General features: G+C 64.6%; 48 protein-coding genes (1 of these 48 running past the window's edge). 29 read left to right on the top strand and 19 right to left on the bottom strand.

The window, feature by feature from the left end:
- Nucleotides 1-599: the 3' portion of a D-alanine:D-lactate ligase-like protein gene (locus tag FJ936_RS22965; RefSeq protein WP_141907031.1), read on the top strand. The gene continues 460 nt to the left of window position 1, outside the view; 599 of the gene's 1059 nt are visible here — the last part of the coding sequence; its start codon lies off the left edge, out of view; the stop codon is at nucleotides 597-599.
- Here FJ936_RS22965 and FJ936_RS22960 read toward each other — a convergent pair.
- The 6 genes from FJ936_RS22960 to dnaK form a co-directional block, all read right to left on the bottom strand.
- The gene (locus FJ936_RS22960) at nucleotides 596-883 is read right to left on the bottom strand and encodes a DUF1330 domain-containing protein (RefSeq protein ID WP_140792363.1); all 288 of its coding nucleotides are present in this window, start codon (nucleotides 881-883) and stop codon (nucleotides 596-598) included. The genes FJ936_RS22965 and FJ936_RS22960 overlap by 4 nt on opposite strands.
- A 16-nt stretch (nucleotides 884-899) precedes the next feature.
- A complete protein-coding gene (gene pyrF, locus FJ936_RS22955) occupies nucleotides 900-1583 on the bottom strand; it encodes an orotidine-5'-phosphate decarboxylase (protein WP_181171445.1) in 684 nt (227 codons plus the stop codon).
- 26 nt (nucleotides 1584-1609) lie between these two features.
- Complete coding sequence (locus tag FJ936_RS22950) at nucleotides 1610-2206, bottom strand: NADPH-dependent FMN reductase (RefSeq protein ID WP_140792361.1); 597 nt, start codon at nucleotides 2204-2206, stop codon at nucleotides 1610-1612.
- A gap of 205 nt (nucleotides 2207-2411) precedes the next feature.
- Complete coding sequence (gene pmtA, locus FJ936_RS22945) at nucleotides 2412-3017, bottom strand: phospholipid N-methyltransferase PmtA (protein WP_140619794.1); 606 nt, start codon at nucleotides 3015-3017, stop codon at nucleotides 2412-2414.
- A 104-nt stretch (nucleotides 3018-3121) separates the two neighbouring features.
- Nucleotides 3122-4249 (bottom strand): molecular chaperone DnaJ, encoded by a 1128-nt coding sequence (gene dnaJ, locus FJ936_RS22940; RefSeq protein ID WP_015314665.1) that lies wholly within the window; start codon nucleotides 4247-4249, stop codon nucleotides 3122-3124.
- A 222-nt stretch (nucleotides 4250-4471) separates the two neighbouring features.
- A complete protein-coding gene (gene dnaK / locus FJ936_RS22935) occupies nucleotides 4472-6388 on the bottom strand; it encodes a molecular chaperone DnaK (protein ID WP_140619792.1) in 1917 nt (638 codons plus the stop codon).
- 241 nt (nucleotides 6389-6629) lie between these two features.
- Between dnaK and FJ936_RS22930 the strand changes: the two genes are divergently transcribed.
- The 5 genes from FJ936_RS22930 (at nucleotide 6630) to FJ936_RS22910 (ending at nucleotide 16280) form a co-directional block, all read left to right on the top strand.
- The gene (locus tag FJ936_RS22930) at nucleotides 6630-8843 is read left to right on the top strand and encodes a hypothetical protein (RefSeq protein ID WP_181763162.1); all 2214 of its coding nucleotides are present in this window, start codon (nucleotides 6630-6632) and stop codon (nucleotides 8841-8843) included.
- 10 nt (nucleotides 8844-8853) lie between these two features.
- Nucleotides 8854-12594 (top strand): hypothetical protein, encoded by a 3741-nt coding sequence (locus FJ936_RS22925; protein ID WP_141907029.1) that lies wholly within the window; start codon nucleotides 8854-8856, stop codon nucleotides 12592-12594.
- 220 nt (nucleotides 12595-12814) lie between these two features.
- Nucleotides 12815-13492, top strand: coding sequence for a ribulose-phosphate 3-epimerase (gene rpe, locus FJ936_RS22920; protein ID WP_015314661.1), 678 nt, complete (start codon nucleotides 12815-12817; stop codon nucleotides 13490-13492).
- Nucleotides 13493-13861: 369 nt separating this feature from the next.
- Nucleotides 13862-14599 carry a GntR family transcriptional regulator gene (locus FJ936_RS22915; RefSeq protein WP_015314660.1) on the top strand — a complete coding sequence of 246 codons (738 nt, stop codon included), beginning with the start codon at nucleotides 13862-13864 and terminating at the stop codon, nucleotides 14597-14599.
- A 154-nt stretch (nucleotides 14600-14753) separates the two neighbouring features.
- Nucleotides 14754-16280, top strand: a complete 1527-nt coding sequence (locus tag FJ936_RS22910; protein ID WP_141907028.1) for a malonyl-CoA synthase — start codon at nucleotides 14754-14756, stop codon at nucleotides 16278-16280.
- Nucleotides 16281-16313: 33 nt separating this feature from the next.
- Here FJ936_RS22910 and FJ936_RS22905 read toward each other — a convergent pair whose 3' ends face one another.
- The 5 genes from FJ936_RS22905 to FJ936_RS22885 are packed head-to-tail and all read right to left on the bottom strand — an operon-like array spanning nucleotide 16314 to nucleotide 21297.
- Entirely contained in the window at nucleotides 16314-17426 is a 1113-nt protein-coding gene (locus FJ936_RS22905; protein WP_141907027.1) for an NAD(P)/FAD-dependent oxidoreductase, read from the bottom strand.
- Nucleotides 17427-17436: 10 nt separating this feature from the next.
- Nucleotides 17437-18609, bottom strand: coding sequence for an N-acetylglucosamine-6-phosphate deacetylase (gene nagA, locus FJ936_RS22900; RefSeq protein WP_140792351.1), 1173 nt, complete (start codon nucleotides 18607-18609; stop codon nucleotides 17437-17439).
- A complete protein-coding gene (locus FJ936_RS22895) occupies nucleotides 18606-19640 on the bottom strand; it encodes an SIS domain-containing protein (protein ID WP_140660278.1) in 1035 nt (344 codons plus the stop codon). Before FJ936_RS22895 ends, nagA begins: the two co-directional genes overlap by 4 nt.
- Nucleotides 19637-20419, bottom strand: coding sequence for a GntR family transcriptional regulator (locus FJ936_RS22890; protein ID WP_140792349.1), 783 nt, complete (start codon nucleotides 20417-20419; stop codon nucleotides 19637-19639). The genes FJ936_RS22895 and FJ936_RS22890 overlap by 4 nt, the downstream gene beginning before the upstream one ends.
- The gene (locus tag FJ936_RS22885; protein WP_141907026.1) at nucleotides 20416-21297 is read right to left on the bottom strand and encodes an N-acetylglucosamine kinase; all 882 of its coding nucleotides are present in this window, start codon (nucleotides 21295-21297) and stop codon (nucleotides 20416-20418) included. The genes FJ936_RS22890 and FJ936_RS22885 overlap by 4 nt, the downstream gene beginning before the upstream one ends.
- Nucleotides 21298-21496: 199 nt before the next feature.
- On the opposite strand from FJ936_RS22885, the gene FJ936_RS22880 reads away from it, so the two are divergent.
- The 6 genes from FJ936_RS22880 (at nucleotide 21497) to FJ936_RS22855 (ending at nucleotide 27960) form a co-directional block, all read left to right on the top strand.
- On the top strand, nucleotides 21497-22405 hold the full coding sequence (locus FJ936_RS22880) for an N-acetylmuramic acid 6-phosphate etherase (RefSeq protein ID WP_141907025.1): 909 nt from the start codon (nucleotides 21497-21499) through the stop codon (nucleotides 22403-22405).
- Between the two features lie 159 nt (nucleotides 22406-22564).
- Nucleotides 22565-23824, top strand: a complete 1260-nt coding sequence (locus FJ936_RS22875) for an ABC transporter substrate-binding protein (protein ID WP_015314652.1) — start codon at nucleotides 22565-22567, stop codon at nucleotides 23822-23824.
- Between the two features lie 232 nt (nucleotides 23825-24056).
- On the top strand, nucleotides 24057-24986 hold the full coding sequence (locus FJ936_RS22870) for a sugar ABC transporter permease (protein WP_141907024.1): 930 nt from the start codon (nucleotides 24057-24059) through the stop codon (nucleotides 24984-24986).
- A gap of 10 nt (nucleotides 24987-24996) precedes the next feature.
- Entirely contained in the window at nucleotides 24997-25836 is an 840-nt protein-coding gene (locus FJ936_RS22865; RefSeq protein ID WP_140660275.1) for a carbohydrate ABC transporter permease, read from the top strand.
- The gene (locus FJ936_RS22860; RefSeq protein WP_141907023.1) at nucleotides 25833-26894 is read left to right on the top strand and encodes a Gfo/Idh/MocA family oxidoreductase; all 1062 of its coding nucleotides are present in this window, start codon (nucleotides 25833-25835) and stop codon (nucleotides 26892-26894) included. The genes FJ936_RS22865 and FJ936_RS22860 overlap by 4 nt, the downstream gene beginning before the upstream one ends.
- 67 nt (nucleotides 26895-26961) lie before the next feature.
- Nucleotides 26962-27960: an ABC transporter ATP-binding protein gene (locus tag FJ936_RS22855; RefSeq protein ID WP_141907022.1), complete on the top strand. Its 999-nt coding sequence runs from the start codon at nucleotides 26962-26964 to the stop codon at nucleotides 27958-27960.
- Nucleotides 27961-28223: 263 nt separating this feature from the next.
- Here FJ936_RS22855 and FJ936_RS22850 read toward each other — a convergent pair whose 3' ends face one another.
- The 5 genes from FJ936_RS22850 to FJ936_RS22830 all read right to left on the bottom strand — a co-directional run bounded on the left by FJ936_RS22850 (nucleotide 28224) and on the right by FJ936_RS22830 (nucleotide 34778).
- Nucleotides 28224-29069 (bottom strand): fumarylacetoacetate hydrolase family protein, encoded by an 846-nt coding sequence (locus FJ936_RS22850; protein WP_140719413.1) that lies wholly within the window; start codon nucleotides 29067-29069, stop codon nucleotides 28224-28226.
- A gap of 165 nt (nucleotides 29070-29234) precedes the next feature.
- Nucleotides 29235-29966, bottom strand: coding sequence for an SDR family oxidoreductase (locus FJ936_RS22845; RefSeq protein WP_141907021.1), 732 nt, complete (start codon nucleotides 29964-29966; stop codon nucleotides 29235-29237).
- A gap of 288 nt (nucleotides 29967-30254) precedes the next feature.
- The gene (locus tag FJ936_RS22840; protein ID WP_141907020.1) at nucleotides 30255-32627 is read right to left on the bottom strand and encodes an aldehyde dehydrogenase family protein; all 2373 of its coding nucleotides are present in this window, start codon (nucleotides 32625-32627) and stop codon (nucleotides 30255-30257) included.
- Nucleotides 32628-32695: 68 nt separating this feature from the next.
- A complete protein-coding gene (deoC, locus tag FJ936_RS22835; protein ID WP_141907019.1) occupies nucleotides 32696-33742 on the bottom strand; it encodes a deoxyribose-phosphate aldolase in 1047 nt (348 codons plus the stop codon).
- Between the two features lie 208 nt (nucleotides 33743-33950).
- Complete coding sequence (locus tag FJ936_RS22830; protein ID WP_141907018.1) at nucleotides 33951-34778, bottom strand: ferredoxin--NADP reductase; 828 nt, start codon at nucleotides 34776-34778, stop codon at nucleotides 33951-33953.
- Nucleotides 34779-34997: 219 nt separating this feature from the next.
- Here FJ936_RS22830 and FJ936_RS22825 point away from each other — a divergent pair, with 219 nt between their 5' ends.
- The 4 genes from FJ936_RS22825 to FJ936_RS22810 all read left to right on the top strand — a co-directional run bounded on the left by FJ936_RS22825 (nucleotide 34998) and on the right by FJ936_RS22810 (nucleotide 40866).
- Nucleotides 34998-37082 carry a hydantoinase/oxoprolinase family protein gene (locus tag FJ936_RS22825; protein WP_141907017.1) on the top strand — a complete coding sequence of 695 codons (2085 nt, stop codon included), beginning with the start codon at nucleotides 34998-35000 and terminating at the stop codon, nucleotides 37080-37082.
- 1 nt (nucleotide 37083) lies between these two features.
- A complete protein-coding gene (locus FJ936_RS22820; RefSeq protein ID WP_141907016.1) occupies nucleotides 37084-38793 on the top strand; it encodes a hydantoinase B/oxoprolinase family protein in 1710 nt (569 codons plus the stop codon).
- A 111-nt stretch (nucleotides 38794-38904) separates the two neighbouring features.
- Complete coding sequence (locus FJ936_RS22815) at nucleotides 38905-39681, top strand: ABC transporter substrate-binding protein (protein ID WP_141907015.1); 777 nt, start codon at nucleotides 38905-38907, stop codon at nucleotides 39679-39681.
- Nucleotides 39682-39735: 54 nt separating this feature from the next.
- Nucleotides 39736-40866, top strand: coding sequence for an aminomethyltransferase family protein (locus tag FJ936_RS22810; RefSeq protein ID WP_141907014.1), 1131 nt, complete (start codon nucleotides 39736-39738; stop codon nucleotides 40864-40866).
- Nucleotides 40867-40969: 103 nt separating this feature from the next.
- Here FJ936_RS22810 and FJ936_RS22805 read toward each other — a convergent pair whose 3' ends face one another.
- The 3 genes from FJ936_RS22805 to FJ936_RS22795 form a co-directional block, all read right to left on the bottom strand.
- Entirely contained in the window at nucleotides 40970-41626 is a 657-nt protein-coding gene (locus tag FJ936_RS22805; protein WP_140711907.1) for a methionine ABC transporter permease, read from the bottom strand.
- The gene (locus tag FJ936_RS22800; RefSeq protein ID WP_140792327.1) at nucleotides 41607-42689 is read right to left on the bottom strand and encodes a methionine ABC transporter ATP-binding protein; all 1083 of its coding nucleotides are present in this window, start codon (nucleotides 42687-42689) and stop codon (nucleotides 41607-41609) included. Before FJ936_RS22800 ends, FJ936_RS22805 begins: the two co-directional genes overlap by 20 nt.
- 82 nt (nucleotides 42690-42771) lie before the next feature.
- Nucleotides 42772-43626 (bottom strand): MetQ/NlpA family lipoprotein, encoded by an 855-nt coding sequence (locus FJ936_RS22795; protein ID WP_140792325.1) that lies wholly within the window; start codon nucleotides 43624-43626, stop codon nucleotides 42772-42774.
- Nucleotides 43627-44090: 464 nt separating this feature from the next.
- On the opposite strand from FJ936_RS22795, the gene FJ936_RS22790 reads away from it, so the two are divergent.
- The 13 genes from FJ936_RS22790 to FJ936_RS22730 all read left to right on the top strand — a co-directional run.
- Nucleotides 44091-44573 (top strand): hypothetical protein, encoded by a 483-nt coding sequence (locus FJ936_RS22790; RefSeq protein WP_140792323.1) that lies wholly within the window; start codon nucleotides 44091-44093, stop codon nucleotides 44571-44573.
- Between the two features lie 195 nt (nucleotides 44574-44768).
- Nucleotides 44769-45863, top strand: coding sequence for a transporter substrate-binding protein (locus tag FJ936_RS22785; RefSeq protein ID WP_015314631.1), 1095 nt, complete (start codon nucleotides 44769-44771; stop codon nucleotides 45861-45863).
- Nucleotides 45860-46507 carry an ANTAR domain-containing protein gene (locus FJ936_RS22780; protein ID WP_141907013.1) on the top strand — a complete coding sequence of 216 codons (648 nt, stop codon included), beginning with the start codon at nucleotides 45860-45862 and terminating at the stop codon, nucleotides 46505-46507. Before FJ936_RS22785 ends, FJ936_RS22780 begins: the two co-directional genes overlap by 4 nt.
- Nucleotides 46485-47390, top strand: a complete 906-nt coding sequence (locus FJ936_RS22775) for an ABC transporter permease (protein WP_141907012.1) — start codon at nucleotides 46485-46487, stop codon at nucleotides 47388-47390. Before FJ936_RS22780 ends, FJ936_RS22775 begins: the two co-directional genes overlap by 23 nt.
- Entirely contained in the window at nucleotides 47387-48307 is a 921-nt protein-coding gene (locus FJ936_RS22770; protein WP_141907011.1) for an ABC transporter permease, read from the top strand. Before FJ936_RS22775 ends, FJ936_RS22770 begins: the two co-directional genes overlap by 4 nt.
- A gap of 33 nt (nucleotides 48308-48340) precedes the next feature.
- Nucleotides 48341-49984 (top strand): ABC transporter substrate-binding protein, encoded by a 1644-nt coding sequence (locus FJ936_RS22765; RefSeq protein WP_140824644.1) that lies wholly within the window; start codon nucleotides 48341-48343, stop codon nucleotides 49982-49984.
- Complete coding sequence (locus FJ936_RS22760; protein ID WP_140792316.1) at nucleotides 49974-50918, top strand: acetamidase/formamidase family protein; 945 nt, start codon at nucleotides 49974-49976, stop codon at nucleotides 50916-50918. The genes FJ936_RS22765 and FJ936_RS22760 overlap by 11 nt, the downstream gene beginning before the upstream one ends.
- Nucleotides 50919-51126: 208 nt before the next feature.
- Nucleotides 51127-52890, top strand: coding sequence for an ABC transporter ATP-binding protein (locus tag FJ936_RS22755; protein ID WP_141907010.1), 1764 nt, complete (start codon nucleotides 51127-51129; stop codon nucleotides 52888-52890).
- Between the two features lie 197 nt (nucleotides 52891-53087).
- Complete coding sequence (locus FJ936_RS22750; RefSeq protein WP_141907009.1) at nucleotides 53088-54296, top strand: ABC transporter substrate-binding protein; 1209 nt, start codon at nucleotides 53088-53090, stop codon at nucleotides 54294-54296.
- 14 nt (nucleotides 54297-54310) lie between these two features.
- Nucleotides 54311-55087, top strand: a complete 777-nt coding sequence (locus FJ936_RS22745) for an ABC transporter ATP-binding protein (protein ID WP_141907085.1) — start codon at nucleotides 54311-54313, stop codon at nucleotides 55085-55087.
- Nucleotides 55080-55790, top strand: a complete 711-nt coding sequence (locus FJ936_RS22740) for an ABC transporter ATP-binding protein (RefSeq protein ID WP_015314622.1) — start codon at nucleotides 55080-55082, stop codon at nucleotides 55788-55790. The genes FJ936_RS22745 and FJ936_RS22740 overlap by 8 nt, the downstream gene beginning before the upstream one ends.
- Nucleotides 55791-55797: 7 nt before the next feature.
- Entirely contained in the window at nucleotides 55798-56685 is an 888-nt protein-coding gene (locus FJ936_RS22735) for a branched-chain amino acid ABC transporter permease (RefSeq protein ID WP_140719386.1), read from the top strand.
- Between the two features lie 22 nt (nucleotides 56686-56707).
- Nucleotides 56708-57671 (top strand): branched-chain amino acid ABC transporter permease (locus tag FJ936_RS22730; RefSeq protein WP_141907084.1); only part of this gene is annotated, 964 nt, incomplete at its 3' end.

Below are 57671 nucleotides of genomic sequence, written 5' to 3'. Positions count from 1 at the left end.
CGCCGGCCTCCGCCGCCGGCTGGTTCGTCAAGCCCAACCGGCTCGGCGCCAAGATCGGCATCTGGCCGGATTCGCGCGTAACCGATCTCGCTCACGCGCTGGAGCTTAGCCGGCGTGTTTTCGCCTGTTATCGCGACGATGTCGTGGTCCAGCCCTATGTCGCCGGCCGCAACGTCCGCGCCAGCTTCCTTGGGCTGATGCCGGATACCGGCGTTGAAGCGCTCGGCGTCGCCTTTGTCGAGTCGGGAGGTGATTTCCAGACCATGGAAGACAGTTTGGCTCTCTATGGCGCCACCGGCGAGGCGGCGAAGGCTGCCGGGCAATACGCCGAACCCGAACTCGCTGCGGTCGCGGACAGCCAGCCGGCGGCCGATGCGAGGATCAGGCGGATCGCCGAACGGCTGATCACCGGGCTCGGCCTGCGCGATGTGTTTTCCATGGACCTGCGCGTCGAGGCCGACGACACGGTTCACCTGATCGAATTCGAGGTCTGTCCCGGCCTGCCCTGCTTCGACTTCCGCGCCTATTGCCGCCAGCAATGGGGGTTGAGCTTGGCCGACGCGATGGCTGAAACCGCGGCGAACAGGCTTTTGCGCTAGATACCCTCGACCAAGACGATCTCGCCGTCGGCGACCTTCTGGCGGATGGCCACCGCGCGCTGATATTCCGGCGAGTTGTAGCAGTCATGCGCGGCGGCGAGCGATTCGAACTCGATGAGCACATTGCGCGCCCGCCCTGGGCCCTCGGCTTTCTCATGCTCGCCGCCGCGGGCCAGGAATTTCGCGCCGAAGCGCTCGAAAGCTGGTTTTGCCGCCGCGACGTAATCCTTGTAGCCTTCGGCGTCGCGCACATCGACGCGGGCGATCCAGTATCCCTTCGGCATTGTTCTCTCCCTTATTCTACGCGGAGCGCATTTCGTCGAGGATCGCCTGCGCTGCCGCGCGGCGGTCGTTTGCCGCCATGATCGGGCGGCCCACCACAAGATGGCTGGCGCCGTTGCGGACCGCTTGCGCCGGCGTCACCACGCGCTTCTGGTCGCCATGGTCGCTGCCGGGCGGCCGGATGCCCGGCGTCACCACCGCCATGTCAGGGCCGACGATGCGGCGCACCGCTTCGGCTTCCGCGGCCGAGCAGACGATACCGCCCATGCCGGCATGGAGCGCCTGTTCGGACCGCCGCAGCACCAGCGTGTGCGGGTCATATTCATAGCCGGCGTCGATCATGTCCTGCTCGTCCATCGAGGTCAGCACGCTGACGGCGAGCAGGCAAAGCTCGCTGCCGCGCGCCGCCTCCACCGCCGCCTGCATCGCCTTGGGATAGGCGTGAATGGTCAGCATGGTCATGCCCATCCTGACGATGTTCTCGACGCCCTTGGCCACCGTGTGGTCGATGTCGAGCAGCTTCATGTCGAGGAAGATTTTCGTTCCGCCGCTGGCCAGCTCCCTGGCAAAGTCGAGCCCGCCGGCAAAAGCCAGCTGATAGCCGATCTTGTAAAAGGAAACGACGCCGTCCAGCTCGCGCACCGCTCGCTCGGCCTCCTTCACGGTCGGCACGTCGAGGCCGACGATCAATCGCTCCTGCATGGAATGAGGCTGCAGGGGTGCGGCGGTCACGCCTCGACCCTGGTCGACAGCATGCGCGAGGTTTCGATCAGCGTGCGGCATAGGTGCTCCATCGATTTGTGCAGTCTTTCGTCACGGAAATGGCCGTCCACGTCGAAGGCGTCGCCACCCTCCGGCACCGAGCATTCCGGTGTCACCACTTCCATCTGGCAGCGCACCAGCACGGCACGCAGATGGTTGATGCAGCGGATGCCGGCGAAGTGCCCGTTGGAGGACGAGCAGAGGCCGGCGACCTTGCCGGCAAGCGGCCTGACCGACCGGCCGCCATCCCGTCGCACCCGGCTCACCCAGTCGATCGTGTTCTTGAGCAGCGGCGGGATCGAACCGTTATATTCCGGCGTCGCGATCAGCAGCCCGTCATGGGCTGATATCAGCCGCGCCAGCCTCTGGGCGTTTTCCGGAACGCCGTTTTCCTTTTCCAGGTCCTCGTCGAGGATCGGCAAGGGGTAATCGGCAAGCGAAATACGGGTCACCTCGGCACCTTGCACCGCAAGTTCCTTCTGCGCCACGTCGGCGGTCCTGCCGCTATAGGCGCCGCTGCGCACCGAGCCGGCGAAGACGAGGATTTTCGGGATCACTGCCATTGGCCACCCTTGTTCTGGGACACGTACAGCCAAGGTTCGATCAAATCAACGGCTGGATGGGGGAAAGGCAGTAGGGCAGTAGGGCAGTAGGGCAGTAGGGCAGTAGGGCAGTAGGGCAGTAGGGCAGTAGGGCAGTAGGGCAGTAGGAATGGTTCCCTAGCCAATCTTTTCCCCCTACTCCCTTACTGCCCTACCGCCTTCTCTTCTAATGCGCCTCGCGCCGGTAGATCCACAGCTGCGTCGGCGGGATGTTGCGGAAGATGAAGTCGAAATGCTTCACCGTGTAGTCGCCGCGGCCGGCCGGGATCGGCGACATCGGACCATAGGTCAGCTGCACGATCGGCCGGCCGACCGGAATGCGATCGAGCAGGCTCTCGATATAGGCGATGCGCTGGGCGACCGGGAAATTGAGCAGCGGCACGCCGGAAACGACGCTGTCGAAGATCATCCCGCTCCTCTCGCCAAGCGTGGCGTTGAGGTTGAAGGCATCGCCCTCGATGACGTTGACGCCGGGGTAGAGCTGGCGCAGGTGGCGCACGAAATCGGTGGAATATTCGATCGCGTAGAGGTTTTCGGGCCGCACGCCCTGGGCGAGGATGGCGCGGGTGATGACACCGGTGCCGGGGCCGACCTCGAGCACCGGCAGGCCGGACTTGGGATTGACGATCGAGGCCATCTTGCGCGCGGTGATCGAGCTGGTCGGAACGATCGAGCCGACCGTCTTCGGCTTGTCGATCCAGCCCTTGAAGAATTTGAGTTCATCGTCGAACTTCTCGGCAAACGCCTTCCGCAGTCCGTGACCACGTGCCATGCAAGCTCTCCTCAGCGCGCCCCTTGAAACTACTTAACATCTGGATGACGCAAGGCAAGGCGCGGCCTTGCCTATGGCGTGGATAAGATAGTTTTCGTCGCGTCTCAACGCTCGCCGAAAGACTCGAAAAAGTCCTTCATGCGGGCGAAAAAGCCGCTCGATTGGGGCGAATTGTCCTGCGAGGAAAGCTGTTCGAACTCTTCCAGCAATTCGCGCTGGCGGCGCGACAGGTTCTGCGGCGTCTCGACCGCGGTCTGGATGTAGAGGTCGCCGACATTGGGCTGGCGCAGCACCGGCATGCCCTTGCCCTTGAGCCTGAACTGGCGTCCGTTCTGCGTACCTTCGGTCACCTTCACCTTGGTCTGCGTGCCGTCGAGCGTCGTCACCTCGAAGGAGCCGCCAAGTGCGGCGGTGGTCATCGAGATCGGCACCTTGCAATAAAGATCTGCGCCGTCGCGCTGGAAGAATTCGTGCGGCTTGACCGCCAGAAAGATATAGAGGTCGCCCGATGGCCCGCCGCGCAGCCCGGCCTCACCCTCATTGGCCAAGCGGATGCGGGTACCGTCCTCGATGCCGGCCGGGATGTTGACCGACAGCGAACGCTCCTCGGTGACACGGCCCTGGCCGGCGCATTTCGGGCAGGGATCCTTGATTGTCTGGCCACGGCCCTGGCATTGCGGACAGGTCCGCTCGATCGAGAAAAACCCTTGCGTGGCGCGCACCTTGCCGTGGCCGTTGCACATCGAGCAGGTGACCGGCTGGGTGCCCGGCTTGGCGCCGCTGCCGGAACATTCCGTGCAGGAGATCGAAGCCGGCACGCGGATTTGCGCGGTCTTTCCCGCGAAGGCTTCCTCCAGCGAAATTTCCATGTTGTAGCGCAGGTCGGCGCCGCGCTCGCGGCCACCGGAAGAGCGGCGCTGGCGGCCGCCCATCATGTCGCCGAAAATGTCCTCGAAGATGTCGGCGAAGCCGCCGGCGCCAAAGCCCTGCGCGCCATTCATCCCACCCTGCTCGAAGGCGGCGTGGCCGAAACGGTCATAGGCCGCGCGCTTCTGCGGGTCCTTCAGCGTCTCGTAGGCTTCGTTGATTTCCTTGAACTTGTGCTCGCAGGAATGATCGCCGGGGTTGCGGTCGGGATGGAATTGCATGGCCAGCTTGCGAAAAGCGCTCTTGAGCTCCTTCTCGTCGGCGCCCTTCTGCACGCCCAGCGTTTCGTAGAAATCAGCTTTCATTTTTTCCCGCAGTCCGGATATTCAACGTCTTGATGCAATGTTGCGTCGGTTGCCGGCACGTTGTTTCGATTTAGGAGCGGTGCTGCCCGTATGCTAGGGCCGGCGCGAACTTGTCCGTGGTTTTCAGTGATTTTTTCGGCAGTGCTCGCACTTTTTCAGCGAGGGTTGCAAAAAAGCCCGGCCTTGCGCCGGGCTTTTCGCATTATCTTGCCGTCAAGCCGCTCAGGCCGACTTCTTCTTGTCGTCGTCTTCGTCGATTTCTTCGAAATCGGCGTCGACCACGTCAGAGTCCTTGGCGGCATCCGCCTTGGCGTCGGCTTCCGCCGCTTCCTTCTGCGAGGCCTCGTACATGGCCTGGCCAAGCTTCATGGAAGCTTCGGCAAGCACCTGGCTCTTGGCCTCGATGTCGGCCGGATCGTCGCCCTCGGCAGCGGCCTTCAGCGCCGCGATCGCGTCCGAAATCGCCGTACGCTCGGTCTCCGAGACCTTGTCGCCATATTCCTTCAGCGACTTCTCCGACGAATGCACCAGGGCTTCGGCCTGATTGCGGGCCTCGACCACGGCGCGACGCTTCTTGTCGGTATCGGCATTGGCCTCGGCATCCTTGACCATCTTCTCGATGTCGGCGTCGGAAAGTCCACCCGACGCCTGGATGCGGATCTGGTGCTCCTTGCCGGTGCCTTTGTCCTTGGCCGAGACGTTGACGATGCCGTTGGCGTCGATGTCGAACGTGACCTCGATCTGCGGCACGCCGCGCGGCGCCGGCGGAATGCCGACCAGGTCGAACTGGCCGAGCGCCTTGTTGTCGGCGGCCATTTCGCGCTCGCCCTGGAAGACGCGGATGGTCACGGCGGACTGGCTGTCTTCGGCCGTCGAGAACACCTGGCTCTTCTTGGTCGGGATCGTCGTGTTGCGCTCGATCAGCCGGGTGAACACGCCGCCCAGCGTCTCGATGCCCAGCGACAGCGGCGTCACGTCGAGCAACAGCACGTCCTTGACGTCGCCCTGCAGCACGCCGGCCTGGATGGCGGCACCGAGTGCGACGACCTCATCCGGGTTGACGCCCTTGTGCGGCTCCTTGCCGAAGAACTGCTTCACGATCTCCTGGATCTTGGGCATGCGGGTCATGCCGCCGACCAGGACCACTTCGTCGATCTCGCCAGCCTTCAGGCCGGCATCCTTGAGCGCCGCCTTGCACGGCTCGATGGTGCGCTGGACGAGGTCTTCGACCAGGCTTTCGAACTTGGCGCGCGTCAGCTTCAGCGTCAGGTGCTTCGGTCCGGTCGCGTCGGCGGTGATGAAGGGCAGGTTGATTTCGGTCTGCGTCGTCGACGACAGCTCGATCTTGGCCTTTTCAGCCGCCTCCTTGAGGCGCTGCAGGGCGAGCTTGTCGTTCTTCAGGTCGATGCCCTGTTCCTTCTTGAACTCGGCCGCCAGATACTCGACCAGGCGCATGTCGAAATCCTCGCCGCCGAGGAAGGTGTCGCCATTGGTCGACTTCACCTCGAACACGCCGTCGCCGATCTCGAGCACCGAAATGTCGAAGGTGCCGCCGCCAAGGTCATAGACGGCAATGGTCTTGCCCTCCTTCTTGTCGAGGCCATAGGCGAGCGCTGCCGCGGTCGGCTCGTTGATGATGCGCAGCACTTCCAGGCCGGCGATCTTGCCGGCGTCCTTGGTGGCCTGGCGCTGGGCGTCGTTGAAATAGGCCGGAACGGTGATGACCGCCTTCTCGACCTTCTCGCCGAGATAGGCTTCCGCCGTTTCCTTCATCTTCTGCAGGATCATGGCCGAGATCTGCGAGGGCGACTGCTTCTTGCCGCCGGCCTCGACCCAGGCATCGCCATTGTCGCCCTTGACGATCTTGTAGGGGACAAGCTTCTTGTCCTTCTCCGTCACCGGATCGTCATAGCGGCGGCCGATCAGGCGCTTGACCGCGAAGATGGTGTTTTCAGGATTGGTGACCGCCTGGCGCTTGGCCGGCTGGCCGACGAGACGTTCGCCGTCGCCCGAGATGGCGACGATGGAAGGCGTCGTGCGCGCGCCTTCCGCATTCTCGATTACCTTCGGCTCCTTGCCATCCATGATGGCGATGCACGAGTTGGTGGTGCCGAGATCGATACCGATTACTTTTGCCATTTTTCTAGTCTCTCCGCTAAGCAGGCTCTCAGGACCCGGTAAGGCGTTCCGACGAAAGCCCCTGTTCACAAGAAATACCGTCCACCCACCGGTTCTCCGGCGCCGCACGGCTTGGCGCGTATATAAGAACAGGCGGCATCGCGCGCAAGCATTCTGCGCAACGCTTCCATGAACCTTTCCGCGCCGGCCCGCGACTGATGTCCAGGTGCCGCATGGTGCGGCCCCGGAAAGGAAGCCCCCCATGACCAGCAACCCAGAGACTCCATGGTCTCCGGGACCAACAGGAGCTCGGCGCGACCACCGCCTTCGGGACGGGGTCGATGCGCTGGGCTTCCCGCTGATTCCGTTGACCCTGCGCAGGAGCAGGCGTATCGTCACTATGAGGAAAGCAGACAATTCGATCAGGGAAGAACGAGCCGGACCACCGCGCCTTGCCCTGATTTGCGCGGCAAGTCCGGACGTCTCTCCCCTGGACTACGGGGGTAGTGTCATGTCTCGCATCCGCGGCGCGTTCGTGCCTTTTCTTGAGTTCGACAACCGCTTGCGCGGTGCATTGCAGGCCGCCGGCCTGCTGGCTCTGGCGCTTGCCGCCAGCCTGTGGCTGGGCGCCCCCGCCCAAGCGCAGGAAACCCAGATCATCTATCCAGGCTCGATGGCGGTCACCGGCTTTCCCGGCACCGTCATCCCCAATGTCGACGAGGGACTGCCGCCCGGCGTCGATCCGGTCGACGAGACCTTCAACGACATCTCGCGCGCCACCTTGCGCGTCTTCGACGTTTCACGCCTGGGTGGTCCGGCTTCGGGCCAGCTCGTCTTCACGCCGCCGCCTTTCGAGGTGACGGCAGGCCAGATCGGCGAGGTGTTCGGCCTCACCTATGATGACGGCGTGCGCGACGGTATGCCGTCTGGCGTTCCCAACCTCTATGCCGCCGCCACCTCGCTGCATGGGATTGAGATCGTCACGCCGGACGCAGACAAGGACGGCAGGCCGGAGCGGCAGCGCCGCGGCACGGCGGGCGCCACCTTCATGAAGGGCCAGTTCGGCACCGAAAACGGCGGCGGGCCGGGCACCATCTGGAAGATCGACGGCATCACCGGCCAGGTCGCCAAATTCGCCGACATCGACACCAACAGCGGACCCGGCATCGGCAATATCACCTTCGATCCCGCCCACCGGCAGTTCTTTGCCTCCGATCTCGACACCGGCCTGATCCATCGCATCGACGCCGGCGGCAGACTGGTCGACACGTTCGACCATGGCGTCGCCGGCCGGCCGGCGCATGGGCTGGCCCCGGTCGCCGACGATGGCGCGGTGATGGACGTACAGGGCGCGGCCTTCGACACCGAGGACCCCGACAGCTGGGGCTACACCGAGGACGAGCGCCGCGTCTGGGCCGTCTCCTATCATGGCGGCCGGCTCTATTATTCGGTTGGCGAAAAGTCGGAAATCTGGTCGGTGGGCATTGCCCGCGACGGCACCTTCGCCGGCGATCCCCGCTGGGAACTGACTGTGAAGGCCGACAAGGACTACGCCGTCACCGACATCGCCTTCGACAACAGCGGCTTCATGTATCTCGCCCAGCGCGGCCCGATCGAAAACCGCTATGATTACAGCCGCTTCGCCGATTCCGGCAAGGGCGAGGTCATCCGCTACTTCAGGGAAAATCCCGACGATCCCTCGACGGAATCGGTCTGGGTGGAAGCGCCGCAGGAATATGCCGTCGGCTTCCCGCAAGGCAACAGGCAGTCGGCCGGCGGCGTCGACCTGCAATATGGCTACGATGCCGACGGCAATCTCGACACCTCGGTCTGCACCCAGACCTTGGTCAACACAGGCGACAAATTGCGCGACAACCCCGAGTTCGCCGAAAAGCTCGCCGCGGGCGGGCCGCTTGCGGTGCACGGCGTGCAGATCACGTCCAAGGAGCTGGTCAAGCCGGCCAACGTGCCGCCCTTCGGCTCCTGGTTCGTCGATTTCGACGGCTATTTCGAGGATCCCGAAGTGGAAGGCCATGTCGGCGACGTCGCCGTCTGGCATCCCTGCGAGGGCCGTGCCGGCTATTATCAGGAAATACCGGGCGGTTATGAGCCCCCCTTCTACCCGCCGGATTTCCCGCCGCCGGGCAATCTGCCTCCCTGTCTCGATGTCGAGAACGTGCAGTATTACTGCACGCCGCGCGGTCTCGAGGCCGATCTCTATCTCCATGACCATGCCGGCTTCGGCGGTGATTCGATCAAGGCCCAATCCAGGACGCCAGGCGTCGCGGTGACCTCACCTATGTCACATGCGCCGGGCAAGCCTTACACGATCGACATCACCGGCCACTATCCGGGCGACAGAGTGGATGTTGGACTCTGCTTCTACAGGAAGTCCGACAAGGACAAGGGTGGCTACTACCCTTGCTGCAAGATGACCTTGCCGCTCCGGACCCCAGCCGTCAGCTGCGAACGTTGAGGAGGCAAAGATGAACAGTCTTGCCCCATCCCCGCTCGCGGCCAAATCCCCAAAAACCGTCATGGAGACGATCATGAAACCCCTGTCACTCGCCAGGCGCGGCGCGCGCTGGCTGATGGCGGCCGGGATCGCGGTCGCCCTTGCGCCCGCACTGCCGGCATCCGCCGCCCAGACCGTCCAGGCTGTCACCAGCCAGGATGTACAGCCGCTGCAGCTCGACAATCCGCGCATCATCAACCCGGAACCCGGACGTGTCGTGCCGTTCTTCACCAAGACCGGTGGCCAGCGCAGTTGCGACTATGTCTACTATACCTTGACCTTCGGACTGCGCGGCAATCCGCAAGGCTTTGCCAATCCTGCCCTCGAGGCGGCGCTGAAGAAAGCCAAGCTCGACTTCAAGGACCAGCTTCCGCACGGTCTTTCGATCGTCAATGTGACCGTCTCCGGCGACGGCACCGATGCATCGGGTGGGGCCTTGCCGGGCGCTGTCGTAAGCAATTCGGCCGGCCCCAACGACACGGCAACGGTTTCCGATTTCCGGATTTCCGCCAGCGATCTCGATGGCTCGGGCGCACTGAACGAACGCGTCATCACCTTCCGCATCACCGCCAAGATCGACCACGCCGCGTTTCCAGCGCCGGTCAACGTCGACAACCAGGGCACGATCAAGGTCACCGGCGGCACCGGCGCGGGCACCATCATCCCGTCGCAGGATCCGGGCAAGCCGGACGACGGCAACATCGCGACCGGGGAAAAGACCTCGATCCGGATCGACCTCACCAAATGCGACAAGCAACCTCCACCTCCAACCGACCATGAGTGTTTCAAGGTCGAACGCGGCACGGTCGACTGCGTGCCCGGCGGTGGCGCCTTCATCTACCACATGCCTGTCGGCCCGGAGATGGGCGGCAAATGGGTGCAGGTGTCGACGACCTCGCCAGGCATCAGCATCATCCCTGACACCCAGAAGGTGCCGGCGGGCGGCGGCGTGCTCAACTGGAAGATCGTCGGCGCGTCACCCGGCGACGTCATCCACCTCATCGTCACCGGTATCGAGACCTATGCCGGACCGAAGGAGGGCTGGGGCCTGTGCTGCACGCAAACCATCGACATCGTCATCCCGCGTGACCAGAGGTGCCCACCCAGGGATAAGGAACCGGACCTCAAGGTCGAAAAGCATGCCGACGTCACACGCTGCACGATGGGCGGCGGCTGCGACTTCACCATCCGGGTCACCAATGTCGGCACAGCGCCTTACAACGGTAAGATCGTGCTCGACGAGGTGACGCTGCCGGCCGGCTCGACGCTGAGTTCAGGGCCCAATCCGCCCTGGATCTGCGCGCCGGGAACCACCCCGATGACGTGCACCTACCCGGGGACCACGCTCGCTCCGGGAGCCTTTGTCGACCTCAAGCTCGGCTTCAAGCCGGCCGGAGGCTGGCAAGGCAGCGTGCTGCGCAACTGCGCCACCTACAATTACGGCGCCAGCGGCAAGCCGCTGTTCGGCAGCCAGGCCAATGACCGGGGCTGCGCGTCGATCCCGATCTGCCGGCGCGGCGACCGCAATCCGGATTGCCAGCCGCCGGTCGAGAAGAAGGTCGACCTGATTCTCAAGAAGCGTGCCCGCACCGAAGTCTGCACCGCCGACGGCGTCTGCACCTTCATCATCGACATCATCAACAACGGCACATCGACCTACAATGGGCCGCTGACGGTGATCGACAACTACCCCGGCGGCGCGCCGGCGTCCTCCACCTTCGGCCCGAGCCCGCCCTGGACATGCGGCCCCAACGGCCCCGGCCAGTTCCGCTGCGACAATGCCGGCATCTCGCTGCCCGCGGGGGCCTCGACGCCGGTCTTCGTCAAGGCGGTCATGCCAACCGGCTACCGGTCCGACACGGTCGAGAACTGCGCCGAGGTGAAGGCCATCCCCGGTGAGGTCGATCTCACCAACAACAAGGCCTGCGCCAAGGAACGCGTCCGCCGTCCCAACAGCGGCCAGCCGGCCTTGCGCATCACCAAGGTGTGCAACGGTTCGCTGGCCGGCGCGGCGCTGGTGTCCTGCCGCATCACCGTCGCCAATGTCGGCACGGCTGCTCCCACCGGTCCGGTGCGGGTCAACGATGCCGCCACGCTGGTGTCGGGCGGAGCGCCTGTCCAGATCCAGACCGTAGCCCCTGACGGCGCGGAATGGGCATGCGGACCGGTTCCGGCCAATGCGTTGTCGTGCCAGATACCAGGCGCCGTCATGACGCCCGGAACCTCCAGGCACTTCGACGTGACGGTTTCGGCCAATGGCGAATTCGAGAACTGCGCGCGCGGCTCCTATGGGCCGGCGCAGGGCGACGACGTCGTCTACCCGATCGGCCAGGCCTGCGCCAAGGGCGGCGGCTCCTCGACCATCCGTGTCGAGAAGACCGGCGACCGCGAATGCAGGCTGGGCCAGCCCTGCTCGTTCGACATTACCATCACCAATGACGGAACGAGCCCCTTCTCGGGCCCGGTCCGCATCGGCGACGCGATCGGCGTCGATGGGCTTGGCCGGCTGGAAGGCGTCGCGATCACTTCGATCGAGCCGCCCTTCGGCTGTTCGCCGGAACCGACGACCTTGCCGGCCTCCTGCATCGCCAACCTGACGCTCGGCGCCGGCGAAAGCCGCTCGCACCGTGTGACAGTGGTCATCCCCGACGATGGGCGTCTTGCCAACCTGCAGGGTAACGTCAATGGCCGGAACTGCGTTGGCGTGCTCTCTCCCGACACACGGGTGCAGGGCGGCGGCGACGTGCTGTCCAACGACGCGACCAACGTGCAGGGCGATCGCGGCAGGGCCTATGCGTGCCATCCCTTCATCATCACGCATGAGGTGAAGAACCAGTGCTCGCCGGGCTTCGTCATGAACGATGCCGGCCGCTGCGTCTGCCCGGAAGGCACCACCTTCCGCAACGGGCAATGCACCAACCTTCTGCCGCTGCCACCTCCGCCGCGCTGCGTGCTGCTCGAAGGCCAGATCCGCACCGAGGACGGACGTTGCGTTTGCCCGCGCGGCACGGAGCTGGAGAACGGAAAATGCGTCGGGACCGACAAGCCCGAGCAGTGCACCATCCGTGGTCAGGTCCACAATGCGGACGGGGACTGTGTCTGCCCGCAAGGCACCGAGGTGCGAGACCGGGCCTGCCGCCAGATCCGGCCAAAGCCGCAGCAGTGCCGCATTCCTGGCCAGGTCCGCAATGCCGATGGCGATTGCGTCTGCCCGCAAGGCACCGAGGTGCGAGACCGGGCCTGCCGGCCGATCAGGCCGAAGCCTGACCAGTGCACCATCCGTGGCCAGGTCCATGACTCCGACGGCAATTGCGTTTGCCCGAGGGGTACCGAGGTGCAAGGCAATGCCTGCCGGCGCAAGCAGCCGCAGTTGGAGCAGTGCGACATACGCGGCCAGGTCCACAACAAGCGCGGCGAATGCGTCTGCCCGCGTGGGACCGAGGTGGTCGACGGCGCATGCCGCAAGCCCAGGCAAGAGAGCGAATGCGCGCCGGGCTCGCAGATGGTCAACGGCCAGTGCCAGCCGATCTTCACGCGGCACTGTCCGGAAGGCATGGTCGGGCGGTATCCGAACTGCCGGCCGATGCGCGGGCAGCCATCGCTGGAAATCGATCCGGGGCAGTTGCTGCAATTGCTGCCGCGGCGCAGGCAGCCGATCGACCAGCAGCAGGACCCGGTGCCAAACAGGGTGCTGAAGCTCCAGCAGCAATAGGCACCCGCGCGACGCCAAACGAAAACCCGCTGGAGCAATCCGGCGGGTTTTTCTTCATGATCCAGGCAGCGAAGGTTCGCGGCGACAGGATCGGGAACGCCGCGACGTTACCCCCTGCCTGTGGAACCGCTGTACTGGCGCCCTCGACAAGTCCGCGGGAGCGCTTTAGGCAGTCGGTACGCAGCGATCGTATCAAAAGGGCGCCCGGAAAGGCCGCGAGATGAGCAAAAAAACCTTGATCGCACCGTCGGTGCTGGCATCGGATTTCTCGAAGCTCGGTGACGAGGTCGAGGCGGTGGCGGCGGCCGGTGCCGACTGGATCCATCTCGACGTGATGGATGGGCATTTCGTGCCAAACATCACCTTCGGCCCGCCTGTCATCAAGGCGATCCGCAATCGCACCAAGGCCTTTTTCGACTGCCACCTGATGATCGCGCCAGCCGATCCCTACCTCGCCGCCTTTGCCGAAGCCGGCTGCGACGGCATGACGGTGCATGCCGAGGCCGGGCCGCATCTCGACCGCTCGTTGCAGACAATCAGGAACCTCGGCAAGAAGGCGGGCGTGTCGCTCAATCCGGCGACCCCGGAAACGGCGATCGAATATGTGCTCGACCGGCTCGACCTGATCCTGATCATGACCGTCAATCCGGGTTTCGGCGGGCAAGCTTTCATCCCGGCGATGGTCGACAAGGTGAGAAGGATCAAGGCGCTGATCGGTGACCGGCCGATCCGCATCGAGATCGACGGAGGCGTCTCGCCGGAAACCGCCCCCTTGGTCACCGCTGCCGGCGCCGACGTGCTGGTGGCCGGTGCTGCCATCTTCAGGGGTGGCAGTGTCGAGGCCTACCGCGCCAACATCGAAGCGATCAGGGCGGCGGCCGACAAGGCCGCCGGCTGACACAGCGCGGTCATTCCGGCACCAATTGCTACGGATCGGCGTCGTTGTACATCCGAATCAGGTTGCGCGACGATCTGATTCGGGCAGTCGTCCGCTGTCTTTGCGCGCGACAGAAAAGATGCTCGCATGGGAGCACAAGAAACAGATGATCCTGCGTGCATACAAAACACGTTAAACTTCTGCTGGTTGTAGAAATATTCGAATTCTCGCGATCGGCCTCGCGGATTGGGTATATTCCATTGTCCTAAAGTACAATAGCGCGATCTTCTGCTTGAGTGCCGGAAGCGTCACGCTATATGGTACGCGTACGGAGAGAGAATCTCGGACTCGAATTGCCCAAGACGACAGTAAGGGGACAAGGAGTCGCTTTTGACATACGGAGCTGCCAATCTGAACGACGACGGCACAGGAGCCAAGAGCACGCTTGCCAGCACGGTCTATCACCAATTGCGTGATGATCTTCTCAGCGGCGCTCTTGAAACCGAAAGCAAGCTGCGCGTCGAGTGGGTCGTTTCCAAGTATGGCGCCGGTGCCTCTCCGGTTCGTGAAGCCCTCAATCGCCTTGCCTCCGAAGGTCTCCTTGGCCGCCATGACCAGCGTGGCTTTTTCATCATGCCGGTCAGCGCGACGGAACTCGAGGAACTGACGCGCACGCGCTGCTGGCTCGAGGAGCGGGCGCTGCGCGAATCCATTGCCCACCGCACCGCCGAATGGGAAGAACAATTGGTGCTGGCGCTGCATCGCCTGGGGCGGGCCTCACGGCTCTCGCCGCAAAGTAGCTCGTCGCTCAATCCGGAGTGGGAGAAAGTGCATCGCACTTTCCATCGGGTGCTGATCTCGGCGTGCCGGTCGCACTGGCTGGTTGGTTTCTGCGACCAGCTTTCCGATCACGCCTACCGCTACAGGCAAATGGCCAATGACGGGGAGAGCATCCAGCGCGACGATTTCGCCGAACACCGGCTGATTGCTGAAAATGCGCTGGACGGCAATGCGGATGGTGCCGTCCAGGCCCTGATCGATCACTACCAGCTGACCGCCGCCATGTGCATGGAACGCTTCAGGCAAGGCGAGGCACCCGCCGGTCCGGGTAAGCGCGCCCAGCGTTGACGGCTGTTTGGTCGGCGCTCTCTGCCGTCCCATCCCTCGAATCTTTCGGTGGACGCCGGGCAGCCGGCTGCGGCCTTGACGGCAGGGCTGGGAAACGCGAACTCTTCGTCGCGTGCCGCCCAAGATCGCGGCCGGCGTCACCTGGGAAGATTTCATGAGCAATCATCTGTTCGATGCGTTCCGGTCCCGGATGCCGGCGCCTGGGCGCCTGTTGATGGAAACCGATGATGGACGCTCGCTCACCTATGGCGACATGCTGGCACGGTCGGCGCAGCTTGCGCATGCGCTCCTGCAAATGGATGTCGCGCCCGGCGACCGGGTTGCCGTGCAGGTCGAGAAGAGCCCGGAGATGGTTTTGCTCTATCTCGCCTGCTTGCGCGCCGGCGCCGTCTTCCTGCCGCTCAACACCGCCTATACGCTGGCCGAGCTCGGCTATTTCTTTGGGGATGCCGCACCTCGGGTGATCGTCTGCGATCCGGCACGGTCGGCGGACATCCGTGGGATGGTCGAGCCGTCCGGTGCCGTCGTGGTCACGCTCGACCGCGGTGGCCAGGGATCCCTCGCGGACCAGGCATCGCGTCAGTCTTCCGAGTTCCACGATGTGGAGCGCGGCGCGGACGACCTTGCGGCGATCCTCTACACGTCGGGAACGACCGGCCGTTCGAAAGGCGCCATGCTCAGCCACGAGAATCTCGCCTCGAACGCACGGGTGCTGGTCGAGCAATGGCGTTTCACCAGGGATGACGTGCTGATCCACGCACTGCCGGTTTTCCACACGCACGGCCTGTTCGTCGCCACAAACGTCACCCTGATGGCCGGCGCCTCGATGCTGTTCGAGCAGAAATTCGACGCGGGCCGCATCGTCTCGCTGCTGCCGCGCGCCACCGCGCTGATGGGCGTGCCGACCTTCTACACCAGGCTGCTGCAGCAGGACGGGCTGGATCGCGAGGCGGCGAAAAACATCCGGCTGTTCGTGTCTGGTTCCGCGCCGCTGCTGGCCGAAACGCACAAGGCTTGGCGAGAGCGTACCGGCCACGCCATCCTCGAGCGCTATGGCATGACCGAGACCAACATGAACACCTCCAATCCCTATGAGGGCGAGCGGCGTGCCGGCACGGTCGGCTTCCCCTTGCCCGGCGTGTCGCTGCGCATCGCCGATCCCGATTCCGGCAAGCCGCTTGCCCAGGGCGAGGTCGGCATGATCGAGGTCAAGGGTCCGAACGTGTTCGGCGGCTACTGGCGCATGCCGGAAAAGACCAAGGCGGAATTCCGCGCCGACGGCTTCTTCATCACCGGCGACCTCGGCATGATCGACGCCGACGGCTATGTCCACATTGTCGGTCGCGGCAAGGACCTGATCATCTCAGGCGGCTACAACGTCTATCCGAAGGAGCTCGAAAGCGAGATCGACGCGCTCGACGGCGTCCTGGAAAGCGCCGTCATCGGCCTTGCCCATCCGGACTTCGGCGAAGGCGTCACCGCGGTCGTCGTGCGCTCGCCCGCGTCGCGGATCAGCGCGGCCGAGATTCTCGACGCCATCACCGGCCGCATGGCAAAGTACAAGCATCCCAAACGGGTGATCTTCGTCGACGACCTGCCGCGCAACACGATGGGCAAGGTGCAGAAGAACCTTTTGCGCGACAGCTACAAGGATCTCTACGTCTCAAATAAAGCCGGCTAAGCAGGTGTCGCGCTCCGGCGCGCGAACGCTGGCTCAGGTCGGGTACAACAGTTCGGCGACATGGTCGGCGATCGCCAGGCTCGCCGTCAGACCGGGGCTCTCGATGCCGAACAGATTGACAATCCGGCCCGCGCCATGATCGGCCGGTCCCTGAATCACGAAGTCCGCCGCTGGCTGTCCGGGGCCCGAGAGCTTCGGCCGGATGCCGGCATAGGCCGGCTGCAGGGCGCCATCCGCGAGATCGGGCCAATAGCGGCGGATCGCCTCGTAGAAGACGGCGCTTCGGCTGGGATCGACAGTGTAATCCACGCTGTCGATCCATTCGACATCGGGGCCAAAGCGCGCATTGCCGGCCAGATCGAGCGTCAGGTGGACGCCAAGACCCCCTTCGACCGGAACCGGATAGATCAGCCGCGAAAACGGCGATCGCCCCGGAAGCGCGAAATAATTGCCACGCGCCAGCCACTGCCGGGGGATGAGATCCCTTGGGAAACCCTCGATCCGACTGGCCACGGCCTGCGCATCGAGGCCGGCTGCATTGACGAAAGCGCTGGCCTCTACGGCGAAGGTCTCGCCATTGGCGTCGCGCGTGTCGATCCGGATCCCATCGGCTTCGATCGTCGCCCCGGCAACGCAGGTGAGGAAAGCGAAGGACACGCCTGCGGCTTCAGCGTCACCGCGCAGCGACAGCATCAGCGCGTGGCTGTCGACAATGCCCGTTGATGGCGAGAGCAGCGCGCCGGCGCATCTCAGCGCCGGCTCCAGGCTTTCGGCCTCGGCGCGTGTCAAAAGCTGGAGATCGTCGACCCCGCAGCGTTTCGCATTGGCCTCGATCGCCCGCAGCCCGTCCGTCTGGCCGGGTTCGCTGGCGACGATCAGCTTGCCGGCGCGGCGATGGCCGATAGTGTGTTCGGCGCAGTATGCATAGAGCTGCCGGCGCCCTTCGACGCACAGCCGGGCCTTCAGGCTGCCGGGCGCATAATAGAGCCCGGCATGGATGACTTCGGAATTGCGCGAACTGGTGACGGTGCCGATCGCGTCGGCCTTTTCGATCACCACCACCTCGCGGCCCGACAAGGCAAGCGCCCTGGCGACGGCAAGCCCGACGACGCCTGCTCCGGCGACGACACAATCGATTGTCTGCATGGCCTCGCTCTCAGCGCGGAGCGGCAGCCTCGAACACCTTGTCGCCGCCGATCCAGACGCTTCCTATGTCAAGATTGTCCGACAGTGCAACGATGTCCGCCGCCGTGCCATTGGCGAAGCGGCCAAGCCGGTGCGACTGGCCGATCGCCTGGGCCGGGTAGAGCGAGGCCATGCGCAAGACTTCGGAAAGCTCGAGCCCGACAGTGCAGTGCATGAACCGGATGGCCGAGATCATGTCGAGGTCGGCACCGGCCAGGGTCCCGTCGGCAAGCCTGAGGCTGCCATCCCTGCGGTAGATGGTGCGGCCGTTGAGCGTGAACGAACTCATCTCGGTGCCGATCGTCGCCATCGCGTCGGTGACCAGCACGATCCTGCCCGGTCCCTGTTTGGCGTCGAGCGCGATCCTGATCGTGGCGGGGTGGACATGGATGCCGTCGGCGATCAGCCCCGCCGACAAGGCGCCGATGTCGATGGCGGCGCCCGCCAGCCCGGGCTCGCGGTTGCCGATCTGGCTCATCGCGTTGAACAGGTGCGTGACGACGCTGGCGCCGGCTTCGGCAAAGGCTTTAGCCGTGGCATGGCCAGTGTCGGAATGGCCGAGGCTGACGATGATCCCGGCCTTGGCCAAGGCCTTGACGCGGGCAGGATCGACGGATTCCGGCGCGATCGTGGTGAGCAGCACCGGCAGCTTCTGGCGCGCCGCGATCAGCATGGCCTGGTCGGCGTCCGTCATCGGCCGGATCAGCGCCGGATCATGCGCACCCTTGCGGGCAATCGACAGATGCGGACCTTCCAGATGCAGGCCGAGGAAACCCGGCACTTTTTGCAGCGCTGCCGCTTCGCCGGCGGCAATCGCGGCGGCCGTGATTGCGGGCGTGTCGGTGATCAGCGTCGGCAGCAGCGCCGTCGTGCCGAACGGCGCGTGCGCGCGGCAGATGGTCTCGATCGAGGCGACATCGGGATGATCGTTGAGCATCACACCGCCGCCGCCATTGACCTGGATGTCGACGAAGCCCGGCACCAGCATGCCGCCGCCGGTGTCGACGGCACGGATATCCCCGGGCAGCGCGCCTTGCGGCAGCATGGCTTCGACGAGGCCGTCGCGCACGACAAGGGCCGCGCCTTCGTGCCAGTCGTCGCCGTCGAAGATGCGGGCGCCGGTCAGGGCAAAACGGTCGCTCATACGGTCTCCGTCACCTTGCGAAGGTTGCGCGGCGCGTCCGGATCGAGGCCGCGATGGCGGGCAAAGGCCTCGACGAACATGTAGAAGGAGACGATCAGCGTCAGCGGATCGGTCAGCGGGTGACCGGTGGCGACATGCGGCAGGCGCGTGGCGCGATTGGCGAGCGCCGAGGTGACGAAAACCGGCGCGCCCTTGGCCGCCAGGCTGTCGGCGGCGTCGGCGACCGAGGGCTCGGACGCGTCGCGAGCGGCCAGCGCCAGCACCGGAAAGTCGGGGCCGATCAGCGCCAGCGGGCCATGCATGACTTCGGCCGCGCTATAAGCCTCGGCATGCATGCCGCAGGTCTCCTTGAACTTCAGCGCCGCCTCGTTTGCCATCGCCGCCGACGGACCGCGGCCGAGAATGAACAGCGACTTCTGCTTCTCGATCGTCTCGGCCAGCACGCTCATCCAGTCGCAGGCGATCGCCTTGCCGAAATGCTCGGGCAGGCGGGCCAGGGCCGCGAGAAGCGCGTCGTCGCCGGTCGAATGCGCCATCAGGGCAAGACCGGCAACGGCGGAATTGATGAAGGTCTTGGTTGCCGCGACGCTGCGCTCCGGCCCGGCGAGTATGTCTATCGCATAGTCCGAGGCGCGCGCGAGCGGCGAATCGGCGGTGTTGGTGACGGCAATGGTCAGCGCGCCGCCGGCTCGTGCGGTTTCGGCCATCGCGACAATGTCGGGGCTCTTGCCCGACTGCGAGATCGCCAGGCAGGCCGAGCCGTCAAGCCGGAGCTTGCGGCCATAGATCGAGGCGATCGACGGTCCGACCGAGGCGACGGCAAGGCCCGCGGTCAATTCGACGGCATATTTCATGAAGGTGGCGGCATGATCGGACGAGCCTCGCGCCACGGTGACGACGAAATGCGGGTCGCGCTCCTTGATGCCGCGCCCTGCTTCGGCCAGCACGGCACCGGAGCCGTCGAGCAGGCGGGCGACGGCTTGCGGGATCTCCTCGATCTCGCGCTGCATATGCGTGGTGTTGGCAATCATGGTCGGCCCTCTTCGCTCGGCCCTGTCAGCCGCAGTTCGGCGACGAAATCATAGGCGTCGCCCCGGTAGATGGAGCGGGTGAACTCGATCACCTTGCCGCTCGCCAGGTAGGAAATACGCTCGATATGCAGGCCGGCAATGCCCGGCGGCACTTCGAGCAGGCGCGCATCGCCCTCGCCGAGATTGGCGGCGGAGATGCGCTGCACCGCGCGCACCGGCCTGTTGCCGGTCAATTCCAGCGCCGCGTAGAGCGAGGAGCCAATTCCAGCCGGGTCCGGCAGCACGCTGGCCGACAGCGAAGCGCGTTCGATCGCCAGCGGCGTGTCGTTGGCGATGCGCAGGCGCGCCACGCGCGCCACCAGTTCGCTCGACGAGAGGCCAAGCACCATCATCTCGTCGGGCGAGGGCGCGTAGAGGCCGCGGTCGAGCCAGGCCGAGCGCACCGCCATGCCGCGCCGCGCCATGTCTTCGGTGAAGGAAGTCAGCCGCGACAGCGACTGCTCGACGCGCTCCATGCGCGGCGCTACGAAGGTGCCCGAGCCATGGCGCTGCACCAATATGCCGCCCTTGACCAGGTCTTGCACCGCCTTGCGCACGGTGACGCGCGAAATGTCGGCCTTGGTGGCGATGTCGCGCTCGGAAGGCAGCGCGTCGCCCGGGCCGATCAGGCCGCGATTGACGGCGTCCTCGATGCTTTTCCTGAGCTGCAGGTAAAGCGGCGCGCCGCTTTGCGAGGATTGTTTGAGCGCGGCGAAGATCTGGTCGGCGGCATCGCTCATCGCGCGGCCTCCACGCGTCCAGCGAAAAGGCGTGCCGCCATCTGCACGGCACCGCCGAGTGCATCGTCGAGCGGTTCCTTCAGCAGGGCGCGGTAGCGCGCCGACAGGCGCGGCGCATAGAGCGGCGCCAGCCCGCCGAGCAGGCAGAGCGGTGCTCCGGCGGCGAGGTCGAGCGCGCCAAGCGAGGCCTCGACATCGGCGACCGCCTTGTCGAGGATCCAGTTGGCGACAATGTCGCCTTTTTGCGCGTGCTCGAACACTTTCGGCGCGAAGCCGCCGAAATCGCCAGGCTTGGCGTTGGTGGTGAACTCGACCACGTCCTCGGGATTGTTGCGGAAAACGGCCATCATACTGTCGGTCAGCGGCGAGGCCTGGCGCACGCCATCGTGCGCGAGCAGGGTCTGCTCCAGCAGGTCGCGGCCGATGCGGGCGCCGCTGCCCTGGTCGCCGACCTGGAATCCCCAGCCGCCGATGGCGCGCGATTTGCCAGCCTTGCGCGCCATATAGGCGGTGCCGGTGCCCAGGATCGCCATCGCGCCGTCACCGGAACCGACCGCGCCTTCGAGCGCGATCTCCGCATCGGTCTCCACGCGGCTGGTGCTGAACGGCAGGATCGCCTCGAGCTGCTGCCGGTAAGTGCCGACATTGGCGCCGGCAAGGCCGAGGATGGCGGGTGTTTGCGGGATCAGGTCCGGATCTTGCCCGGCGGCGATGAAAGCCTGCCGCGCCGCATCGACGATGTTCGAGCGGGCGCCGGTGAGGTCGGTGCGGATGTTGGCGGCGCCGCTTTTGGCGCGACCGACGACAGCGCCGTCCGCCGTTGCCAGTGCGGCCCTGCAGCTGGTGCCGCCGCCATCGATACCGAGCACGAATTTCACGCGATTTCTCCTCCGGCAGGATAATACCAATAAAATACCAATAGCCAAGAGTTAATTTCCGTTTCAAAAAGATTAAGCCGTATTTTATTGAAAAGGTTCCGCAATTCGTCGGCTTAGCGATTTCCTGACCGCGAATTCGTTAATGCATGTGGACAAGTGGTATTTTTTTGGTATTGTTTTGTGGATAGGAGGAACTGGGATGGCCGAAACGCGCACCGAAGCGCTGCATGGGAATGCCGAGGGGCTGGATATCCAGGCTCCCGAAGTCATCCTTGCTTCGCTGGCCGATGCGCAGGTCGAGGCCGCCAAAGCGGTCCGCAATGCCATTCCCTCCATCGCCAGGGCAGCCGAGATCATTGCCGGCCGCCTGAACGGCGGCGGCAAGCTTGCCTATGCCGCGGCCGGCAGCTCGGGCCTGATGGCGCTGGCCGATGCGCTGGAATTGCCGGGCACGTTCGGCATCCAGCGCGACCGCATCGCCATCCTGATCGCCGGCGGCGACGACGCCTTGAGGACACTGGCCGGTGGGCCCGAGGACGACGCCGAGGAGGCCACGACGGCGGTTGCCAATGCGGGTGTCGGCGTGGGCGATTGCCTGATCGCCCTCTCCGCCAGCGGCACGACGCCCTATGCGGTGGGCGCCATCGAGGAGGCGCGGCGCCGGGGAGCCGCCACCATCGGCATCGCCAACAACAGGGGTTCGGCTCTGCTCCAGCAGGCCGACACCGCCATCCTGCTCGAGACACCGCCGGAAGTGATCGCCGGCTCGACCCGCATGGGCGCCGGAACGGCGCAGAAGATCGCGCTCAACATGCTGTCGACGCTGACCGCCGTTCATCTTGGCCATGTCCATGACGGTTACATGGTCAACCTCATGGCCGATAACATGAAGCTGCGCGACCGGGCGGCGCGCATCGTCGCCGCCGTCAGCGGCCGCGGCCAGGAAGAGGCCGCCAGCCTGCTCGAGAAGAGCGGCGGCGCGGTCAAGACAGCCATTCTGCTCGCCGCCGGCGCCGACAGCGCCGATGCGGCGCGCAAGATACTGGAACGGACAGGCCAGAAGCTGCGGCCAGCCCTTTCCGCGCTGGGGCATGATCCCGAGAAGTGAAAACCGCTTTTCGGAAAAGATCGTGCTCGAACGAAGAAATAGGCCAGTTTCATTCCCGATTTCCATCGGGGTGAAACGGGCTTGCGAGGGGAACAAGGGCTCCAAAGCCTAGGTTCTCATCAAAACCGAACCTGAAAAAGGTCAACAGGGAGACTGAGCATGACAACGAAACTACTGACGGCACTGCTTCTGGGCACCAGCATTCTCGGCTCGGCCGGGTTGGCTCACGCCGAGGACGTAACGCTCAACATCGAAAGCTGGCGCGGCGACGACCTTGCCATCTGGAAGGACAAGCTGATCCCGGCGTTCGAAGCCAAGAACCCCGGCATCAAGGTGGTGTTCGCCCCATCGGCCCCGACCGAATATGACGCCGCCCTCGGCGCCAAGCTCGCCGCCGGTTCGGCGGGCGACCTGATCACCTGCCGCCCGTTCGACAAGTCGCTCGAACTGTTCAAGAAGGGCAACCTTGCCGACCTCTCGGCGCTGCCCGGCATGGAAAACTTCTCGCCGGTCGCAAAGTCCGCCTGGCAGACCGATGACGGCAAGGCGAGCTTCTGCGTGCCGATGGCATCCGTCATCCACGGCTTCATCTACAACAAGGACGCCTTCGACAAGCTCGGCATCAAGGTGCCCCAGACCCGTGACGAGTTCTTCGCCGCGCTCGACAAGATCAAGGCCGACGGCACCTATATCCCGATGGCGATGGGCACCAAGGACCTCTGGGAAGCCGCGACCATGGGCTATCAGAACATCGGCCCCAACTACTGGAAGGGCGAGGACGGCCGCAAGGCGCTGATCAAGGGCGATCAGAAGCTGACCGACAAGGACTGGGTCGCGCCGTATGAGGAACTGGCCAAGTGGAAGCCTTACCTGGGCGACGGCTTCGAGGCCCAGACCTATCCGGACAGCCAGAACCTGTTCACGCTCGGCCGCGCCGCCATCTACCCGGCCGGCTCGTGGGAAATTGGCCTGTTCAACACCCAGGCCCAGTTCAAGATGGGCGCCTTCCCGCCGCCGGTCGAGAAGGCCGGCGACACCTGCTACATCTCCGACCATACCGATATCGGCATGGGCCTGAACGCAGCCTCCAAGCACGCGGACGCGGCCAAGACCTTCCTGTCCTGGGTGGCTTCGCCTGACTTCGCCACCATCTACGCCAACGCGCTGCCGGGCTTCTTCAGCCTGAACTCCTCGCCGGTGAAGATGGAAGACCCGCTGGCGCAGGAATTCGTCTCCTGGCGCGGCAAGTGCAAGTCGACGATCCGCTCGACCTACCAGATCCTGTCGCGCGGTACGCCGAACCTCGAAAACGAGACCTGGGTTGAATCGGCCAACGTCATCAACGGCACCGATACGCCCGAAGCCGCGGCCAAGAAGCTGCAGACCGGTCTCGACAGCTGGTATAAGCCGGCCAAGTAAGAGCTCAGGCAGCGGAGCCGGCTGGGCGCATGCCCGGCCGGTTCCGGATTATCCTGTCTTCATATTGCGATTGTCGGCTCTGCCTCACGGCCTTACCCTTGCTGTTGTTGGGGAAGGCTGGCTGATCAGTCGCAGGCCTTTGTCTTGCCGCGCCGGGCAAGGTTGGGCCATGCATCGAGGCATCATCTAGCATCACATCGTCTGGAACCGAGAGACGGCGGGGACCGAACTCATGGCCGCACAAACACGACCCAAAAGACCATTCCGCTGGCATATCGCCGTCTTCCTGGCGCCGGCGGTGCTCGTCTATACGGCGATCATGATCCTGCCGCTCGCCGGCACGCTGCAGCTCTCGCTGTTCCGCAATGTCGACCAGTCCCAGATCTTCGTCGGCCTGGACAATTTCCGCACCCTGTTCGGCGATCCCAACTGGTCGGTCAATTTCTGGAATGCGTTGCGCAACAATGTCTGGTTCTTCATCATCCACATGGTGGTGCAGAACCCGGTCGGCGTGCTGTTGGCGGCAATTCTCTCCAGCCCCAGGCTGCGGTTCGCCGCCTTCTACCGCACCGCGATCTTCGTGCCGACCATCCTGTCCTTCGTCATCGTCGGCTTTGCCTGGAAGCTGATCCTGTCGCCGCTATGGGGCGTGGCGCCGCATCTGCTCGACTTCGTCGGCCTGAAAAGCCTGTTCACGCCCTGGCTCGGCAAGGAGCAGTATGCGCTGACCGCGCTCAGCCTGATCTCGGTGTGGCAGTTCATCGGCATTCCGATGATGCTGATCTATGCCGCGCTGCTGTCGATCCCCGAAGAGGTGATCGAGGCGGCCGAATGCGATGGCATCACCGGCCTGTCGCAGTTCTGGAAGATCAAGCTGCCGCTGATCCTGCCGTCGATCGGCATCATCTCGATCCTCACCTTCGTCGGCAATTTCAACGCCTTCGACCTGATCTACACCGCGCAAGGCGCGCTCGCCGGGCCGAACTATTCGACCGATATTCTCGGCACTTTCCTCTATCGCGCCTTCTTCGGCTTCCAGCTGCAGGTCGGCGATCCCAACATGGGCGCGACCATCGCCACGATCATGTTCCTGATCATCCTGGGCGGTGTCTGCGTCTACCTCTTCCTTATCCAGACGCGCCTGCGTCGCTACCAGTTCTGAGGGGACGGAGATGAGCATCGCCACCCGTTCATTGCCCCGCACCATCGGCGCCCACGCGATCCTTTTGACCTACACGGCGATCGCGCTGTTTCCGGTGATCCTGGTCATCATGAATTCGTTCAAGTCCCGTGCCGGCATCTTCGGCGCGCCGCTGACGCCGCCGACGCCAAAGACCTTCGACCTGATCGGCTACACCACGGTGATCGGCCAGGGCGACTTCATCCACTATTTCCAGAACAGTCTCGTCGTCACCGTCGGCTCGCTGTTCTTCGTGCTTCTGTTCGGCGCCATGGCTGCGTTCGCGCTGTCGGAATATCGCTTTCGCGGCAACACGATGATGGGGCTGTATTTGGCGCTCGGCATCATGATCCCGATCCGGCTCGCCACCGTCGCCATTCTGCAGTTGATGGTGGCGAGCGGGCTGGTCAACACGCTGACGGCGCTGATCCTGGTCTACACCGCGCAAGGCCTGCCGCTCGCCGTCTTCATCCTGTCCGAATTCATGAAGCAGGTGTCCGACGATCTGAAGAACGCCGGCCGCATCGACGGCCTGTCGGAATACACCATCTTCTTCCGCCTGGTCGTGCCGCTGGTGCGGCCGTCGATGGCAACCGTCGCCGTCTTCACCATGATCCCGATCTGGAACGATCTGTGGTTCCCGCTGATCCTGGCGCCGTCGGAAGAGACCAAGACGGTGACGCTCGGCGCCCAGCTTTTCCTCGGCCAGTTCGTCACCAACTGGAACGCCATTCTGGCAGCACTGTCGCTGGCGATCCTGCCGGTGCTGATCCTCTACGTCATCTTCTCGCGGCAACTGATCCGCGGCATTACTTCCGGAGCCGTCAAGTGAGTTCAGAAAGACCCCTTCGCGTTGTCGTCGCCGGCCTAGGCAATATGGGCCGCAGCCATGCGCTGGCCTATCACACCAATCCAGGTTTTCAGATCGCCGCGCTGGTCAACCGCTCCGACGTGCCTTTGCCTGGGGGGCTGTCCGGCTATGGCATCAGGCGTTCGTTCGATGACGCCCTGCGCGACGAAAAGCCCGACGTCGCCTGCATCGCCACCTATTCCGACAGCCATGCCGATTATGCGGTGAAAGCGTTCGAGGCCGGCTGCCATGTCTTCGTCGAAAAGCCGCTGGCAACGACGGTGGCCGACGCCAGGCGTGTCGTCGCGGCAGCCAAGGCCAACGGCCGAAAGCTGGTGATCGGCTATATCCTGCGCCACCACCCGTCCTGGATCCGGTTGATCGCCGAAGCGCGCAAGCTCGGCGGTCCCTACGTGTTCCGCATGAACCTCAACCAGCAATCCTCGGGCCATACCTGGGAGACGCACAAGCAGCTGATGCAGACGACATCGCCGATCGTCGATTGCGGCGTGCATTATCTCGACGTCATGCTGCAGATCACCGATGCCAAGCCGGTCGAGGTGCGCGGGATGGGCGTGCGGCTGACCGAGGAAGTCGCGCCCTCCATGTACAATTATGGCCATCTGCAGGTGCTGTTCGATGACGGTTCGGTCGGCTGGTACGAGGCCGGCTGGGGCCCGATGATTTCGGAAACCGCCTTCTTCGTGAAGGACGTGATTTCGCCCAAGGGCTGCGTGTCGATCGTCATGAAGGAGGGCGTGAAGTCCGACGACATCGACACCCACACCAAGACCTCGACCATCCGCCTGCACAGCGCCGCGACCGGCACGGACGGCAAGTTCCTAAAGGCGGACGAGATGTTGTCGATGGAAGGCGAACCCGGCCATCAGGATCTCTGCGATCTCGAACAGGCATTTGTCCTCAAGGCGATCCGCGAGGATATCGATCTCACCAGACATATGGACGACGCCGTGCGGTCGCTCGCCGTCTGCCTTGCCGCCGACGAGAGCGTGCGCGGCGGAAAGGCGGTGCGACTGTGATCAGGCTGTCGTCGTCCGCGCCTTACGGCGCCCGCTTGGCGCCTACTCATCAATTTGGAGGACTGCCGTGGGCTCGCTGAAGATCGAGAACGTGAAAAAGGCCTTTGGGCCGGTCGAGGTGCTGAAGGGCATCGACCTCGAAGTGACGGATGGCGAGTTCGTCGTCTTTGTCGGCCCTTCGGGTTGCGGCAAGTCGACATTGCTCCGGGTCATCGCCGGTCTGGAGGATTCGACCTCGGGCCGGGTGCTGATCGATGGCGAGGATGTCTCGGTCACCCCGCCGGCGAAACGCGGCATCGCCATGGTGTTTCAGACCTATGCGCTCTATCCGCATCTGACGGTGAAGAACAATATGGGCCTCGGCCTCAAGCAGGCGAACACGCCGGCGGCGGAAATCGACCGCCGCATCGGCATCGCCTCGTCCATGCTGTCGCTGGAGCCCTATCTCGAAAGACGACCTGCGGAACTTTCCGGCGGCCAGCGCCAGCGCGTCGCCATCGGCCGCGCCGTGGTGCGCGAGCCGAAACTGTTCCTGTTCGACGAACCGCTGTCGAACCTCGACGCGGCGCTGCGCGTCAACACGCGGCTGGAGATCGCGCAGCTACATCGCCGGCTGAAGGCGACGATGATCTACGTCACCCACGACCAGGTCGAGGCGATGACGCTGGCCGACAAGATCGTGGTGCTCAATGCCGGAAAAATCGAGCAGATCGGCGGCCCGATGGAGCTCTACAATTCGCCGGCAAACGAGTTCGTCGCCGGCTTCATCGGCTCGCCGAAGATGAATTTCGTCGACGGCGCCCGGCTCGGCGAGACAGCCAGGACCATCGGCGTGCGGCCGGAGCACCTGACGGTCGATCCGAAGTCCGGCGCCTGGAAGGGCACGGTCGTCCACGCCGAACATCTCGGCGCCGACACCAATCTCTATCTGGATTGCGAGAAGGCCGGCCTGATCACCGTGCGGATTTTCGGGGTGTACGACGCGGAGCCGGGAACGACGCTTTACGCAACGCCGGATCCGGCCAAGACGTATCGATTTGGGCCGGATGGGAAGACGATGAAGTAGATACGTCGGCGCGTCTTCTTTCCTCTCCCTCCGGAGGGGGGAGAGGTGGCGCCGCGAAGCGGCGACGGAGTGGGGGAAAGCGCTTCTTCCAAGCGCGGTCGCTGAAAAGCAGGCGCAACCCCAGCGAGTGCTTAGTCTCTCGCCGAGCAGTCGACCCCCCACTCCGTCGAGCTTCGCTCGACACCTCTCCCCCGATCGACGGGGGAGAGGAAAGGCGCGAAACCGTCTTCTCTCCTTTCCGGAGCACCATAAGGAGGGAACGCTTACAAATCGGCCTTGAACGTCTGCTTCTGCTGACCCAATCCCTCGATCCCCAACTCCACGACATCGCCGGCCTTCAAGAACACCGGCGGCTTCATGCCTAGGCCGACGCCGGGCGGGGTGCCGGTCGAAATAATGTCGCCGGGGTGCAGCGACATGAACTGGCTGAGGTAGGAAACGAGATAGGCAACGCCATAGACCATGGTCTTGGTCGAGCCGTTCTGCATCGTCTTGCCGTTGACCGTCAGCCACATCTTCAGGTTCTGCGGGTCTGATACTTCGTCCTTGGTCACCAGCCACGGTCCGGTCGGGCCGAACGTGTCGCAGCTCTTGCCCTTGGTCCACTGGCCCTGGCGCTCGGCCTGGAAGGCGCGTTCGGACACGTCATGGGAGACGCAATAGCCGGCGACATGGTCGAGCGCGTCGGCTTCGCTGACATATTTGGCGGTTTTGCCGATAACCACGCCGAGCTCGACTTCCCAGTCGGTCTTCTCGGAGCCGCGCGGGATCAGCACGTCGTCGTCCGGGCCGACGATGGCCGAGCTTGCCTTCATGAAGATGATCGGTTCCGGCGGCACGGTGGCCCCGGTCTCGGCGGCATGGTCGGAATAGTTGAGGCCGATGCAAATGAACTTGCCCGTGCCGGCGACGCAGGCGCCGAGGCGCGGCTTGCCGGAAACCGCCGGCAGCGACTTCGCATCGAGCTTCGAAAGCATGTCCAGCGAGGCCGGATGAAGTGTCGTGCCGGCAATATCGGCGACATGGGCGGAGAGATCGCGGATCGTTCCATCCGCATCAAGCAGGCCGGGACGTTCGCTTCCCACCTCGCCATAGCGCAGCAGTTTCATGCATCTTCTCCTGATTGCGGCCTCGTGGCCGTTCTACAAACTCTCCGCCGGGGCGGCCGTCCTCTGGAACCGGGCGGACCCTAGCCATCGGCCTGCTTCACGACAAGCGCGAACAGCCTGTATTGGCGGCCGGCGACCCGATGTCCGGTTGTCTCCAGGCAGCGCTCAGATCGACCAGCCGCCGTCGATATTATAGGCCTGCCCGGACGTGTAGGTGGCGCCGGCAAGGTAGACGGCGAGATCTGCGATCTCCTCCGGCGTGCCGAGCCGGCCCATCGGCTGGCGGGCGATGAAGGCGGCGCGGGCGGCGTCATAATCGCCCTGGGCGTGCATGCGGTCCTGCAGCGACGGGCTTTCGACCGTGCCGGGGCAGATGGCGTTGCAGCGTATGCCCTTGCCGACATAGTCGGCCGCGACCGCCTTGGTCAGCCCGATGACGGCGGCCTTGGTGACGCCATAGGCGAAGCGGTTCGGCACGCCCTTGGTCGAACTGGCCAGCGAAGCCATGTTGATGATCGACCCGTCGCCACGCTCCAGCATGCCGGGCAGCACCGCCCGGATGGTTCGGATCATGGCGCGCACGTTGAGATTGAAAGCGAAATCGAGATCACTATCCTTCATCTCCAGGATCGAGCCCGAATGGACGAAACCGGCGCAATTGAACAGCACGTCGACGGCGCCGATCTCTGCAAAGGCGGCATTGACCGCCTCGTCGTTGAGCACGTCGACCTTGCGGGTCTTGATCCCTGATGTGTTGGCGAGTTCCGCCAGCAGCGTCTCGTTGATGTCGGTGGCATGGACGGTGGCCCCAGCCTTGGCGAAGGCCAGCGCGCTCGCCTTGCCGATGCCTTGCGCCGCTGCCGTGATGACAACGACCTTGCCTGTCAGATCCGCCATGCTTTTTCCTCGCCTGCTTGGGTCAATTGCCTTTATCGGCGGCCGGCGAAAGCGTCATGTGCCAGTCAGGCGCGATTGTGCGGCCTGTGCCAGTTCACTGATAAAGATGTTTTTTCTCGTTAAAGAACATATGGCCGGGCGTCAAGCCCGATCGCGATCCCTGTGTGACATGCCCTAGAGCCGGATGATTTCAGCTCGAGTCGACCTGAAAGCTGAATCCGTCTCTAAATCAAAGGGATAGAGCATGATGTCGTCCGAAAACCGCTTCACACTTTTCGGCATCATGCTCTAGTCGCCGTAAGGCACCCAGACATTCTTCACCTCGATGGCACGGCGCAGAAAAACGTCACCGGCGGCTTCTTCCGAGGCCCAGTCGAGGCTGCGGCCGTTGCCGCTCCAGACGCGTTTGAGGTTGCCGATGGACTCGGCTTCCGCCTTGGCGCAGGTATCCGCGTCGGCGAACAGCCAGAGCCCGTCGACGTCGTCATGCTTGGCCAGCACGCCGGCAAGCTCCGCGGTGCGTCCGGTGACGATGTTGATCGCGCCGGCCGGCACATCGGAATATTCGATGACCTGATAGAGATCGGTGGCCAGCAACGGATACCGTTCCGACGGCACGGCGACCACCGTGTTGCCCATGGCCAGCGCCGGCGCGACCAGCGAGATGAAGCCGAGCAGGGGCTGATTGTCCGGCGCGACGATGCCGACGACGCCGACCGGCTCATGCAGCGCCAGCGTCACGGCACGCGCCGGCGGCTGGTGCACGCGCCCCTCGAACTTGTCGGCGAGGCCGGCATAGAGAAACAGCCGTTCGATCGAGAGCTCCACCTCGTCCCGTGCGGCCTTGGCACTGGCTCCGGTCAGTTCGGTGAGCCGGGCGGCAAATTCTTCCGCGCGGCCGGAAAGGTTCTCGGCCAGGTAATAAAGCACCTGCGACCTGTTATAAGCGGTCGCCTCCGGCCAGCTTCTGCAGGCGCGGGCAGCCGAAACCGCATCGCGGATATCCTTGCGGCTGCCGAGCCCGACTTCGCCGGCGAGCTTGCCCTTGGCGGTGGCGACGGCAAGCGAGTAATTGCCGTCCGGCCGCACCTGCTTGCCGCCGATGAACAGCTTCGCGGTGCGGTCGATAGCGACGCCGTCCGCCTGTTCCAGGGGCTGCACCGACGATGTCGCCTGCTTGATGACCGGGCCGAGCGGCAGTTTCGCCGCCAGATATTCGAACATGCCCTCGCGCCCGCCCTCGCGGCCGAAACCGCTCTCGCGATAGCCGCCGAAGCCGCAGGCGGCGTCGAACATGTTGGTGCCGTTGACCCAGACCACGCCAGCCTTCAATTGCGGCGCGACATGGAGCGCCAGGTTGACGTTCTCGCTCCACACCGAGGCTGCGAGGCCATAGCGCGTGTTGTTGGCGAGTTCGATCGCTTCCTCGGTGTTGCGGAAGGTCATGGTGGCGAGCACCGGCCCGAACACCTCTTCCTGCGCCAGAATATTAGCCGGCGAAACACCGGTGGCGAGCGTCGGCAGGTGATAGTAGCCGGAAGACGGCAGCGTTGCATCCGGCTGCCAGCAGACGGCGCCCTGGCGGGCACCTTCGGCGATCAGTCCCTTGACCCGGTCGAGCTGGGTCAGGTCGACCAGCGGGCCGATATCGGTGTTCTTGTCGAGCGGGCTGCCGACACGCAGCCGGCTCATCCGTGTCTTGACCTTGGCGATCAAGGCATCGGCGATGCCTTCCTGCACCAAAAGCCGCGAACCGGCGCAGCAGACCTGGCCCTGGTTGAACCAGATGCCGTCGACCAGGCCCTCGACAGCGCTGTCGAGATCGGCGTCCTCGAAGACGATGAAGGCCGACTTGCCGCCAAGTTCCAGCGACAGCTTTTTCCCTGAGCCCGCAGTGGCCTTTCGGATGATCTTGCCGACTTCCGAGGAGCCGGTGAAGGCGATTTTCTGGATGCCGGGGTGGTTGACGATCGCCGCGCCCGCTTCCGGACCGCCCTGCACGATGTTGACGACGCCTTTCGGCACGCCGGCGCGCTCGCAGATCTCGGCCAACAGAATGGCGGTGAGCGGCGTGAACTCGGCCGGCTTCAGCACCACGGTACAGCCCGCCGCAAGCGCCGGCGCGATTTTCCAGGCCAGCATCAACAGGGGAAAATTCCACGGGATGATCTGGCCGACGACGCCGACACCCTTTTGGCCGGGAAAATCCCTGTCCAGCGCCTGCGCCCAGCCGGCGTGGTGAATGAAATGGCGGATCGCCAGCGGCACGTCGATGTCGCGGCTTTCGCGGATCGGCTTGCCGTTGTCGATCGTCTCAAGCACCGCGAACAGCCGCTGGTGGCGCTGCATGGCGCGGCCGATGGCGTAGAGCACTTTCGCGCGCTGGTATCCGGAACTGGCGCTCCATTTCGGCAGCGCCTTTGCGGCGGCCGCAACCGCCGCGGCGATGTCGGCGGCATCGGCATCGGACACCTTGGCCAACAGCTTGCCGGAAGACGGCTCGCTGGTGTCGAAAGTCTTGCCGCCGCCGGCCGCTTTCCAGGCGCCGTCGATGAACAGCGCTTTAGAGAAATCGCGCCCGGCCAGCCATGCATCGGCCTCGTTGCGAGCCTCCGGCGCCGGGCCGTATTCCATGGCGTGATAGCGTTCAAGGATGTTCATCAGGTTCCTCCTTCACCCTCCCCCTTGTGGGGAGGGTCGATCGGCAAAGCCGATCGGGGTGGGGGTGCTCAAGCCATCGCGTGGCGGTGATTGGCCGAATAACGCCCGGTCAGATGATGCTCGAGCTGACGTTCGATATCGGTCAGCAGGCTCGATGCGCCAAAGCGGAACAGCTCCGGCTCCAGCCATGGACGGCCGAGTTCTTCCTTCATCAGCACCAGCCAGTCGAGCGAGACTTTCGCGGTCGAAATGCCGCCCGCCGGCTTGAAGCCGATGAGATAGCCTGTCTCCTCGAAATAGGCCCTGATGGCGCGCACCATGGCGAGGCCGACGGGCAGTGTGGCATTGACGCTTTCCTTGCCGGTCGACGTCTTGATGAAATCGGCGCCCGCCATCATCGCCACCATCGAGGCCAGCATGACGTTGCGCAGCGTGGCGAGGTCGCCGGTGCCCAAGATGACCTTGAGATGCGCGTCGCCGCAGGCGGCCCGCATCGAGACGATTTCATTATAAAGCTCGCGCCACTTGGCGCCGAACACCAGGCCGCGCGGGATGACGACATCGATCTCGTCGGCGCCGTCCTTCACCGAGGCCTCGATCTCCTGCAACCGGGTCGACAACGGCGCCAGCCCATGCGGAAAGGCGGTGGAGACCGCGGCGACATGGATGCCGGTGCCGCGCACCGCGTCCACGGCCGTGGCGACGAAGGGATGGTAGACGCAGACGGCGGCGGGCCGGATGGTCTCGCCCGCAATGCCGAGGCCTTCCATGATGTCGCGGCGCAGCGGGTTGATCGCCTTGGCGCAGAGCCGGCGCACGCGCTCCTCGGTGTCGTTGGAGTTGAGCGTCGTCAGGTCCATGCAGGCGATCGCCCGCAGCAGCCAGGCGGCCTGGTTGTCGGCCTTGATCGAGCGCCGCTTGGTCAGGCTGGCGACGCGGCGTTCCAGCGCGGAGCGGTTGACGCTGCGTACCGATTCGAGAAAACCGAGGTCGAGTTTCAGGCCAGGATTGCGCGCGATGTGATGGTCCAGCGGCACCGGCGTGTTGGCGGCGGCGCGGGCGGGCAGCGGCGTCACCTTGGTGCCAAGATCGGCTTCGCGGATTGTGCTGCTCATCTCCTGCCCTTTCATTCAACGGCGTGCGCTTGAGATCGCGCGCATCGTTCTCCCAAAGCCGTCGACGGTTTTGGGCGACACGCACGAAGATAGCCCGCGAAGTCGCGCTTCACGAGTCCTCAAGCGAGGGATAGCTGAAAAAGGCTGCGAAAGCAGCTGGTTTTTGACCGAAAGGTCAAAAACCAGCTTTCTGGGAGACGCGCTGGCCTCAGCCGACGAAGGCGCGTTCGACGACGAAGCTCGAGGGATGGCTAAGCGAACCTTCCTGGAAGCCGAGGCTTTCGGCCAGCTCCTTGACGTCCTTCAGCATGTGCATCGAGCCGCAGATCATGATGCGGTCGGTTTCGGGATTGAGCTTTTCGATGCCGAGGTCGCTGTAGAACTTGCCGGAGCCGATCAGCGCGGTGATGCGGCCCATGCGCGCCGACTCTTCGCGGGTCGTCGAATTGTAGAGCGTGACGCGCCCAGTGGTCAGCTCGCCGATCAGCGGGTCGCTTTCGAGCGCCACCACCAGGTCCTGGCCGTAGATCAGCTCGGCATTGTCGCGGCAGGTGTGGGTCAGGATCAGCTGGTCGAACTTCTCGTAAGTATCGGGATCGCGCAGCAGGCTGGCAAAGGGCGCGATGCCGGTCCCGGTCGAGATCATGAACAGGCGCTTGGCGGGGGTCAGTGCGTCGACGACAAGCGTGCCGGTCGATTTCTGGCGCATGATGACGGTGTCGCCGGCCTGGATCTTCTGCAATTCGGAGGTCAGCGGGCCATCCGGCACCTTGATCGAGAAGAATTCCAGCTCTTCGTCCCAGGCCGGACTGGCGACGGAGTAGGCGCGATACACCGGTTTCTCGGCGTTGGGCAGGCCGATCATGACGAATTCGCCCGAGCGGAAGCGCAGCGACTGAGGCCGGGTGATGCGGAACGAGAACAGCCGGTCGGTATAGTGTTTCACCGAGACGACGGTCTCGGCATAGACATTGGCCGGAATCGGAAACTGCAGCGGACGGGCTTCAGCGGTGTTGAACGCGGGCGTGGTGTTCATCGATTCCAACCTTCTCGCCCAATGTGAGACGCGGGCGCCAAACTTTCCCGTGCGCGCCCGAACCATTCAGGTTCCGGCATGCCATGCACGCTACCGAAGCGGTAAGCTCTTGTGTCCGGAATTTATTAGTATACAAACGATATTTGCGTCAAGATGCCGCCGTAAAACACCTTTCCAAACTGCGGCATATCCGTAGTCCCAGCATTTCGGGTTTCGACAATGAAAGAGAATTTTTCGGTGCAGCCGCCGGATTCCCTGGGCAGCGTCGTCGCCGGCATCGATGTTGGCGGAACCTTCACCGACCTGCTCCTGATCGACGGCAAGGACGGTGGCAAGGTGTATCTGGCCAAGACCCCGACCACTGTCGACAACCAGGCCTTTGGCGTGGTTTCGGCGCTTGGCGCCACCGGCTTTCCGATCGAGGGAATCGACCTCATCGTGCATGGCACGACCACCACCACCAATGCGGTGCTGGAGCGCCGGCTGGCCAAGACCGGCATGATCACCACGCGCGGTTTTCGCGACGTGATCGAACTCGGCCGGCGGACGCGGCCGCAACCCTATGGCATGACCGGAACCTTCGTCCCCATCATTCCGCGCAACCTGCGCCTCGAAGTGTCGGAGCGCGTCGAGGCGTCGGGTGCGGTGCGCACGCCGCTCGATGAAGCCGAGATGCGCGAGGCGGTACAGGCACTCATCGCGGCCGGCTGCGAATCCCTCGTCATCCATTTCCTCCACTCTTACGCCAACCCCACGCATGAGCGGCGCGCGGCCGAGATCGCCGCCGAATCCTGGCCGAACGGCTACATCACGTCAGGCCACGCGCTGCTGTCGGAAGCGCGCGAATTCGAGCGTGGGGTGACGGCCTCGGTCAACGCCTCGGTGCAGCCGATCCTGGAGCGCTATGTCGAGCGGCTGCGCAAGGAATTGGCCGACAAGGGCTATGCCCGCGACTTCCTGATCATGAACGGCAATGGCGGCATGATCTCGGCCCGCTTCGTCACACGTGAATCGGCCAAGACGGTCATGTCGGGCCCGGCTTCCGGCGTCATCGCCGCCGCCTATACGGGCAAGCGCGCAGGCTTCGAAAACCTCGTCACCTACGACATGGGCGGCACCTCGACCGACGTGGCGCTGATCCGCAACGCCGAACCGGCGGTCTCGAACGAGATCGAGATCGAATATGCCATGCCCATCCATGTGCCGATGGTGGCGGTGCACACGGTGGGCGCCGGCGGCGGCTCGATCGCCCGCGTCGATGCGGCCGGCCTGATCCAGATCGGCCCGGAAAGTGCCGGCGCCAATCCCGGCCCGATCTGCTATGGGCGCGGCGGCACCGAGCCGACGATCACCGACGCCAACCTCGTGCTCGGCCGGCTGGCGCCGAAGAAGCTGCTCGCCGTCGAAAACCCGGTCACATCGGAGCGCGTCACCAGGATTTTCGAGGACAGGATCGGCAAGGCAACCGGCCTGTCGGGTGTCGAGGCGGCGGGCGCTGTGCTCAGGCTCGGCAACATGAAGATGGCCGGCGCCATCCGCATGGTGTCGGTATCGCGCGGCCATGATCCCCGCGATTTCGCGCTGTTCGCCTTCGGCGGCGCCGGGCCGCTGCATGCGACGGCGCTCGCCCGCGAACTCGGCCTGCCCAAAGTGCTGGTGCCGGCGCGGCCCGGCATCACCAACGCGCTCGGGTGCGTCGTCGCCGATCTGCGCCATGACTTCGTCAACACCATCAACCAACCCGTGGCCGTGCTGGACGAAAGCCAGCTCCACCAAGTACTGGAACGGCACCGGAACGAAGGCGAGGAGCTGATCGCCAAGGAAGCGGTGAAGCCGGAAACGATCCGCGTCACCCACTCCGCCGACATGCAGTTCGTCGGCCAGACCCACATCATCAACGTGCCGCTGCCGTCCGCGTCGGTGACCCGGAGCCAATTGCAGGCGTTGTTCGAGAAAGCCTATTTCGCCCGCTTCAAGGTGGAGCTGCCGGAAATCCGCGCCAACCTCGTCAACCTCAACACCTCGGTCACCGGCGTGCGACCGGCGATCGACCTGTCGCGGCTGATCGACCCGGCCGGGCGGGCAAGGACGCTCGACGGGGCGCGGCGCGAGATCCGACCGGTCTGGTACGCCGGGCGCTGGCACGACACGTCGGTTTACAGCAGGGAAAAGCTGCCACTCGATGCGGTCATCGAAGGGCCGGCGATCCTCGAACAGATGGATGCGACCACCGTGCTCGAACCCGGCGACTGCGCGCGCTCGGATGCCGACGGCAACATCATCATCGACATTGGCGAGGCCTGACATGTCAGTGGATAGCGCAAAGCTCGACGCCATCACGCTTTCGGTGCTCCAGGCCGCTTTGCAGCAGGTCTGCGACGAGATGGACCTGACCTTTTCCCGCGCCGCCTTCTCGCCCGTGATCGCCGAGGCCAATGACCGCTCGGACGGCATCTATTCCGCCATCGACGGTTCGCTGATCGCGCAGGGCAGTCAGGGCCTGCCGGTGTTTGTCGGCGTCATGCAATATTCGACCAGGACGGTGATCGAGATGATTGCCGACGGCCGCTGCCTGGCCCCGGAGCCGGGCGACATCTACATCGTCAACGATCCCTATCTCGGCGGCACGCATCTGATGGACGTGCGCTTCGTCATGCCGGTCTACCGCGGCGGAAAGATCTTCTGCTGGCTGTCGAACACCGGCCATTGGCCCGACATCGGCGGCTCCGTGCCCGGCGGCTTCTCCGCATCCGCGACCGCTGTCGAGCAGGAGGGTCTGCGGCTGCCGCCGGTAAAACTGTTCAAGAAGGGCGTGCTCGACCCTGAAATCTACGCCATCATCTGCTCCAACATCAGGGTCGCCGACCAGCGCATCGGCGACATCCGGGCGCAGGCCGCCGCGCTGCTGATCGGCCAGGACAGGCTCAATGGAATCCTGGATCGTTACGGAGACGAAACCGTCGTCGAGGCGATCGCCGAGCTACGCCGCCGCGCCGCCGAGCAGATGCGCGCCAATATAGCGGCCATTCCCGATGGCACCTACCGCTCCAAGGCTTTTGTCGATTCCGACGGGGTGGTCAACGAACCGCTGACCATAGCGCTCGCAGTCGACAAGAAGGGCGACACGCTGACCTTCGATTTTTCAGGTTCGTCAAAGCCTTGTGCGGGACCAATGAACAGCGTGCTGGCGACGACCCTGTCCTCGGTCTATCTCGCCATGCGCCACATCTTTCCGGACGTGCCGATCAGCGCCGGCGCCTTCGAGCCGCTCGAGGTCAAGCGGCCGGAAGGCACTTTCCTCGACGCCAAATATCCCCGCCCCGTGTCCGGCTGTGCGGCGGAAGTGTCGCAGCGCATCGCCGAGGCGGTGTTCGCGGCGATGGTGCAGGCGCTGCCCGACAAGGTGACGGCGGCCCCAGCCGGCTCCAGCGGCAATTTCGCGCTCGGCGGCAATGATCCGGCGCGCGGCCGCGACTACGTCATGTACCAGATATCCGGTGGCGGCTATGGCGGCAATTCGGGGCATGACGGGCTGACCAATGGCTGCTCGACCATCGGCATTTCGAAGTCGCCCCCGGTCGAGATCATGGAGCAGGCCTTTCCGGTGCTCTATCGCCACTATGCCTTGCGCGAAGGCTCGGGCGGCGCCGGCAAGCATCGTGGTGGTTTTGGCCTGGCCTATGAGGTCGAGATCCTGCGCGGCGAGGCGCGCGCCTCTTTTGTCATGGACCATGGCCGTTTCGGTCCGCAGGGCGCCCTTGGCGGTCGGGATGGCGAGCCCAACAGCGTGACCGTGTTCCGCAACGGCGAGGAGCATGTGCCGCCGCACCTCTCCAAGGAGCAGGACATCCCGCTGAAGGCCGGCGACCGCGTGCGCGTCGGCACGCCGGGTGGCGGCGGCTATGGCGATCCGCGTGAGCGCGATCCGGAACTGGTCGCACGGGACGTCCAGCTTGGTTATTATACGACGGAGCAAGCCGGGGCTCTGTTCGGGGCCGAGGCACAAGGAACCTGACCGGACGCGGAGCAACTGCCTCGCGCCGTGATCGCCGCGGCACATGTCGTTTCCGTCTCCGCCGGGAGCATGAAAGCCCGTAGACTTCGCCGGTCAACGGAGATCTGGACCATGCGTCTTTTCGGTCGTTTCGTGCTTGCCGCTTCCGTAGCTTTTGCGCTCGCAACCGGTGCTGCTTCCGCCCAGGAGAAAAAGCTGAGGCTCGGTACCGAGGGTGCCTACCCGCCCTTCAACCACGCCAATGCCGACGGCACGCTGGGCGGTTTCGACATCGATCTCGGCCAGGCGCTGTGCGCGCAGATGAAGGTCGAATGCGAGTTCACCGTACAGGATTTCGACGGCTCTATTCCGGCGCTGCAGGCCGGCAAGTTCGATGCCATCATCAACATCACCATCACGCCCGAGCGGGCTGAAAAGGTCGAGTTCACCCACAAATACTACCAGACGCCGCCGGCCATCGCGGTGCCGAAGGACTCGGCCATCGCGGGCACCTCGCCGGACGATCTGAAAGGCAAGGTGCTGGGCGTGCAGAGCGCCACCATCCACCAGAATTTCGCCGAGCAGAAATATTCGGGCACGACCGTCAAGGCCTACCCGACCGGCGACGACGCCCGCACCGACATGGCCAATGGCCGCCTCGATGCGATGATGGACGGCTCGATCATTCTCACCGAATGGCTGAAGAAGCCCGACGGCGCCTGCTGCAAGCTGCTCGGCACGCTGACCGCCGATCCGGCCATTCACGGCCCGGGGGTCGGCATTGCGCTGCAGAAGGGCAACAAGGAACTGGCCGACAAGTTCAACGCGGCAATCGACGCGCTGCGCGCCAACGGAAAGTACAAGGAAATCAACGACAAGTATTTTTCGTTCGACGTCTACGGGAGTTGATCCCGGTACCAATCGAGCTCGGCGGCGCCACCCGGCGCTGCCGATTTTTTACGAATGATGGAGATTTTCTTGGCTGAGCGTCGCTCCCCCTTCTACAGCAGCATCGTTGGGCTGGGGGCGACCATGGGTCGGGTCGGCGGCGATTTCATCTCGGCCAAACATTATTCCGGCATCGCCGACGAACATTTGAATACGCGTAAAAATGTCGGCGTGCAGGACCTCAGCACCATGGGCAAGATGGACATCAAGGGTGCCGGCGCGGAGGCGCTGGTCAACCATGTCATTGTCAATGACGCCGCGGCGATGAGGCCGGGCCAAGTACGCTATTCCACCGTCTGTCGGGAGGACGGCGGCATCATGGACGACCTCACCGTGTTCCGGCTAGGCGCGGAGCATTTCATGCTGGTCACCGGTTCGGTCAACCGCCTCAAGATGCTGCCCTGGCTCCAGCATCATGCGCAAGGGCGCAGGGCCTATGTCACCGACATCACGGCCGCCGTCGCCTTCCCCACCATCCAGGGCCCGCGCTCGCGCGATCTACTGAGGGCGATGATTTCGGACGCCGATCTCGACGGATTGAAGCGCTGGGCCTTCACATCAGGCCATATCAACGGAACGCGGGTCCTGATCTCCCGTACAGGCGTGACCGGCGAACTCGGCTTCGAGCTGTTCGTGCCGGCCGACGAGGCGACCTCGGTTTGGGACGCGCTGATGCGCACGGGCCAAGCTTTCGGCTTGAAACCCTATGGCGTGCTGGCCATGTTCACGCTCGGCCTGGAAAAGGCCTATCCGGCGCAGGGCATCGACATGGACGAGACGCGCACGCCGTTCCATGTCGGCCTCGACCGCTGGATCAAGTTCGATAAGGGCGATTTCATCGGCCGGGACGCGCTGCTCGAGGTGCGCGACAAGAGCCTCGACGAGCGCTGGACCGGGCTGATCCTCGACGGCGACAAGCCGTCCGCGACGGATGCACGGGTGATGGCCGACGGCGAGGACGCCGGCATGGTCACCTACAGCGACCACGGCTATTCCCTGGGCAAGGTGCTGGCGACAGCGCATTTGCGATTGCCCTTCACGGCCATAGGCACGGAACTTAGCATCGATATTGACGGCAAACCGACCCGCGCGGTGGTGGTGCCGATGCCGTTCTTCGACCCGGAAGGGGCGAGGCTGAGGGGCTAGCGCGGCTTGGCTGGAAATCGTTGTGGTTCTCAAATTACTTATGGTGACCATCGCCGACGCTCCATGAGAAGCTCATGGTCGGCCCTGAATACCAGCCGGCTCACTATCCCCGCCGATCCAGCCTCGCCACCAGCCGGTCACCCACCCACTGGATGCCGCAGACCAGGATGATCAGCACGATCACCACGGCGACCATCACCGACGTCTCGAAGCGCTGGTAGCCGTAACGGATGGCAAGGTCGCCGAGGCCGCCGGCACCGATGGCGCCTGCCATCGCCGAGGCGCCGACCAGCGTCACCAGCGTCACGGTGAAGCCGGCAACGATGCCGGGGAGCGCCTCGGGCACCAGCACTTCGCGGATGATCGTCCAGCGATTGCCGCCCATGGCGCGCGCCGCCTCGATCAGTCCGTGGTCGACTTCGCGCAATGACACTTCGCCGATCCGCGCATAGTAGGGCGTGGCGGCGATCGACAGCGGCACGATGGCCGCCCATGTGCCAATCGAGGTGCCGACGATCAGCCGCGTCACCGGGATCAGCGCCACCAGAAGGATGATGAACGGCACCGAGCGGAAGCCGTTGATCACGGCGCCGAGCACGCGGTTCACCCAAGGGTTTTCGGCGATGCCGCCGCGTTCGGTGGCAATCAGGGCCAGCCCGAGCGGCAGGCCGAACACCAGCGAGATCAGGCCGGAGGCGGCCGTCATCAGCACCGTCTCCCAGATCGATCGCAACAGAAGCTCAAACAGGACCGGCGACATGGCCAAGCACCTCCACCCGCGCCTGGCGGGATTTCAGGAATGTGATGATTTCTGCGAGATGGTTCGCATCGCTGCCGAGAACGGAAATGAACAGCGTTCCGACCGGCTGCTGCTGGATGTGGTCGATGCCGCCATGGACGAGGCGGAAGGGACCGGGCACGGCGGCCGCAAGGTCGGACAGCAGCGGCTCGCGCGCCGCCTCGCCCGCCACGTCGACGCGCAAGACCGTTTCGGTGCCGGCTCCCGGCAGCAGCCGCGCCGCCAGCTCCGGCGGAAGTTGCGGCCGGATGGTCCCGAGCAGGCGTCTTGTAATGTCCGATTGCGGATCGGCAAACACCGACCAGACCGGCCCTTCCTCGACGATGCGCCCGGCGTCGATCACCGCCACGCGGTCGGCGATCGAGCGGATCACCTCCATCTCGTGGGTGATCAAAAGGATGGTCAGGCCAAGCTGGCGGTTGATATCCTTCAGCAGGGCGAGAATGGAGCGCGTCGTCTCCGGGTCGAGTGCCGAGGTCGCCTCGTCCGACAGAAGCAGCGCTGGCCGCGCGGCAAGCGCTCGGGCGATGCCAACGCGCTGTTTCTGCCCGCCGGACAGCGACGCCGGATAGGCTTTTGCCTTCTCCGACAGGCCGACGAGATCGAGCATCTCCGCCGCCCGCTTCAGCCGCTCCGCCTTCGGCCGGCCCTCGATTTTGAGCGGCAACGCCACATTGTCCTCGACGGTCTTGGCCGACAGCAGGTTGAAATGCTGGAAGATCATGCCGATGCGCCGTCGCAGCGGCTGCAACTCGCGCTCGCCAAGTCGGCTGATCTCGCGACCTTCGATGAACACCTCGCCGGTGTCAGGCCGCTCCAATCCGTTCAGGCAGCGGATCAGGGTGGACTTGCCGGCACCGCTGCGGCCGATGATGCCGAGAACCTCGCCCTTGCGCACCGTCAAGGAAATGCCGTCGAGCGCCGCCGTCTGGCCGAAGCGGCGCTTCAGGTCGACAAGGCGCACCACGTCCTGCGTGGCGGCCTGATCCGCGGCCTCGGTGGTTGCGATAAAATGCTGGTTCATGGGCAGGTCCCGAAACGCGATCGCGGCCCGCGCATCGCGCGGACCGCTTAAGCTGTCAAAGGCACGTCGGTGCCCGCATAACTCAATAGGCGCTGAGGCCGGTGCCCTTGTAGACCTTGTCGAACTCGGCCTTCACAGCCTCGTTCTGGTAGGACGCGACCAGCGTCTTCACCCAGGCCTCGTTTTCATTGCCGACCTTGACCGCGATGAAGTTGCGGTACGGATTGTCCGCGATCGGCTCCTGAGCGATGCGGTTCTCCGGCGTCAGGCCGCTCTTCAGCGCCCAGTCGGTGTTGACCACGGCGGCGTCGAGATCCTCGACCGAGCGGCCGACGATGCCGGCATCCAACTCCTTGATCTCGACCTTTTTCGCATTTTCGGCGATGTCGGCGGTGGTGGCGAGAATGCCGGTGCCATCCCTGAGCTTGATCACGCCCTCATTCTGCAGCACGCGCAGCGCCCGGCCTTCGTTGGACGGGTCGTTCGGCACGCCGATCACCGCGCCCTCCGGCAGATCGGCAACCTTGGTGTACTTCTTGGAGTAGAGGCCGATCGGCCACACGCCGGTATAGCCGACACGCACGATGTGATAGCCCTGCGTCTTGATCTGGTTGTCGAGATAGGGCTGGTGCTGAAAGGCGTTGGCGTCGATCTCGCCGCGCTCCAGCGCCTCGTTGGGCTGGGTGTAGTCGTTGAACACCACGGTCTCGATGCTGAGGCCCTTTTCGGCTGCTTGCGCGACGACGACACGCCAGACATCCTCGTCCTCGCCGCTGATGATGCCGACCTTGATCGCCTTCTTGTCCTCGGCCAAGGACGCATGCGGCGCCATCAGGCTGCCGATCGCGACGGCCGACGCGAACAGCAGAGCAAGGCCGCTGCGGCGGGTGAGGGGTGACCATGGGGAAGAGGGCAAAGTGTTGTTGGGATCGGACATGATTGATCTCTGCGGTTGTGAAGTCATGGCAGCAAGGCGGATTGCCGAGGCTTGTTCACATCGTCAGAAATTCTACTGATTTTATCAAAGAACGTGTTTCGCCGTTCTCGGCAAAGCCGGGAATATTCTCTCAAAAAACTCAGGGATGTGAGCACAGGACGCCGCCGGGTCGACCATGACGGCGCCGCGCCATCCGGGGATGTCGGGAAGGCAGTCAAGTTTTCAACGAGCCCGCCTCTGCCGGCCGGCTGCGCAAATATCTCATGCGGTTCGATTTGAGCTTCGAGGATATCGCCCGGAAATGATGGACGGCCCTCGTTGGCTGCCGGCGGGTTCATCCATGGAAGTCAAAAAGCTTTACGGCTTGCACAGCCACTTTTTCGTGAAGCTGTGCGGGTTGATCCGACCGCCGGCTTGCCTAGGTAGAGAGGGCGGCCGGGCGCCACGCGATCTCAATAATCGGTATGACATTTTCCTGCATTCGAAAGCTTGCCCTTTCCGGCCTCATCGTCGTCATCCAGTCCTCCTGCGTCGTTCCCGACGACACGTCGCGCATCGCCAAGGTCGATCCCACGGCGGCTGCGGCACGCAAGGAGATGGTCGGCCTCAGCGAAGCCGATGTTCGAATGTGCGCGGGATTTCCGACCGCCACCGCGGATGTCGGCCAGTCCGGGCAGATCTGGACCTATAAGCGCGTCGTCCAGCGCGGCAATCTCAGCGTCGTCGTTCCTGCCCTGGCCGTGGGGGCGATCCCGACGGTCGGCGGTTCCGTCAATGTTGCTCCCGGCGGCTACTGCGACACGCAGGTTCGCATGGTCGGCGGCCGTGTCGCTGAAGTTGCCTACGCCGGCGACAACAACCTGCCGAACAAGCGCGACGCGCTTTGTGTCAGCACCGTGGATGCCTGCGTGACCTATGCCCGCCAACACAGGCCGGCAGCCAGATAGCGGCAGCGGATTTCGCGGGACCAGCGATGGCCGGACACTCGGTGTTTGACGTGGATGGCGTTGAGGGCTTGACTGACCCGCCGGACCGAATACGCTAGGGCAAAATACCGGCTCTGATCGCCGGGCGGCAAATGTGCCTCGTATGCCTCGCCCTTGCGGCGCTGGCTGCGGGGCATTGTCATTTTGAGGATCGGTTTGAAACGGCGCATCGAGATCGGCATCCTCTATTCCCGCTCGGGAAGCTATCAGCTCGTCTCCGACGCGTGCCGGATGGGCGCCATGCGCGCCATCGCCGACATCAACGCCGACAGGAGCTCAGGCATCGAACTGGTGCCGGTCGAGCGCGACCCGCAAAGCAATGCCGACCGTTACGCGACGCTGTGCGAAGACATCTTCAGGACCAGCAGTGCACGCCATGTCGTCGGCTGCGTCACCTCCTGGAGCCGCAAGGAGACCATCCCTGTGCTGGAGAAGGCGGGCGGCATGCTCTGGTACGCCTGCCCCTATGAGGGCTTCGAGGCCAACGAGCATGTCGTCTACATGCACGCTTGTCCCAACCAGCATCTGGTGCCGCTTATGGCCCATGTCGTGCCGCGCTTCGGCGCCAACGGTTTCCTGCTCGGGTCGAACTACATCTGGGGCTGGGAGATGAACCGTGTTGCGCGCGACCTCATCGCCGACGCCGGCGGCAAGGTGCTGGGCGAGCGCTATCTGCGCATCGGCGAGACCGACGTGTCGCGGCTGATCGCCGAGATACGCGCGACGCGACCGAACTTCATCCTCAACAACCTGATCGGCACCTCGTCCTATGCCTTCCTTGCGGCCTATCGCGATCTGGCGGGCGAGGATGCGGCTTTCAGTCCTGAATCTTGCCCGGTGATCTCCTGCAACCTGACCGAAGGCGAACTGCCGGCGATCGGCGAAACAGGCAAGGGTCACCTGTCGGTCGGACCGTATTTCGCGCCGCGGCCGGCCGCCTTCGCCTCGTCCTTCGAAGCCTCCGCCTATGCCTCGGTGCAGGTAATGGCCGACGTGCTGTCGCGCGATCCAGATGCCGGCCCGGCGGAATTTTCCAAGGCCTTCGCCGAGCGGCGCTTCTCCACGCGGCTTGGCCCGATCGCCATCGACGCCCATTCCCAGCACGCCACGCTGCCTGTCATCATAGGCCGGATCGCGGACGGCTACTTCGAAGTCGTCAGCCGGCAGCACGAGGTCGCGCCGGACCCGTACCTGTCGCGCTACGACCCCGCAAAGACATTCGGCCGGCCGCGCTTGCGGGTGGTGTCGTGACCAGAACCCCGCGCATCCCCAATCTCGGCGGCGCCAGGGCCTTTGTCCTGCATCGCCCGCACCCGACGGTGCAAGCGATCACCAGGCAGTTGTCGGCCATCGGCCTTGTCACCGTGGATTGCTGGCCGGAACTGGCGCCAGAGGCGCTGGCCGCCGACTTCGTCTTCTTCGACGCCGATCTCGGCTTCGACGAGCAATTCCCCTGGAAGCCGGGCGAGGCGCCGATGCCGCTGGTGGCGCTGATCGGCTCCGAGGCGCCGGGCCGCATCGAATGGGCGCTGTCGCACAAGGCCGACGCCCAGCTCCTGAAGCCGGTCGGCAATGCCGGGGTCTACAGCGCGCTGCTGATCGCGCGCCAGAGTTTCGAGGCGAGAAAACATTTAGCCGGCGAAATTGCCGCGCTGCACCAGCGGGTCGCCGAACGCCAGACCATCGTGCGGGCTGTCTCGGCTTTGTCGAAGGGCGGCGACGACGACCGCGCCTATGCGCAGCTGCGCTCGCTGGCGATGAGCTGGCAGATCAGCGTCGAGGACGCCGCGCGCCGGATCGTGGCGATGATGGAGGAAGCCAAGACCGGGGAAGCCAGGACCGGGGAAGACCACATCGGAGATGAGAGCGGCGATGACCAGCCCCATCGCGCCTGATCTCATGGCAGGGCGCATGCCGGCCAAGCCGCGCGCCGGTGTCTGGCGCCGGCTGGTCAAGCGCCGCCTGGCGCTGCTCGGCCTGGTCACTGTCGCCATTGTCGTCGCCGGTGCGATCCTGGCGCCATGGCTGACCGGCTACGATCCCAACGAACAGATGTTCGACGGTCTCACCATCGAGGGCTCGCCTCTGCCGCCGAGCGCGAAATTCTGGCTGGGCACCGACCTGCTCGGGCGTGACCTGTTGACCCGCATCCTCTACGGCGCGCGCACCTCGCTGATCATCGGCATCGTCGCCAACGGCGTCGCGCTTTTGATCGGCACGCTGGTCGGCGTCACCGCCGGCTATTTCCGCGGCTGGATCGGCGGCGCGCTGATGCGCTTCACCGATTTGATGATGGCGTTTCCGGCGCTGCTGCTCGCCATCTGCCTGGCGGCGGTGTTCCAGCCGAGCCTGTGGATCGTCGCCATGGTCATCGCGCTGGTCAACTGGGTGCAGACCGCCCGCGTCGTCTACACCGAGACCTCGTCACTCGCCGAACGCGAGTTCATCGATGCCGAAGGCACCATCGGGGCCGGCGCGCCGCGCATCCTGTTTCGCCACATCCTGCCGCATCTCCTGCCGACCATCATCGTCTGGGGCACGCTCGGCATCTCGACCACGGTGCTGCTCGAGGCCACGCTCTCCTTCCTCGGCATCGGCGTGCAGCCGCCGACGGCGTCATGGGGCAATATCATCTTCGAGAACCAGACCTATTTCCAGGCGGCACCCTGGCTGGTGTTCTTCCCCGGCGCCGCGATCCTGGCCCTGGCGCTGGCCTTCAACCTGATCGGCGACGCGCTGCGCGACATTCTCGATCCGACGCAAAGGGGCCGGGCATGATCGCCTATCTCGGCCGCCGGCTGATCCAGTCGCTGCTCATCCTGCTCGGCGTCTCGCTGATCACCTTCGCGCTGCTCTATCTCCTGCCCGCCGACCCGGTGCGCCAGATCGCCGGCCGCAGCGCCACGCCGCAGACGGTCGAGAACATCCGCCAGCAGCTCGGCCTCGACCAGCCCTTCGTCGTCCAGTACTGGCATTATCTGACGAGGCTCGTCAGCGGCGATCTCGGCCGCTCCTACATCCAGCGCTCGGAGGTGACCGAACTCATCGTCTCGCGGCTGCCGGCGAGCCTGCTGCTGATGGTCGGCGCCATCCTGTGCGAGCTGCTGATCGGCCTCTCGATGGGCCTGATCGCCGCCGTCAAGCGCGGCACCGCCACCGACCAGACCCTGATGGTCGCCTCCTTCATCGGCGTCTCGGCGCCGCAATTCGTCGTCGGCCTGCTGCTGCTCTATGTCTTCGCGGTCAGGCTGAACTGGTTCCCGATCGGCGGCTATGGCACATGGCGCCATCTCGTGCTGCCGTCGCTCACCATGGGCATCCTCGGCGCCGGCTGGTACGCGCGCATGATGCGCTCGTCGATGATCGACGTGCTGCGCCAGGATTATGTCCGCACCGCGCGTGCCAAGGGCCTGGCTCGGGGCGCCATCATTTTCCGCCATGCGCTGCCCAACGCCATCCTGCCGGTCGTCGCCATGATCGGCATCGACATCGGCATCTTCATGGGCGGCATCGTCGTGGTCGAAAGCGTGTTTGGCTGGCCCGGCATCGGCCAGCTCGCCTGGCAAGCCATTCAGCGCGTCGACATCCCCATCATCATGGGCGTCACGCTGGTCTCGGCCTTCGCCATCGTGCTCGGCAATCTCCTGGCCGACATCATCGCGCCCTTCATAGATCCCCGCATCAAGCTCAGATGAACCAGAAAACAAACAGAGAAAGGGAACAGGACAATGAAGAAGTTTCTCGCATCGACCGTCGCGGCATCGGCGCTGGCGCTGATGCTCGGCATGACAAGCGCCCGCGCCGAGGACACCGTCGACCCGAACGCCAAGCAGGGCGGCGCCATCACCATCACCTACAAGGACGACGTCGCGACCCTCGACCCGGCCATCGGCTATGACTGGCAGAACTGGTCGATGATCAAGAGCCTGTTCGACGGCTTGATGGACTACGAGCCCGGCACCACCAACCTCAAGCCCGACCTCGCCGAAAGCTACGAGATTTCGCCCGACGGCAAGACCTTCACCTTCAAGCTGCGCCATGGCGTGAAGTTCCACAATGGCCGCGAGATGACCGCCGAAGACGTGAAATATTCGCTCGACCGCGTCACCAATCCGAAGACGCAGAGCCCCGGCGCCGGCTTCTTCGGCTCGATCAAGGGCTATGACGATGTCGCCGCCGGCAAGGCCGAGACGCTTTCCGGCGTCACCGTCGTCGACCCCTACACGGTCAAGTTCGAGCTGACCCGCCCGGACGCCACCTTCCTGCATGTCATGGCCATCAACTTTTCCCATGTCGTACCGAAGGAAGAGGTCGAGAAATACGGCGCCGATTTCGGCAAGCATCCGGTCGGGACCGGCGCCTTCAAGCTGGCGGAATGGACCCTTGGCCAGCGCATCGTCTTCGAACGCAACGCGGACTATTGGCACAAGGGCCTGCCGCATCTCGACAAGATCACCTTCGAGATCGGCCAGGAGCCGATCGTGGCGCTGCTGCGCCTGCAGAAGGGCGAGATCGACGTGCCCGGCGACGGCATTCCGCCGGCCAAATTCCAGGAGGTGATGGCCGATCCCGAGCAGAAGGCGCGTGTCGTCGAAGGCGGCCAGCTGCACACCGGCTATGTCACCATGAACACCACCATGGCGCCGTTCGATAATGTGAAGGTGCGCCAGGCCGTCAACATGGCGCTCAACAAGGCGCGCATCATCCAGATCATCAACGGCCGCGCCGTGCCGGCCAACCAGCCGCTGCCGCCGTCGATGCCCGGCTACGACAAGGCGTACAAGGGCTATCCCTATGACGTCGCCAAGGCCAAGGCGCTGCTGGCCGAGGCCGGTCATCCCGATGGTTTCGACACGCAATTGTTCGCCATGAACACCGACCCCAATCCGCGCATCGCCCAGGCGATCCAGCAGGACCTGGCGGCGATCGGCATCAAGGCCAGCATCCAGTCGCTGGCCCAGGCCAACGTCATTGCCGCCGGCGGCGACAAGGCCGGCGCGCCGATGATCTGGTCGGGTGGCATGGCCTGGATCGCCGACTTCCCCGATCCGTCCAACTTCTACGGCCCTATCCTCGGCTGTGCCGGTGCGGTGCCGGGCGGCTGGAACTGGTCGTGGTATTGCAACAAGGATCTCGACGCCAAGGCGGCCGAGGCCGATTCGGTGGTCGACCCGGCCAAGGCCCCCGAGCGCGACAAGATGTGGAGCGCCATCTACGACAAGGTGATGGAGGACGCCCCTTGGGCGCCGGTCTTCAACGAACAGCGCTTCACCATGAAATCCGCGCGCATGGGCGGCGCCGACAACCTCTATGTCGACCCGGTCCATATCCCGATCAACTATGACAATGTGTACGTAAAAGATGTGCAATAACTGCGACTACACCATCCACGGGCGCCATCACCATTTCGGCTGGGACAACTCGTTTGTCCCGGCGCAGCGGCTGGCGCCCGGCTCGACCATCGAGTTCCAGTGCCTGGATTCCTCGGGCGGCCAGTTGCAGCCCGGTAGCACCGTCGCCGACATCGCCAAGCTCGACTTTGGCCAGATCAACCCGGTCACCGGGCCGATCTTCGTCGAGGGCGCCGAGCCGGGTGACGCGCTGAAGGTGACGATCGAGATGTTCAAACCGTCCGGCTTCGGCTGGACGGCGAACATTCCCGGTTTCGGCCTGCTCGCCGACGATTTCCAGGAGCCGGCGCTCAACATCTGGAAATACGATGCCGCCTCGCTGGAGCCGGCATTGTTCGGCAAAAACGCCCGCGTGCCGCTAAAACCATTCGCCGGCACCATCGGCAACGCGCCGGCCGAAATGGGTCACCACTCGGTGGTGCCGCCGCGCCGCGTCGGCGGCAATCTCGACATCCGCGACCTTGCCGCCGGCACCACGCTCTATCTGCCGGTGGAGGTGGCGGGCGCGCTGTTCTCAGTCGGCGACACGCATGCCGCGCAAGGCGACGGCGAGGTTTGCGGCACGGCGATCGAAAGCCCGATGAACGTCGTGCTGAAACTCGATCTGGTGAAAGATGCGCGGCTGAAAACGCCGCGCTTCACCACGCCGGGTCCGGTGACACGGCATCTCGACGCCAAGGGCTATGAGGTGACGACGGGGATCGGGCCGGATTTGATGAGTGGCGCAAAAGAGGCCGTGGCACAGATGGTCGACCTGCTCGCCGGCCGCTACCAGATCGACCCCGTCGAAGCCTACATGCTGGCCTCGGTCTGCGGCGACCTCCGCATCAGCGAGATCGTCGACATGCCCAACTGGGTGGTGTCGTTCTACTTCCCGCGTTGCGTGTTTGAATGACAGGTCAGCGTCTAGGCACCCCCCTCTGGCCTGCCGGCCATCTCCCCCGCAAGGGGGGAGATCGGATCGCGCTTGGGCTTTCGCCAATCGTCACCGCTGGAAGAGAGGCGGGGCGTGGGAACTGCCAATCTCCCCCCTTGCAGGGGAGATGCCCGGCAGGGCAGAGGGGGGTGTGCCGGAGTAAATCCCTTTCCGGGCTGCCTTCCCAATGACCTCAACTCCCGAAACCATCCTCACCATCGCCAACCTCTGCGTCTCCGTGCGCGGCGGGGAGGGCTCCCGCGAGGTTGTCTCCAACCTGTCCCTGACACTCAAGCGCGGCGAGACGCTCTGCATCGCCGGCGAATCCGGCTCCGGCAAATCCATGACCGCGCTGGCCATCATGCAGCTCCTGCCGCAGCCCGCCGCGCGCATCTCCGCCGGCACGATCCAACTTGGCGCCACCGAGCTGACCGCCCTCGACGAACGCCGCATGCGCCATATCCGCGGCGACCGCATCGCCATGATCTTCCAGGAACCGATGACCTCGCTCAACCCGGTGCTGTCGATCGGCCGGCAATTGACCGAATCCATCGAGGCGCACACCAGCCTGTCGCGGGACGAGGCCCGCCAGCGCGCCATCGAGGCGTTGAAGGCGGTGCGCATTTCGGAGGCCGAAAGCCGGCTACGGCAATTTCCGCACGAGCTCTCCGGCGGCATGCGCCAGCGGGTGATGATCGCCATGGCGCTGGCGCTGGAACCCGACGTGCTGATCGCCGACGAGCCGACCACCGCGCTCGACGTCACCGTGCAGGGCGAGGTGCTGGAGCTGCTGCGCGACCTGCAGCAAAAGCACGGCACCAGCGTCATCCTGATCACCCACGACATGGGCGTTGTCGCCGAAATGGCCGATCGCGTCATCATCATGCGGCATGGACGCATGGTCGAGGAAGGCAAGACGTCGGACATTTTCGCCCGCCCGCAAGCCGAATACACGCGCGAGCTGCTGGCCGCCGTGCCGCGCATAGGCAGCGGCGCCGGCCGTCAGAAATCTAGGGAAGCCGAAGCCGCAACGCCGGCGAAGGTCACCGAGGTCACCGATCTCCACGTCCGCTTCGACTTGCGCGGCGGCGTCTTCGGCCGTGTCACCCGCCGCGTTCACGCCGTCGAAGGCGTCAGCTTTTCGATCGCGCCCAACGAAACGCTGGCGCTGGTCGGTGAATCCGGCTGCGGCAAGTCGACCACCGCCAAGGCGCTGGCCGGGCTGGTGCCTTATAGCGGCGACATCGTCGTCGGCGGTCGCAATTTGTCCGGCCTCGGCCGCGACGAGCGCAAGGCGGTGCGCCGCGACGTGCAGATGATTTTCCAGGACCCCTACGCCTCGCTTGACCCGCGCATGCGCGTCGGCGACCTCGTCGCCGAGCCGCTGCTGATCCACGGCATCGCCTCGAAGGAAGAGCGCCGCGAGCGCGTCGCCGCGCTGTTCGACCGCGTCGGCCTGTCATCGGACCAGATGGAGCTCTATCCGCACGAATTCTCCGGCGGCCAGCGCCAGCGCGTCTGCATCGCGCGTGCGCTGGCGCTGAGGCCGAAGCTGATCATCGCCGACGAAAGCGTCTCGGCGCTCGACGTCTCGGTGCAGGCGCGCGTACTCGACCTCCTGAAGGAATTGCAGCGCGAATTCGGCGTCGCCTATCTCTTCATCTCGCACGACATGGCCGTGGTCGAGAATATCTCCGACCGTGTCGCCGTCATGTATCTCGGCCAGATCGTCGAGATGGGCACACGCGACCAGGTTTTTTCCAACCCCCGCCACCCCTACACCAGGCGCCTGATCGAAGCCGTGCCGGTGCCGGATCCGGCGCGGCGCCGAAGCCGTTTCGCCCGCCTCGACCAGGAAATCCCCAGCGCCACCCGCCGGATCGGCGAGGCGCCGCTGAAACTGGCGCTCAGCGACGTCGGCAACGGTCATCTCGTCGCCGCCGAGGGCTGAAGCCGTCCGGGCCCAAACAAGCTCGGCGTGCGCAGTTCGAGCTTCACATAGTCGTGTCACACGCCATGGGCCGGCCTCGCCGTCATGAAATCCGGGGCCGCCCCTTGCCCTTCCGCCTCATTTTCCTAATGTTGCATAGTGCTTGCGGATGACGATCGTAGGGGGCGGATTCATCCACATTGGGAGGAAGTAAACTCATGAAGCTACGCCATGTCGTTTCCGCCGCGCTTCTCGCGGCCACCACTATCCCCGCCTCGGCCGCCGAGATTTCCGATGGCAAGGTCAAGATCGGCATCCTCAACGATCAATCCGGCGTCTATGCCGATTTCGGCGGCAAGTGGTCGGTCGAGGCGGCCAAGATGGCGGTCGAGGATTTCGGCGGCAAGGTGCAGGGAGCGCCGGTCGAGATCATCAGCGCCGACCACCAGAACAAGCCCGACATCGCCTCCAACATCGCCCGCCAGTGGTATGACACCGAGCAGGTCGATGCCACCATGGAGCTGACGACCTCTTCGGTCGCGCTCGCCGTGCAGGGGATTTCCAAGGAAAAGAAGAAGATCGACATCGTCACCGGTGCGGCGACCACCGACCTCACCGGCAAGCAGTGCTCGCCCTACGGCTTCCACTGGGCCTACGACACCCACTCGCAGGCGGTGGGCACCGGCGGCTCCCTCGTCCAGCAGGGCGGCGACAGCTGGTTCTTCGTCACCGTCGACTATGCGTTCGGCTATTCGCTGAAGGAGCAGACCGCCAAGTTTGTCGAGAGCCATGGCGGCAAGGTGCTGGGCGAGGTGCGTTATCCCCTCGGCGCGACCGACTATTCGTCCTTCCTGCTGCAGGCGCAATCTTCGGGCGCCAAGGTCATCGGGCTGGCCAATGCCGGCCTCGACACCTCCAATTCCATCAAACAGGCGGCCGAATTCGGCATCGTCCAGGGCGGCCAGCGCCTGGCGGCGCTCCTGTTCACGCTGGCCGAGGTGCATGGGCTCGGGCTGCAGGCGGCGCAGGGCGTCGTGCTGACCGAGGGCTATTATTGGGACCGCGACGACAAGAGCCGCGAATTCGGGCAGCGCTTCTTCAAGCGTACCAACCGCATGCCGAACATGATCCAGGCCGCGACCTATTCGGCGGTGACGCAGTATTTGAAGGCGATCGACAAGGCCGGCACGGACGAGACCGAAGCGGTCGCCAAGCAACTCCATTCGCTGCCGGTGGACGACGCCGTCATCACCGGCGGCAAGGTCCAGGCCGATGGCAACATGGTCCACGACATGTATCTCTATCAGGTCAAGGCGCCCAGCGAGAGCAGCAAGGATTGGGACTATTACAAATACCTCGCCACCATCCCCGGCAAGGAGGCGTTCCTGAGCGAGAAGGACAGCGGCTGCGCGACGGCCGCCCAGTGACCGGCGCGGCCACGGTGCCGCCTGATCTGAACGCGGAAGAGCCGCGGGTGGTGCTTTCCGCCCGGGGCCTGCGGCGTGACTTTGCCGGCTTCGTCGCCGTCAGGAATGTCGATCTCGATGTCCGCCATGGCAACATCCATGCGCTGATCGGCCCCAACGGCGCCGGCAAGACGACCGTTTTCAACCTGCTGACCAAATTCCTGGCGCCGACCAGCGGCAGGATCGACCTGCTCGGCCACGACATCACCCGCACCTCGCCAGCCAAAGTAGCGCGGATGGGGCTGGTGCGCTCGTTCCAGATCTCGGCGATCTTTCCGCATCTCAGCGTGCTCGACAATGTACGCATCGCGCTGCAGCGGCCGGCTGGGCTCGGCATCCAGTTCTGGCGCTCGCTGGCGGCGCTCGACCGGCTGACGCCGCGTGCCATGGAACTGCTGCGGTCCGTCGGCCTCGACGATGCCACGAACAGGCTGGCCGGCGATCTTTCCTATGGCAGGAAACGCGTGCTGGAGATCGCCACGACGCTGGCGTTGGATCCCAAAGTGCTGCTGCTCGACGAGCCGATGGCCGGCATGGGCCATGAGGACGTGGCCACGGTTTCCGCCCTCATCCGCTCGGTGGCGGGCGACCGCGCGGTTCTGATGGTCGAGCACAATCTCACCGTGGTGGCCGATCTCTGCGACTGGATAACCGTCATGCAGCGCGGCGAGGTGCTCGCGGCCGGCGACTACGCCACGGTCAGCCGCGACGAGCGCGTCAAGGTGGCCTATATGGGCACCGCCGATGACTAGCGCTTCGCCCCTGCTCGCGGTCCGCGGCCTCAATGCCTGGTATGGCGAGGGCCATGCGCTGCACGGCGTCGACCTCGAAGTGTTTGCCGGCGAGACGGTCACATTGCTCGGCCGCAACGGCGTCGGCAAGACGACGACGCTGCGCGCCATCATGGGCCTGATCCGCCGACGCACCGGCAAGGTCGTCTTCGACGGCGCCGACCTGATGCGGCTGCCGCTGCACCGCACCGCGCACCAGGGCATCGGCTTCGTGCCGGAGGAACGCGGCATCTTCTCGACGCTCACCGTCGACGAGAACCTGGTGCTGCCGCCGGTCGTCGCCCCGGGCGGCATGAGCGTCGAGGAAATCTTCGATCTGTTCCCCAATCTGAAGGAGCGGCGCAACAGCCCCGGCACGCGGCTGTCGGGCGGCGAACAGCAGATGCTGGCGATCGCGCGCATGCTGCGGACCGGGGTGAAGATGCTGCTCTTGGACGAACCGACAGAGGGCCTCGCCCCTGTCATCGTCCAGCGCATCGGCGAGCTGCTGGCGACGCTGAAGCAGCGCGGCATGACCATCCTGCTGGTCGAGCAGAATTTCCGCTTCGCCAGCCGTGTCGCCGACCGTTTCTACCTGATGGAGCACGGCAAGGTCGTGGCCGGGTTTCCCACCGGCGAACTGGCGGACCGCATGACGCTGCTCCACGAAATTCTGGGTGTATGATGGCGTCATGACGATGATCTTCGGCATCCCCGTCCAGGCATTGCTCGGCCAATTGCTGGTCGGGCTGATCAACGGCTCCTTCTACGCCATGCTGAGCCTTGGCCTGGCCGTGATTTTCGGCCTGCTGCGCGTCATCAACTTCGCCCATGGCGCCCAGTATATGCTGGGCGCCTTCATTGGCTATCTCCTGCTCACCCATCTCGGCATCGGCTATTGGCCGGCGCTGGTCCTGGCGCCGCTGATTGTCGGCATCTTCGGCGTCGTGGTCGAGCGCCTGGCGCTGTCGCGGCTCTACGACACCGATCCGCTCTACGGCCTGCTCTTCACTTTCGGCCTCGCGCTCGTGCTCGAAGGCATCTTCCGCTACTATTACGGCGTGTCGGGAAACCCCTATGCCGTGCCGCCGCTGCTGGCCGGCGGCACCAATCTCGGCTTCATGTTCCTGCCCATTTATCGCGGCTGGGTCGTGGTCGCCTCGCTGCTCGTCTGCTTCGGCACCTGGGCGCTGATCGAGAAGACCAGGCTCGGTTCCTATCTGCGCGCCGCGACCGAGAATCCTCGCCTCGTCCAGGCATTCGGCGTCAACGTGCCGTTGCTTTTGACCCTCACCTACGGCCTCGGCTCGGCCCTTGCCGGGCTCGCCGGCATCCTGGCCGCGCCGATCTACCAGGTCAGCCCGCTGATGGGATCGGATCTCATCATCGTCGTCTTCGCCGTCGTGGTGGTCGGCGGTATGGGCTCGATCCTCGGCGCCATCGTCACCGGCTACATGCTTGGCCTCGCCGAGGGCCTGACCAAGGTTTTTTACCCCGAGGCCTCCAACCTGGTGGTCTTCGTCATCATGGCGATCGTGCTTTTGGTCCGGCCGGCCGGCCTGTTCGGAAAGGACGCCTGAGATGGCGGAGGAGACATCCGACATGGCCGGGCTTTCGCTGCGCGAGGCATCGGCCAGACCCTCGCCAAGGCTCGAATGGGTGCTGGTCGGGCTCGGCATAGCAGGGCTATTGGCGGCGCCGTTCTTCGTCTACCCGATCTTCCTGATGAAGATGCTCTGCTTCGCGCTGTTCGCCTGCGCCTTCAACCTCCTGCTCGGCTACACCGGCCTCTTGTCCTTCGGCCACGCCACCTTCTTCGGCGGCGCCGCCTATTTCACCGCGCACGCCGTCAAGGCGTGGGGCTGGCCGCCGGAAGCCGGCATCCTGCTCGGCATGGCGGGCGCCGCACTGCTCGGCCTCGTCATGGGCTTCTTCGCCATTCGCCGGCAAGGCATCTATTTCGCCATGATCACGCTGGCGCTGTCGCAAATGTTCTTCTTCTTCTGCGTGCAGGCGCCGTTCACGCAAGGCGAGGACGGCATCCAGGGCGTGCCGCGCGGCGTCCTGTTCGGTGTCCTCGACCTCAACGCTCCGATGGACATCTATTATTTCGTGCTTGTCGTGGTCCTGCTCGGCATCTTCGCCATCTGGCGCATCGTCAACTCGCCCTTCGGCATGATCCTGCGCTCGATCCGCGAAAACGAGAACCGCGCCATTTCGCTCGGCTATTCCGTAGCCGGCTATAAGCTCGCCGCCTTCGTCATGTCGGCGGCGCTGGCCGGGCTCGCCGGTTCGCTGAAGGCGATCGTCTTCCAGTTCGCCACCCTCACCGACGTCACCTGGCAGATGTCGGGCGAGGTCATCCTGATGACCCTGCTCGGCGGCATCGGCACCATGGTCGGCCCCATCATCGGCGCCAGCCTCGTCGTCGGCCTGGAAAACACGCTCGCCACCTCAGGTTTCCCCGTGACCATCGCCACCGGCCTGATCTTCATGATCTGCGTGCTGGTGTTCCGGCGCGGGATCGTGGGAGAGGTTTATGCGCGGGTGCTGGGGCGGGTGGGGA

Origin of the sequence: Mesorhizobium sp. B2-4-13, from assembly GCF_006658535.1 — a bacterium.
Taxonomy (GTDB): Bacteria; Pseudomonadota; Alphaproteobacteria; order Rhizobiales; family Rhizobiaceae; genus Mesorhizobium; species Mesorhizobium australicum.
The sequence above is the reverse complement of the archived record's forward strand: the minus strand, read 5'-3'. Positions and strand labels throughout refer to the sequence as shown.

Coding starts and splice junctions, on each gene's coding strand:
- FJ936_RS22795 (WP_140792325.1), bottom strand. CDS start 43,626: ATGTCCGATCCCAACAACACTTTGCCCTCTTCCCCATGGTCACCCCTC.
- FJ936_RS22760 (WP_140792316.1), top strand. CDS start 49,974: ATGTGCAATAACTGCGACTACACCATCCACGGGCGCCATCACCATTTC.
- FJ936_RS22840 (WP_141907020.1), bottom strand. CDS start 32,627: ATGAACATCCTTGAACGCTATCACGCCATGGAATACGGCCCGGCGCCG.
- FJ936_RS22755 (WP_141907010.1), top strand. CDS start 51,127: ATGACCTCAACTCCCGAAACCATCCTCACCATCGCCAACCTCTGCGTC.
- FJ936_RS22875 (WP_015314652.1), top strand. CDS start 22,565: ATGACAACGAAACTACTGACGGCACTGCTTCTGGGCACCAGCATTCTC.
- FJ936_RS22740 (WP_015314622.1), top strand. CDS start 55,080: ATGACTAGCGCTTCGCCCCTGCTCGCGGTCCGCGGCCTCAATGCCTGG.
- FJ936_RS22865 (WP_140660275.1), top strand. CDS start 24,997: ATGAGCATCGCCACCCGTTCATTGCCCCGCACCATCGGCGCCCACGCG.
- FJ936_RS22825 (WP_141907017.1), top strand. CDS start 34,998: ATGAAAGAGAATTTTTCGGTGCAGCCGCCGGATTCCCTGGGCAGCGTC.
- FJ936_RS22800 (WP_140792327.1), bottom strand. CDS start 42,689: ATGAACCAGCATTTTATCGCAACCACCGAGGCCGCGGATCAGGCCGCC.
- FJ936_RS22870 (WP_141907024.1), top strand. CDS start 24,057: ATGGCCGCACAAACACGACCCAAAAGACCATTCCGCTGGCATATCGCC.
- FJ936_RS22850 (WP_140719413.1), bottom strand. CDS start 29,069: ATGAAACTGCTGCGCTATGGCGAGGTGGGAAGCGAACGTCCCGGCCTG.
- rpe (WP_015314661.1), top strand. CDS start 12,815: ATGAGCAAAAAAACCTTGATCGCACCGTCGGTGCTGGCATCGGATTTC.
- FJ936_RS22905 (WP_141907027.1), bottom strand. CDS start 17,426: ATGCAGACAATCGATTGTGTCGTCGCCGGAGCAGGCGTCGTCGGGCTT.
- FJ936_RS22735 (WP_140719386.1), top strand. CDS start 55,798: ATGACGATGATCTTCGGCATCCCCGTCCAGGCATTGCTCGGCCAATTG.
- FJ936_RS22805 (WP_140711907.1), bottom strand. CDS start 41,626: ATGTCGCCGGTCCTGTTTGAGCTTCTGTTGCGATCGATCTGGGAGACG.
- FJ936_RS22880 (WP_141907025.1), top strand. CDS start 21,497: ATGGCCGAAACGCGCACCGAAGCGCTGCATGGGAATGCCGAGGGGCTG.
- dnaK (WP_140619792.1), bottom strand. CDS start 6,388: ATGGCAAAAGTAATCGGTATCGATCTCGGCACCACCAACTCGTGCATC.
- nagA (WP_140792351.1), bottom strand. CDS start 18,609: ATGAGCGACCGTTTTGCCCTGACCGGCGCCCGCATCTTCGACGGCGAC.
- FJ936_RS22890 (WP_140792349.1), bottom strand. CDS start 20,419: ATGAGCGATGCCGCCGACCAGATCTTCGCCGCGCTCAAACAATCCTCG.
- deoC (WP_141907019.1), bottom strand. CDS start 33,742: ATGAGCAGCACAATCCGCGAAGCCGATCTTGGCACCAAGGTGACGCCG.
- FJ936_RS22845 (WP_141907021.1), bottom strand. CDS start 29,966: ATGGCGGATCTGACAGGCAAGGTCGTTGTCATCACGGCAGCGGCGCAA.
- pmtA (WP_140619794.1), bottom strand. CDS start 3,017: ATGGCACGTGGTCACGGACTGCGGAAGGCGTTTGCCGAGAAGTTCGAC.
- dnaJ (WP_015314665.1), bottom strand. CDS start 4,249: ATGAAAGCTGATTTCTACGAAACGCTGGGCGTGCAGAAGGGCGCCGAC.
- FJ936_RS22930 (WP_181763162.1), top strand. CDS start 6,630: ATGACCAGCAACCCAGAGACTCCATGGTCTCCGGGACCAACAGGAGCT.
- FJ936_RS22895 (WP_140660278.1), bottom strand. CDS start 19,640: ATGATTGCCAACACCACGCATATGCAGCGCGAGATCGAGGAGATCCCG.
- FJ936_RS22750 (WP_141907009.1), top strand. CDS start 53,088: ATGAAGCTACGCCATGTCGTTTCCGCCGCGCTTCTCGCGGCCACCACT.
- FJ936_RS22830 (WP_141907018.1), bottom strand. CDS start 34,778: ATGAACACCACGCCCGCGTTCAACACCGCTGAAGCCCGTCCGCTGCAG.
- FJ936_RS22910 (WP_141907028.1), top strand. CDS start 14,754: ATGAGCAATCATCTGTTCGATGCGTTCCGGTCCCGGATGCCGGCGCCT.
- FJ936_RS22950 (WP_140792361.1), bottom strand. CDS start 2,206: ATGGCAGTGATCCCGAAAATCCTCGTCTTCGCCGGCTCGGTGCGCAGC.
- FJ936_RS22765 (WP_140824644.1), top strand. CDS start 48,341: ATGAAGAAGTTTCTCGCATCGACCGTCGCGGCATCGGCGCTGGCGCTG.
- FJ936_RS22815 (WP_141907015.1), top strand. CDS start 38,905: ATGCGTCTTTTCGGTCGTTTCGTGCTTGCCGCTTCCGTAGCTTTTGCG.
- FJ936_RS22775 (WP_141907012.1), top strand. CDS start 46,485: ATGACCAGCCCCATCGCGCCTGATCTCATGGCAGGGCGCATGCCGGCC.
- FJ936_RS22770 (WP_141907011.1), top strand. CDS start 47,387: ATGATCGCCTATCTCGGCCGCCGGCTGATCCAGTCGCTGCTCATCCTG.
- pyrF (WP_181171445.1), bottom strand. CDS start 1,583: ATGCAGGAGCGATTGATCGTCGGCCTCGACGTGCCGACCGTGAAGGAG.
- FJ936_RS22810 (WP_141907014.1), top strand. CDS start 39,736: ATGATGGAGATTTTCTTGGCTGAGCGTCGCTCCCCCTTCTACAGCAGC.
- FJ936_RS22820 (WP_141907016.1), top strand. CDS start 37,084: ATGTCAGTGGATAGCGCAAAGCTCGACGCCATCACGCTTTCGGTGCTC.
- FJ936_RS22925 (WP_141907029.1), top strand. CDS start 8,854: ATGAACAGTCTTGCCCCATCCCCGCTCGCGGCCAAATCCCCAAAAACC.
- FJ936_RS22960 (WP_140792363.1), bottom strand. CDS start 883: ATGCCGAAGGGATACTGGATCGCCCGCGTCGATGTGCGCGACGCCGAA.
- FJ936_RS22790 (WP_140792323.1), top strand. CDS start 44,091: ATGACATTTTCCTGCATTCGAAAGCTTGCCCTTTCCGGCCTCATCGTC.